The 57,671-nt window shown below is 56.6% G+C and carries 52 protein-coding genes and 1 riboswitch (2 of these 53 cut by a window edge); of the genes, 15 read left to right on the forward strand and 37 right to left on the reverse strand.

Annotation, left to right across the window (positions count from 1 at the left end; all coding sequences use genetic code 11):
• Nucleotides 1-237, forward strand: partial view of a cell wall hydrolase gene (locus BMW84_RS18900; protein WP_254773054.1) — the end only. Its footprint begins 381 nt before the window's first position; only the last 237 of its 618 coding nucleotides appear in the window; its start codon lies beyond the left edge, outside the window; its stop codon occupies nt 235-237.
• A 65-nt stretch (nt 238-302) separates the two neighbouring features.
• On the opposite strand, the gene BMW84_RS18905 is transcribed toward BMW84_RS18900, so the two are convergent.
• From BMW84_RS18905 to BMW84_RS18935, 7 genes are all read right to left on the reverse strand, one after another.
• Nucleotides 303-1,484, reverse strand: a complete 1,182-nt coding sequence (locus tag BMW84_RS18905) for a copper amine oxidase N-terminal domain-containing protein (RefSeq protein WP_175498900.1) — start codon at nt 1,482-1,484, stop codon at nt 303-305.
• A gap of 211 nt (nt 1,485-1,695) precedes the next feature.
• Complete coding sequence (locus tag BMW84_RS18910; protein WP_091071068.1) at nt 1,696-2,400, reverse strand: SDR family oxidoreductase; 705 nt, start codon at nt 2,398-2,400, stop codon at nt 1,696-1,698.
• A 99-nt stretch (nt 2,401-2,499) separates the two neighbouring features.
• Entirely contained in the window at nt 2,500-2,913 is a 414-nt protein-coding gene (locus BMW84_RS18915; RefSeq protein ID WP_091071070.1) for a hypothetical protein, read from the reverse strand.
• A 219-nt stretch (nt 2,914-3,132) separates the two neighbouring features.
• The gene (locus BMW84_RS18920) at nt 3,133-3,444 is read right to left on the reverse strand and encodes a Dabb family protein (RefSeq protein WP_091071071.1); all 312 of its coding nucleotides are present in this window, start codon (nt 3,442-3,444) and stop codon (nt 3,133-3,135) included.
• Nucleotides 3,445-3,472: 28 nt separating this feature from the next.
• On the reverse strand, nt 3,473-3,976 hold the full coding sequence (locus BMW84_RS18925; protein ID WP_254773042.1) for a GNAT family N-acetyltransferase: 504 nt from the start codon (nt 3,974-3,976) through the stop codon (nt 3,473-3,475).
• Between the two features lie 96 nt (nt 3,977-4,072).
• Nucleotides 4,073-4,864, reverse strand: a complete 792-nt coding sequence (locus tag BMW84_RS18930; RefSeq protein ID WP_091071072.1) for a TrmH family RNA methyltransferase — start codon at nt 4,862-4,864, stop codon at nt 4,073-4,075.
• A 76-nt stretch (nt 4,865-4,940) separates the two neighbouring features.
• Complete coding sequence (locus BMW84_RS18935) at nt 4,941-5,609, reverse strand: potassium channel family protein (RefSeq protein WP_091071073.1); 669 nt, start codon at nt 5,607-5,609, stop codon at nt 4,941-4,943.
• Nucleotides 5,610-5,730: 121 nt separating this feature from the next.
• Here BMW84_RS18935 and sspI point away from each other — a divergent pair, with 121 nt between their 5' ends.
• A complete protein-coding gene (gene sspI / locus BMW84_RS18940; RefSeq protein WP_091071074.1) occupies nt 5,731-5,973 on the forward strand; it encodes a small acid-soluble spore protein SspI in 243 nt (80 codons plus the stop codon).
• A gap of 122 nt (nt 5,974-6,095) precedes the next feature.
• Here the strand turns inward: sspI and BMW84_RS18945 are convergent, their stop codons facing one another.
• The 26 genes from BMW84_RS18945 to BMW84_RS19070 form a co-directional block, all read right to left on the reverse strand.
• Nucleotides 6,096-7,676 (reverse strand): peptide chain release factor 3, encoded by a 1,581-nt coding sequence (locus BMW84_RS18945; RefSeq protein WP_091071075.1) that lies wholly within the window; start codon nt 7,674-7,676, stop codon nt 6,096-6,098.
• 268 nt (nt 7,677-7,944) lie between these two features.
• Nucleotides 7,945-9,495, reverse strand: a complete 1,551-nt coding sequence (zwf, locus tag BMW84_RS18950) for a glucose-6-phosphate dehydrogenase (RefSeq protein ID WP_091071077.1) — start codon at nt 9,493-9,495, stop codon at nt 7,945-7,947.
• Between the two features lie 355 nt (nt 9,496-9,850).
• Entirely contained in the window at nt 9,851-15,214 is a 5,364-nt protein-coding gene (locus BMW84_RS18955) for an S-layer homology domain-containing protein (protein ID WP_175498902.1), read from the reverse strand.
• A gap of 769 nt (nt 15,215-15,983) precedes the next feature.
• The gene (locus BMW84_RS18960; protein ID WP_091071080.1) at nt 15,984-17,009 is read right to left on the reverse strand and encodes a hypothetical protein; all 1,026 of its coding nucleotides are present in this window, start codon (nt 17,007-17,009) and stop codon (nt 15,984-15,986) included.
• A complete protein-coding gene (locus BMW84_RS18965; RefSeq protein ID WP_091071082.1) occupies nt 16,970-17,557 on the reverse strand; it encodes an RNA polymerase sigma factor in 588 nt (195 codons plus the stop codon). The genes BMW84_RS18960 and BMW84_RS18965 overlap by 40 nt, the downstream gene beginning before the upstream one ends.
• 266 nt (nt 17,558-17,823) lie before the next feature.
• Nucleotides 17,824-18,612, reverse strand: a complete 789-nt coding sequence (locus tag BMW84_RS18970; protein WP_091071083.1) for a YwmB family TATA-box binding protein — start codon at nt 18,610-18,612, stop codon at nt 17,824-17,826.
• Nucleotides 18,613-19,590: 978 nt separating this feature from the next.
• Nucleotides 19,591-20,244 carry a response regulator gene (locus tag BMW84_RS18975; protein ID WP_175498904.1) on the reverse strand — a complete coding sequence of 218 codons (654 nt, stop codon included), beginning with the start codon at nt 20,242-20,244 and terminating at the stop codon, nt 19,591-19,593.
• Nucleotides 20,222-21,295 carry a sensor histidine kinase gene (locus tag BMW84_RS18980; RefSeq protein WP_091071203.1) on the reverse strand — a complete coding sequence of 358 codons (1,074 nt, stop codon included), beginning with the start codon at nt 21,293-21,295 and terminating at the stop codon, nt 20,222-20,224. The genes BMW84_RS18975 and BMW84_RS18980 overlap by 23 nt, the downstream gene beginning before the upstream one ends.
• A gap of 44 nt (nt 21,296-21,339) precedes the next feature.
• On the reverse strand, nt 21,340-21,987 hold the full coding sequence (gene liaF, locus BMW84_RS18985) for a cell wall-active antibiotics response protein LiaF (protein WP_091071085.1): 648 nt from the start codon (nt 21,985-21,987) through the stop codon (nt 21,340-21,342).
• Between the two features lie 194 nt (nt 21,988-22,181).
• Nucleotides 22,182-22,886, reverse strand: coding sequence for a PspA/IM30 family protein (locus BMW84_RS18990; RefSeq protein ID WP_091071086.1), 705 nt, complete (start codon nt 22,884-22,886; stop codon nt 22,182-22,184).
• Between the two features lie 3 nt (nt 22,887-22,889).
• Complete coding sequence (locus BMW84_RS18995) at nt 22,890-23,381, reverse strand: PspC domain-containing protein (RefSeq protein ID WP_091071088.1); 492 nt, start codon at nt 23,379-23,381, stop codon at nt 22,890-22,892.
• A gap of 4 nt (nt 23,382-23,385) precedes the next feature.
• Nucleotides 23,386-24,057 carry a PspA/IM30 family protein gene (locus BMW84_RS19000; RefSeq protein WP_091071089.1) on the reverse strand — a complete coding sequence of 224 codons (672 nt, stop codon included), beginning with the start codon at nt 24,055-24,057 and terminating at the stop codon, nt 23,386-23,388.
• 48 nt (nt 24,058-24,105) lie between these two features.
• A complete protein-coding gene (locus tag BMW84_RS19005) occupies nt 24,106-24,411 on the reverse strand; it encodes a hypothetical protein (protein WP_091071091.1) in 306 nt (101 codons plus the stop codon).
• A gap of 284 nt (nt 24,412-24,695) precedes the next feature.
• The gene (locus tag BMW84_RS19010; RefSeq protein WP_175498906.1) at nt 24,696-25,721 is read right to left on the reverse strand and encodes a sensor histidine kinase; all 1,026 of its coding nucleotides are present in this window, start codon (nt 25,719-25,721) and stop codon (nt 24,696-24,698) included.
• Between the two features lies 1 nt (nt 25,722).
• Nucleotides 25,723-26,400 (reverse strand): response regulator transcription factor, encoded by a 678-nt coding sequence (locus tag BMW84_RS19015; RefSeq protein WP_091071094.1) that lies wholly within the window; start codon nt 26,398-26,400, stop codon nt 25,723-25,725.
• 34 nt (nt 26,401-26,434) lie between these two features.
• On the reverse strand, nt 26,435-28,942 hold the full coding sequence (locus BMW84_RS19020) for an ABC transporter permease (protein WP_091071096.1): 2,508 nt from the start codon (nt 28,940-28,942) through the stop codon (nt 26,435-26,437).
• A complete protein-coding gene (locus BMW84_RS19025) occupies nt 28,939-29,622 on the reverse strand; it encodes an ABC transporter ATP-binding protein (protein WP_091071097.1) in 684 nt (227 codons plus the stop codon). The genes BMW84_RS19020 and BMW84_RS19025 overlap by 4 nt, the downstream gene beginning before the upstream one ends.
• A 154-nt stretch (nt 29,623-29,776) precedes the next feature.
• Entirely contained in the window at nt 29,777-30,637 is an 861-nt protein-coding gene (locus tag BMW84_RS19030; RefSeq protein ID WP_091071099.1) for a MetQ/NlpA family ABC transporter substrate-binding protein, read from the reverse strand.
• A 122-nt stretch (nt 30,638-30,759) separates the two neighbouring features.
• Entirely contained in the window at nt 30,760-31,422 is a 663-nt protein-coding gene (locus BMW84_RS19035) for a methionine ABC transporter permease (protein ID WP_091071101.1), read from the reverse strand.
• Entirely contained in the window at nt 31,415-32,176 is a 762-nt protein-coding gene (locus tag BMW84_RS19040; protein ID WP_091071205.1) for a methionine ABC transporter ATP-binding protein, read from the reverse strand. The genes BMW84_RS19035 and BMW84_RS19040 overlap by 8 nt, the downstream gene beginning before the upstream one ends.
• 245 nt (nt 32,177-32,421) lie before the next feature.
• Nucleotides 32,422-33,381 carry a carbohydrate ABC transporter permease gene (locus tag BMW84_RS19045; RefSeq protein ID WP_091071207.1) on the reverse strand — a complete coding sequence of 320 codons (960 nt, stop codon included), beginning with the start codon at nt 33,379-33,381 and terminating at the stop codon, nt 32,422-32,424.
• A complete protein-coding gene (locus tag BMW84_RS19050; protein ID WP_091071102.1) occupies nt 33,381-34,349 on the reverse strand; it encodes an ABC transporter permease in 969 nt (322 codons plus the stop codon). Before BMW84_RS19050 ends, BMW84_RS19045 begins: the two co-directional genes overlap by 1 nt.
• Before the next feature lie 87 nt (nt 34,350-34,436).
• The gene (locus BMW84_RS19055; protein ID WP_091071104.1) at nt 34,437-36,152 is read right to left on the reverse strand and encodes a type 2 periplasmic-binding domain-containing protein; all 1,716 of its coding nucleotides are present in this window, start codon (nt 36,150-36,152) and stop codon (nt 34,437-34,439) included.
• 114 nt (nt 36,153-36,266) lie between these two features.
• On the reverse strand, nt 36,267-37,799 hold the full coding sequence (locus BMW84_RS19060) for a response regulator (protein WP_091071106.1): 1,533 nt from the start codon (nt 37,797-37,799) through the stop codon (nt 36,267-36,269).
• Nucleotides 37,796-39,616, reverse strand: a complete 1,821-nt coding sequence (locus BMW84_RS19065; protein ID WP_091071107.1) for a sensor histidine kinase — start codon at nt 39,614-39,616, stop codon at nt 37,796-37,798. The genes BMW84_RS19060 and BMW84_RS19065 overlap by 4 nt, the downstream gene beginning before the upstream one ends.
• The gene (locus tag BMW84_RS19070) at nt 39,606-41,171 is read right to left on the reverse strand and encodes a response regulator transcription factor (RefSeq protein ID WP_175498908.1); all 1,566 of its coding nucleotides are present in this window, start codon (nt 41,169-41,171) and stop codon (nt 39,606-39,608) included. The genes BMW84_RS19065 and BMW84_RS19070 overlap by 11 nt, the downstream gene beginning before the upstream one ends.
• Before the next feature lie 447 nt (nt 41,172-41,618).
• On the opposite strand from BMW84_RS19070, the gene BMW84_RS19075 reads away from it, so the two are divergent.
• The 12 genes from BMW84_RS19075 to BMW84_RS19130 all read left to right on the forward strand — a co-directional run bounded on the left by BMW84_RS19075 (nt 41,619) and on the right by BMW84_RS19130 (nt 51,927).
• Entirely contained in the window at nt 41,619-42,008 is a 390-nt protein-coding gene (locus BMW84_RS19075; RefSeq protein WP_091071110.1) for a Na-translocating system protein MpsC family protein, read from the forward strand.
• Nucleotides 42,009-42,220: 212 nt separating this feature from the next.
• The gene (locus tag BMW84_RS19080; RefSeq protein ID WP_091071112.1) at nt 42,221-42,775 is read left to right on the forward strand and encodes a UbiX family flavin prenyltransferase; all 555 of its coding nucleotides are present in this window, start codon (nt 42,221-42,223) and stop codon (nt 42,773-42,775) included.
• Nucleotides 42,776-42,913: 138 nt separating this feature from the next.
• On the forward strand, nt 42,914-44,257 hold the full coding sequence (locus BMW84_RS19085; RefSeq protein WP_091071113.1) for a UbiD family decarboxylase: 1,344 nt from the start codon (nt 42,914-42,916) through the stop codon (nt 44,255-44,257).
• 507 nt (nt 44,258-44,764) lie between these two features.
• Nucleotides 44,765-45,037 (forward strand): BMC domain-containing protein, encoded by a 273-nt coding sequence (locus BMW84_RS19090; RefSeq protein WP_091071114.1) that lies wholly within the window; start codon nt 44,765-44,767, stop codon nt 45,035-45,037.
• Nucleotides 45,038-45,065: 28 nt separating this feature from the next.
• Nucleotides 45,066-46,778 (forward strand): hypothetical protein, encoded by a 1,713-nt coding sequence (locus tag BMW84_RS19095; RefSeq protein WP_091071116.1) that lies wholly within the window; start codon nt 45,066-45,068, stop codon nt 46,776-46,778.
• A 12-nt stretch (nt 46,779-46,790) separates the two neighbouring features.
• Nucleotides 46,791-47,132: a BMC domain-containing protein gene (locus tag BMW84_RS19100; RefSeq protein ID WP_091071117.1), complete on the forward strand. Its 342-nt coding sequence runs from the start codon at nt 46,791-46,793 to the stop codon at nt 47,130-47,132.
• Between the two features lie 74 nt (nt 47,133-47,206).
• The gene (locus BMW84_RS19105; RefSeq protein WP_019908484.1) at nt 47,207-47,488 is read left to right on the forward strand and encodes a BMC domain-containing protein; all 282 of its coding nucleotides are present in this window, start codon (nt 47,207-47,209) and stop codon (nt 47,486-47,488) included.
• 8 nt (nt 47,489-47,496) lie between these two features.
• Nucleotides 47,497-48,360: a hypothetical protein gene (locus BMW84_RS19110; RefSeq protein WP_091071119.1), complete on the forward strand. Its 864-nt coding sequence runs from the start codon at nt 47,497-47,499 to the stop codon at nt 48,358-48,360.
• Between the two features lie 80 nt (nt 48,361-48,440).
• Nucleotides 48,441-48,725 (forward strand): EutN/CcmL family microcompartment protein, encoded by a 285-nt coding sequence (locus tag BMW84_RS19115; RefSeq protein WP_091071120.1) that lies wholly within the window; start codon nt 48,441-48,443, stop codon nt 48,723-48,725.
• 8 nt (nt 48,726-48,733) lie between these two features.
• Complete coding sequence (locus BMW84_RS19120; RefSeq protein ID WP_091071122.1) at nt 48,734-50,548, forward strand: adenine deaminase; 1,815 nt, start codon at nt 48,734-48,736, stop codon at nt 50,546-50,548.
• Nucleotides 50,549-50,595: 47 nt separating this feature from the next.
• Entirely contained in the window at nt 50,596-51,279 is a 684-nt protein-coding gene (locus BMW84_RS19125; protein WP_091071125.1) for a cyclase family protein, read from the forward strand.
• Between the two features lie 27 nt (nt 51,280-51,306).
• A complete protein-coding gene (locus BMW84_RS19130; protein ID WP_091071126.1) occupies nt 51,307-51,927 on the forward strand; it encodes a DUF1989 domain-containing protein in 621 nt (206 codons plus the stop codon).
• A 532-nt stretch (nt 51,928-52,459) separates the two neighbouring features.
• Here BMW84_RS19130 and BMW84_RS19135 read toward each other — a convergent pair.
• Nucleotides 52,460-53,332: an AraC family transcriptional regulator gene (locus BMW84_RS19135; protein ID WP_091071128.1), complete on the reverse strand. Its 873-nt coding sequence runs from the start codon at nt 53,330-53,332 to the stop codon at nt 52,460-52,462.
• A gap of 143 nt (nt 53,333-53,475) precedes the next feature.
• Here BMW84_RS19135 and BMW84_RS19140 point away from each other — a divergent pair, with 143 nt between their 5' ends.
• Nucleotides 53,476-54,870, forward strand: a complete 1,395-nt coding sequence (locus BMW84_RS19140) for an MATE family efflux transporter (protein ID WP_254773043.1) — start codon at nt 53,476-53,478, stop codon at nt 54,868-54,870.
• Nucleotides 54,871-55,030: 160 nt separating this feature from the next.
• Here BMW84_RS19140 and BMW84_RS19145 read toward each other — a convergent pair whose 3' ends face one another.
• The 3 genes from BMW84_RS19145 to BMW84_RS19155 form a co-directional block, all read right to left on the reverse strand.
• The gene (locus BMW84_RS19145) at nt 55,031-55,594 is read right to left on the reverse strand and encodes a cysteine hydrolase family protein (protein ID WP_254773044.1); all 564 of its coding nucleotides are present in this window, start codon (nt 55,592-55,594) and stop codon (nt 55,031-55,033) included.
• Nucleotides 55,595-55,633: 39 nt separating this feature from the next.
• Nucleotides 55,634-57,049, reverse strand: a complete 1,416-nt coding sequence (gene allB / locus BMW84_RS19150; RefSeq protein ID WP_091071132.1) for an allantoinase AllB — start codon at nt 57,047-57,049, stop codon at nt 55,634-55,636.
• Nucleotides 57,050-57,178: 129 nt separating this feature from the next.
• A riboswitch (purine riboswitch) is annotated at nt 57,179-57,281 on the reverse strand.
• 169 nt (nt 57,282-57,450) lie between these two features.
• Nucleotides 57,451-57,671, reverse strand: the 3' portion of a protein-coding gene (locus BMW84_RS19155) for a MerR family transcriptional regulator (RefSeq protein ID WP_091071135.1). 163 nt of this gene lie beyond the right edge of the window; only the last 221 of its 384 coding nucleotides appear in the window; the start codon falls outside the window, past its right edge; the stop codon is at nt 57,451-57,453.

Raw genomic sequence — 57,671 nt, forward strand, 5'->3', positions numbered from 1 at the left:
TTCCCGGACAATATCCATGACGTCGTGTTCCAGGCCGGCGCCTTCACGTCCGTCGATGACGGCCAGTATTGGCTGACGCCTGACCGCAGCGCATATCTCGCCGCACTCGACGCGGTGCGCGGCTGGGACCCTTCGAACGGCTCGCTGTTCTACTTCAATCCGCTGACCGCAACCAGCAAATGGATCTGGTCGCGCCCGCAGAATATAACGATCGGGAATCATATTTTTACGAATTGATAAGATTGGCTTACAGCAAAAAACAGGCCCTCCGGTACACCGGAAGGCCTGCTTTGTTGCTATGTTTAAGACTGGTCGTCAAAATCCTGGTCGAGGCTGATGTCTTCGCTGTAATTCCAGTGGCCGTTATTGTATTTCAATATAATAAGTGCCTCATAATCGTCCTCGGAATCGACTCCATCGCCGTAAGTGGCGTCACTCCAATGGATGCCGGCCTGTACAACCGCTTCTTTTTCCCCGAGATACACCACCCGCCCGCCGGACAACAGGTAACGTTCATCCGCATTGGCGAATACCCCTTTCTGCTTGTCATCCCAGGTTACAGAGCCAACGGCGGCATTCCAATGCGTGATCACCTCCGGATCGGTATATTGCTTGGTCAAAGCGAAATTCTCCGAGTTGTATGCATCAAAATAGATGTTCAGATCCGTCAAGACAGCCTTTTGCTTGTCAGGATCATGCCTCTTGATCGCCTCCGCTTGCTGGCCGATATCCGCTGGAAGCTCCATACGGTTATATATCCATTCGTCGGTTGCGATTCTCCACTTCCCGTTTTCTTTATGAATCCCATAGTCATAGACATCTTCGCGGCTCAGCACAGCCGAGTTTTTGATATACGTGACCTGGAGTTTGGCTTCCGTTACGGAGTAAAAGTGAATATCATCGACGTTCACCTGAAAGTCCCGGACCGGAATTTCACTGACCGGCCACTCGACATCCGCCAAATAGCCCCGTTTAAGGTTATTGGAAGTCAAATAACGCGGACTGTAAGTTTCGTAATACCGGGTCACAAGCTCTTTAATTGCCGATTCCTGCCCAAAGCCGTAAGACTTCAGCGCGACCGTGGCCCGGGACTTGTCGTAAACCACCGAATAGCCGGACAATTGGCCGACGATCCGCAAAGGAAGGTAGGCCTGTCCGTTGATTACCGGGATTTTGTCCCCAAGAACATAAGCCGTTCCGCTAAGAGCAGTATCAGAATAAAGCGTATCCCCGCCGGCTATAAAGCTGATCTTCGTCCCGTAGTCCTCTGCGGAAATGTACTTCGTCGCCGGATCCGTGGAAATCTTGTAGCCCAACGCCTCAAAAAATTTGCGGTAAGGCACGTAAACCGCGCCCGACTTCAGAATCGGCGTAACCCCGGCCATTTTTTTGCCGTCGACCGTCATTTGAAGCGGCTGGGCCGCGGAGGCCGTCTGAATCTGAACGGCCAACGGTGCAGCCGACAACAAAACGCATACCATCATAAATATAGCCACATATTTACGGATCAAAGTAACACATCCCATTCGCAGTAATGTAAACATTAACCAGTTTTATGAATCTATTCTATCGTATTTCGCGAGCGCCGTATGTATATTTTTAACGTCAAAAAGCCGGACAGCCGCTCACGAGGTGAATGGCTGTCCGGCTTGCTCAAAAGCTGTATATGAAATGGACAATGACGGCTTTAGTCATTTACCAAGGCAGCGTATTGTCCATGTAAAAGAATCCCCCAGTCGGTCCATCGGCATCAATCGTTGCATACCGGACCGCTGTCTTCGCGCCTTCTTCTGGCGTCAATTCGCCTTTGTCGCCGCCCATCCGTGTTTTGACCAGCCCGGGATGGACGGTGTTGATCTTGAGCGGCGTGTCTTTGTATTTGTTCGCCCAGAAGACGGTCAGCATGTTCAGCGCCGCTTTGGAAGCGGAGTAGGACGGAGTCGCCAGCTGTTGCGCCAGCTCGTTGCTGAGCAGGAACTGCATCGATCCGAGCGCGCTGCTCTGATTCACGATCCGTCCCGCATCGCTCTTCAGCAGCAGCGGCAGCAGGGCTTCGGTAATATGGAAAGGAGCAAACGTGTTGACCTCGAACGATTGTTCAAAAGCACCTTCGGTTCCTTCCTTCAGCAGGACTCCCGCATTGTTCACCAGAATATCCAGTTTGCCGTATTGCGCTTCGATGAATCCAGCCAGCTTGGCGATATGTTCCCGGTTAGTCACCTCGAGCTCTACGCCAACGGCATCCACGCCTTCGTTCTTCAGTGTTCCGGCGGCTTCGTCCGCGTCGTGCTGCGTACGGGCCGAGACCAGCACCGTCATCCCCTGTTGGCCCAATTGTCTGGCTACCTCGTACCCGATGCCTTTGCTTGCTCCTGTTACCAATGCGATTTTGCTGTTCATGATCCATTCCTCCTGAAAGTTGTTTTTTTGTTTTTTGAGAACAATCATTCTAGTATATTTAAAAAAATATAGCTTCAGATGTCTGCTTTGCTGCTTGGCTCAGCTGACGGCAAGAGCAGGCTCCGTGCTGGCTAGCCATCGTTCTGCTTCTTTCACGTCCGTAAAGCTGGTTTGCCGGTAGGGCAGGCTGCCGAGGCCATCGATGGTGCGGTTCACGCTCATTTTGGCAAGGACGCTGCCCGGCTCAACCATCGCAAGCAGGCGCAACCCGCTTTGATAGATATGCTTTACAAATACGTCCGCCATCCAGGCTTTGTCTTCCTCTTTGATCACCGACCCTTTGCGGATATCCATCAGCACCTTGCTGCCTTGCTTCAACATCAGCAAGTCGGCGCTGCGGAGCAGAATCTCCTGAAACCCTTCGCCATACGAAAACCCGTTCCATTCGACCTTTACACTCTTCAGGCTCTCATCCCAAGCCACCGAACCGTGCGCCGATTCAAAGTAAGTCATCCTCATACCCCCTCGGATATTCGGGAACGATCATTCTACTTTCAGCAGCCTTGATCCTTTGTTCCCTCGCTTATGAGGATATCTTAGCATAATGGGAACGATCAGTAAAGAATTATTTTTTACTTATCGTTCTCATAAATAAATCGTCGCTGACTCTTGTAAAGAAGGAAAGTCCCGGGACACCGGATCAATCGGCATTCGGGACTTAAGATGTGACGCCTATGCTTGTTTTTCCGTAAAATCAATCTCCAGGAAACGCTCCACTTCGGTCTCCCAACGCTCCCGGACAAACTGCACATGCGCCGGGTGGTCGTTGTATGTATTGTAATCTTCCTGATGATCAAAAATCATCGAGAATCCGTAATCATAGTCATTTTTGAGACTGACCTGATCAAATACCTGAAAATTCCGGACGACCGGAATCGATGTCAATGCCGCTCTGCCGTCACTCAGGAACGCGGTAGCTTCCGGAGAACCTTTGGGGTGTTTGAGGGTAAAAATGACCATATGCTGAATGGAAGGGTTGTTCATGCTTCTTTCTCCTCTCTATGACAAGCGACTAGTTTACCATGACGATAAATTCGGTTTCCTTCCCATCATTGCGGAGTACAAACGTGCCTATTGGCAGGAATCCCGCTTTCTTGTAAACGGCGATCGCTCTGCGGTTAAATGCCGCGACGCTTAGCCTGAACCGCCCGGGCTCAAACGTATGCTGCCCAAAGTTCAAACCCGCTTTCAGAAAATCGCTTCCCGCACCCTGCCCGGTCCGTTCCGGCTTCATGCCCAGTCCGATGTCGAGCGCGGCCTGATCCGAATACAAACCGGCTTCGGCGCCGGCGTTTACTTGCGCGCTTGCTCCGTAGCAGAAGAATCCGACCAGCCCCTCTTGCGGATGTTTGACTGAATAGTAGGTACCGTTCAACAGCTCCCCGGTATCTTCCGGATCATCCGACATATTGTAAAAAGAATACGGCGGCGCATAATGCCACTTTACGATTTCTTGGGCGTCTTCCGTTAGCATCGGATGGATAATATAAGATGCCTGCTGGGAATTGTCCATCATGCTACCCCTTCCTCGGACAACGTATCAAACTCGGCTTTTGAAATCTGGTGATACCCCGGCGTATCCGCTATTCCCGTCAGCGTCTCATAGGCCAGACTATCGCATTCCCCGCTGCCGCATGCCTTCAAACAGCAGGATCGTCGCTGCCATTGCGGCATTAAGCGATTCGGCCTTGCCGGCCATCGGGATGATGATGCTCTTATCGACCATGGCGGCGGTCTCTGCCGAGATGCCCTGGCCTTCGCTGCCGATCAGCAGCCACTGGCTGCCGCGGAAATCATGCGTGTAGCAGGAATCGGTGCCGGCGAGCGAGGTACTGACGAGCTGTACGCCGCGTTCCCGGGCTTCCGGGAGGAGCTGGCGCAAATCGCCCTCGACGACCGGAAGGTGAAAGACAGACCCCATCGTGGAACGCAGGGTCTTCGGGTTGTACAAATCGGCGCAGCCCTGGCCGAGAATGACCCCGTCCGCCCCGGCGGCATCCGCGCTGCGGATGATGGTGCCGACGTTGCCGGGGTCCTGCACGCCGTCGAGCACGATCGCGAAGCTGCCTTGCTTCGCGAGAATGGCCGCGGCGTCCGGCCGAGCCTTGCGCGCCACGGCGAACACAGGCTGCGGCGTGCCGGTGCTGCTGCATTTGGCGATGACGGCCGCGGACACGCCGATCACTTCCATGCCCTGCACGGCTTGCAGGTGTTCCCGCAGCTCCGCCGGCATCCCCTTGTCGAGATCATAAGCCAGGATCTCGACCTCCGCGCCGGAGAGCAGCGCCTCCTGCACCAAATGGATGCCCTCAATGATATATTGGCCGGAGCGGTCGCGATGTTTCTTCTCCTGCAGTCCAGCCCATTCCTTCACCCGCGCATTTTGCGGCGATAAAATCTCCATAACGCCCTACCTTTCTCAGCCTTGCCCCGCTTGATCGTTGATTTATGCCTTCCTGGCACGCACATGGCGCACCCGGCTATTTATTATAAGCCACTTCCAGCTTGTTCAAATTCTCTTTGTGCCCGACGATAACGAGCACGTCTCCGTCCACGAGCCGGTCTTCCACCTGCGGCGTGATGTTCATCTCGTCGCCCCGCCGGATCGCCATGACGTTGCAGCCGAATCTGGCGCGGATGTTCAGCTCCTGCAGGTTTTTGCCAACCAGCGGCCCGGCCGCTTTCATCTCCAGAATGCTGTAATCCGGCGACAGCTCAATATAGTCCAGAATGTTCGGCGACGCCAGATGATGCGCGACCCGCGTGCCCATGTCCCGTTCCGGGTAGACCACCTTGTCCGCACCGATTTTGCTCAGGACCTTGCCGTGCAGCTCGCTTTTGGCCTTGACCAGAATGGCCGGCACGCCCAGATCCTTGAGAATCAGCGTCGTCAAAATACTCGCCTGGATATCTTCCCCGATCGCGACGACCACCACGTCAAAATTGCGGATGCCCAGCGCACGCAGCGCCTCTTCATCCGTGGAATCCGCGGAGACGGCATGCGTAACGATCCCCGAGATTTCCTGCGTCCGCTGCTCGTCTGCGTCGATGGCCAGCACATCGTATCCCATTTCGCTGAGCGCCTTCGCGACGCTGGAGCCAAAGCGGCCCATGCCGATAACGGCATATTGTTTTTTGCCTTTGGCCATAATCCGTACCTCCCGCCCCATATACATCCCAAACAGTATAGCATATCAGGAATTAAACTTGAATTTTCCCCGGCCCGGCTGGGCAAATTAACAGCGGATACAGACCGAAAGGAGGATCGAAATGCCCGTTACGATTGATTTGCGCCAGGCTATTCTGCACAAGGTGCACGGCCAGTCGGAGGAACAGCTCAAGGAGATGATCGTCGGCTCCATCGACGGCCCGGAAGCGGCGCTTCCCGGACTTGGCGCCGTGTTCGAAATGATGTGGAAAGACCTCAGCAATGCCAAGCAGGATCATCTGGTGGCTCTGCTTCATCATCACCTGGAGAAGGAGACGCCCGGCTCGATCACTTCCGAAGACTAGGCTACTTTTCGCCTGCAGTCCGGCCGATTCCCCAAAATCAAGAGACCCCCGCCTTTGCCGGCGTTTGCACACCGGTACAGCGGAGGTCTTTTTCACATAGGTTAACTGCTTACGTGTATCACTTACGGAGCGGTTTCCAGGAACTTCGCGCTTGGATTTTTCTCCATCGCGGTGCGCATGGCATATTCGTTCTCGAACAGCACCACGAAGTTGCCCTTCTTATCGGTCACCAGCGTGGAGTTGATACGGAATTTGCTTGCGTCCGGCTTGTTGTCGTCGATAATCCAGCGCGCGAACTGGTAGCTCATGCGCTGCATCTGCACGTCCACGCCGTATTCGCCCTTCATCCGGTATTCGAATACTTCGAACTGCAGCTGCCCAACCACGCCGAGGATGATGTCGTCGAAGCTGACGGTGCGGAACACCTGAATCATGCCTTCTTCGGTCAGCTGGTCGATGCCCTTCTGGAACTGCTTCGATTTCAGCGCGTTTTTGATGCTCACCTTGGCAAAAATCTCCGGTGAAAACGTCGGCAGCTCGTCAAACTCGATATCGCCCGCCTGGCTCAGCGTGTCGCCGATCCGGAAAATCCCCGGGTCAAAAAGGCCGATAATATCGCCCGGATACGCCTCTTCGACGATATCGCGGTCCTGCGCCAGAAACTGCTGCGGCTGGCTCAGCTTGATGTCTTTGCCGGCCCGTACATGTTTTACGGACATGCCGCGCTCAAACTTCCCGGAGACGATCCGCAGGAAGGCGATCCGGTCGCGGTGCGCCGGGTTCATATTGGCCTGGATTTTGAAGACGTAACCCGTAAACTTCGGATTCGCGGGCTCGATCGGTCCGGCCGTACTGCGGCGCGGCTCCGGCTTCGGTGCCAGGTCCAGGAAGTTGTCGAGGAACGTCTGCACGCCGAAGTTGTTGATCGCGCTGCCGAAGAAGACCGGGGTCAGCTCGCCGCGGAGCACTTTTTCATAATCGAACGCATCACCCGCCACATCCAGCAGCTCCAAGTCCTGGCACAGCTGGTCATGCAGATATTCGCCGGCCATCTCGCGGATGATCGGATCGCGGTAGCTCTCGACCTTTTGCACCTTAATGACGCTGTGGTCGTCGCCCTGGAACAATTCCACCTGATTCTTCATCCGGTCGTACACGCCGCACAGCTCGCGTCCGCTGCCGATCGGCCAGTTCATCGGTACGGAGCGGATGCCCAGCACGTTCTCCAGTTCTTCCATCAGCTCAAACGGATTGCGGCCTTCGCGGTCGAGTTTGTTGATAAACGTAAAGATCGGGATGCCCCGCTTCGCGCACACCTGGAACAGCTTGATCGTCTGCGCTTCCACACCCTTCGCCACGTCGATCAGCATGACGGCGCTGTCGGCGGCGGTCAAGGTCCGGTAGGTGTCCTCACTGAAGTCCTGGTGACCCGGGGTGTCCAGAATGTTGACGCGGTGTCCGATATAATCAAACTGCATCACGGAGGAGGTAACCGAAATCCCCCGCTGTTTCTCGATTTCCATCCAGTCGCTTGTCGCGTGTTTGCTGGCTTTGCGGGCCTTGACGGTCCCTGCCAGCCGGATCGCGCCGCCGAACAGCAGCAGCTTCTCCGTAAGTGTCGTTTTGCCTGCGTCAGGGTGGGAGATGATCGCAAACGTTCTGCGTTTCTCAACTTCCTGCAGCAGATTCTGTTCCGGTGCCATAGATTATGCACGTATCCCTTCATCTATAAATTATGCTTTGCGCGTCCATTGCCTAAAAAGGATCATCAAATCGGAGCTCCGCTCATATGAACAAATCCTTTCTGTATTCGTTTCCTCTTCCGCTTCCAAAAAGCATCCTTTAAAGTATAACAAAATCCGGTTGTCATTATCTACAAAAATGCGCCCAAACTGCCGTATTCCGCAAAAAAAATCCCCCCGCCGGTTGGGCGGAGAGATCTGTGCTTACGATAAGGTGGTTTTGCCGGTCTTAGCCATTCACTTGCCAAACGACGTTGTCTTCTTCCTGCCCGTTAACCGGCCACCAGTGGAAGCCTTCCTTCGCGAGCAGCTGATCCGCTTCGACCGGTCCCCACGAGCCAGCAGGGTAGGAAGCGAGATCGCCGCCGTCTTCCTTCCAGGCTTTGGCGATCCGGTCGACGAACGACCAGGCCGAGGACACTTCGTCCCAGCGGGTGAAGTAAGTCGAGTCGCCGCGCGCCGCATCATGCAGCAGCCGTTCGTAGGCTTCCGGCGAGTTGATGCCGATCATGCAGCTTTGGCAGAAGTCCATCGCCAGCGGCTGGATTTCCGATTCGGAGCCCGGCTTTTTGGCGTTGATCTTGACGTAAATGCCTTCCATCGGGTTCACGCGGATGACGAGCAGGTTCGGCTCGAGCGTGTGCTTTTGGCCCAGATAGACGTTGGTCGGCATTTTCTTGAATTCGACCACCACTTCGGTCGTCTTCACCGGCAGGCGTTTGCCGGTACGGATATAGAACGGTACGCCGGCCCAGCGGAAGTTGTCGACGAAGACGCGGGCAGCGAAATACGTTTCCGTATTCGATTCCGGATCGACCTTGTCTTCCTGGCGGTAAGCCGGGAGCGATTTGCCTTTGTACAGGCCCTGCGTATATTGGCCGCGCACGACGTTGTCGCGCACCTCTTCCGAGGAAGCGTATGGACGAAGGGAACGCAGTACCTTCACCTTCTCGTCGCGGATATCTTCCGCAAGGAGGCGGCTTGGCGGCTCCATGGCGATCATCGTCAAAAGCTGCAGCATATGGTTCTGCCCCATGTCGCGCAGCGCGCCGGCATGATCGTAGTAACCGCCGCGCTCTTCGACGCCGACCGTTTCGCCGAGCGTGATCTGGATGTTGGCGATATGCTTGTTGTTCCACAGCGGCTCGAAAAAGGCGTTGGCAAAACGGATCACTTCGATGTTCTGCACCATTTCCTTGCCGAGGTAGTGGTCGATGCGGTAAATCTCTTCCTCCTGGAATACCTGGCGGATCTGTACGTTCAGCTGCTCCGCGGATTCCAGGTTGTAGCCAAACGGCTTCTCGATGACGAGCCGGTTCCAGCCCGCGCTTTCCAGCATGCCCCCTGCTTTCAGGTTATAGGACACGCTGCCGAACAGCTCCGGCGCCAGGGCCAGATAGAACAGGCGGTTGCCCGGGATGCCGAATTTCGCTTCCAATTCCTCGGTTTGCGCATTCAGCGCACGGAAGCCGTCAATATCGTTAATGTCGAGCGACTTGTATTCAAAATGTTGGACGAATTCATTCCACTCTCCGGCATCTTCAGCCTGGTAGCGGCAAAACTCGCGGATGGAATCCTGCACGTCCGCGCGGAATTCCTCCTGGGTGCGGGGACGACGGGCCACGCCAATTACTGCAAAATCATGTTTGAGCTTGCCTTCGCGGTACAAACTGTAAATCGCCGGAAAAAGCTTGCGCCGGGCCAGATCTCCGGTTGCGCCGAAGATAAAAAAGACAGCGCCGGGTGCTTGCAGTGCATCTAGGGTTTGATTTTCAGCCATGGCTCCTCATCTCTCTGTATGTAATTTAGTTGACATTCATTCTCAGCGCCGGACGGACATTAAAACCGCGTGACGGCGTGATGTCATTTTATCATATTCGCAGAAAGGATGCTATCCGATTCCTGACAGTTTTTCTCGGGATTTCGCAAAATTCAATTACTCTTTCTTATTCATTTACATAGCCGGGCTTATACATCCCTTTCGGGTCCAGTATCCGCTGCAGGCCTCCAAAATCAGGAACACAGCTATTATAACGCCACGCGAAAAGCTCCGCAACGCGGGGGCGCCGGAATCCCGATCCAATAGAAAAGCAGCGACTTTCCGCTGATTTTACGGAAGAGCCGCTGCCTTTGGCCTAAATTAAATTCGATTTCTTCAGCAGCCGCTGGATCAATACAGCCACTTCGGCACGCGTTACATTCGCTTTTGCCTCGAGCTTGCCGCCGTTGCGTCCGTTAACCAGACCTGCCTGAGCAGCTTGAGCGATGCTGTCCCTCGACCACTGCGCCGCTTGTCCGCCGTCGGTGAATTTGCTCAGAGCATCCGTCGTATTCAGCGTGCCCGCGCTTTGGGCGAGACCTGTCAGTTTCATGGCCTTCGCGAGAATCACCATCGCCTGTTCGCGGGTAATCTTCACGTTCGGACGGAAGCTGCCGTCGTCGAAGCCGGTAATCAAGCCGTAGGAGGCCGCCGTCTGCACAGCGCCGGCATACCAGGCATCTGCCGCTACATCTCCGAAGGGATTGGCGCCTTCACCCAATCTCAGGCCCAAGCCGCGTACAATAATTGCAGCAAACTCCGCCCGCGTAATATCGGCATCCGGATTAAACATCGTCTCGCTGATTCCATGGGCCACAAGGCGGGAGCCCATATCGTTCACGACGTCCTTTGCCCAGTGATTCGCGACATCCGCAAAGCTCAACGGATGCCAAACCACCGAGTAGGTACTGTTCGTCAGGCTGTTCAGCGTTGCGTAATATTTGCCGCCCTGAACCGTGACTTTTGTCGGTACATGACGTACCGTTCCGTCGGGATCCACGACGATCCCCGTCGTAATCCGGTTCGGGTCAATCCCGTCCGGCAACGCGATGGTGCGTTCAACATACGCATTGAATTTGGACACTTCTACTGTCTGAGCGCCGTAACTGCCGTTGACTTTGAAATCCACCGGCGGCGCAATAAGGGTGAGATCGCCATTCAGCGCCGCTTTAGCCGCTGTTTGTGTCATATCTGCCGTTGTTTCCGATATGATGACCTGCAGCTTAATGTCTGCCAGCGGTACGTTTCCGCCAAGCTTAGCCGAAATTGCATCAATGTTGATCTCGCCTGCCGGCAGTCTATAGCTTGCCTTGGCCGATTGCAAAATAATTACCGCATCCCGCTGCTCCATGTTTTTGACCATTTGGCCGTTCAACTCACCGACCACGGCGTTCGCAGCCGACAGGACGGGGATAGTCACAACGGCGCCCTGTCCTTCGGCATCCAGCTTCGCCTGCAGCCTGGCTGGATCAATGGTTACCGTTGTCGTCTTCACGCCCCCCGACTCCGTGGTTACTGCCTTGCCTGCATTTTCGGCTTTAACAAGTACGTCCACTGAAGCCTCGGCGGTATTGGAGCCATTACCGCTCGGCAGTTCCGGCGATGGGATTGCGGCATATTCAATGTAGCCGCCGTTAAGCTTAAAGTTGGCCGGCGTGTAAATCCCGTTCAGTCGGACCGTCAGCTCCGGAGCGTCCGCATCATTCTCGGTATCCATAAACAGCGTCGTCACGCCTCCTGATACTGATACTTCAACTGACCGAGGCGCGACATTCTCGCCATCGCCCGCCGTGACGGTACCACCGGTGAAATCGATGACCGGATGCGCGTCGCTGTATCCGTTGATAACGGAGGCGCCGTTTGTGTCCGTCACCATGATCGCATTCGCCGGTGTCCCGATCATTCCATTCACCGTTCCTTCAACAAACCCGATGACTCTCAGGCGGTCTCCCGCTCCAAAGCCCGTGATGGTATCGATGCCATTGTTGGTCTGATTGTAGGCAATGGTCTCTGCCCCTTGGGTTAAGCTGATCAAATCGTTACCGGACAACGTCCAAATATCGATGTCGTTGTTGCCCAGCGTATTGCCTTCAACCGTCGCCTTCGTCACGGCGCCCCCTTCAACAATTCCCGTGCCGAATCCCGAGACCATATTGTTGCGGATGACCGGATCCTTAACGCTGGTGAATCCAATTCCGTCATTGGAGTACCCGCCGTCGTTGGAGGTCGTGCTGTTATGCCATGCCGGAATTCCCGGGCCGGTCAGCGTGTTGCCCTCTACGGCGAAACCGTCTCCGGCCTCATACAATAGAATGCCTGTCGGGCCATACAAACCGAGATTAAGGTATGAGCCTTCATTCCCCGGCGCCGGGATCACCAGACCGAAATCGTAAATGCGGTTGTGGGTTACGCTTCCCGTAGTCCCACGGCGATCGCCGTTCGCGCCTCCGGAAGAGCTGCGGTCCGTGGATGAAATCTGGATCCCGTTGCCCGTGCTGTAGAGCGTCCTGCCATGGCCCTGAATTTCGTTATCGTGAATGTCGACCTTAAGCGTTGGTCCCCATGCCAGAATCCCCGTTTTATGAAAGCGGACGATCTGCGAATTCTGCACCGTTACCTCGTGCTGCCCCGTCTCTGCCGCCCCTTCCAGCAGGATGCTCTCATTATGGTTGGCTCCCGACGGCTGATCCTGCGACACATAGGAAGCCGGCAGCGGTGCGACAGGAAGACCGCTGTAATCCGAGTAGGTATCCCGCACATCAACAACCCGGACATGATCGATCAACGCCGAGGTGTCGCGCACAGCAATGCCATTAAATGTGTAGACATCCGCAATGCCGTCATGCGCCGAGATGTACCCCTGCTTGCGACCGTCTACCGTCAGGTCTTGGATTACGACTTTTTTATTGTTATCTGCCCCTGCAGTCGAGGCGAATGGCTGCGGAGTTGGCTCCTCTGCTGCCTTTACACGGATAACTGCATAAATCCATTGATCCTTCAGCGTCTTCCAGCCGGCTTTGGACAGTTGCCCGGCATTCGGCGACTCTATGGTCGTCACACCGATACCCTGTCCTTGCAGCGTAATGTTTTTCGTAATTTCGAGCTGCTCTCGGAATGTCCCGGCGTTGATCGTGACCGTATCTCCGTCTGTCGCTGCATCGATTGCGCCTTGAATGCTCGTAAAATCAACCGTTACGCCGTTATGCGCCAGATGGGCGATCGGCGGAAGCCTCCTCAGTTCCGCAGTTGCTGTATCTTTATCATTAACCTTTGGGCTTCCCATCTCATAATCTGCCGCCTCGACGGTTTGCTTACCCGCTGGCAGCCACATATAAGCAAGGCCGTCATCATGGGTAGGTGCAACATAGTGGTAGATATACGAATCGCTTTCCCCCTTGTTCACTTCCACTTCCGAATGGACTACTGTGGCCTGCGGCGGGTTTGTCGTGACCGTCAGGAGATTCACATTAACGCCGCCGGATTTGTTCTTAATGGAGCGTGGGTTGGCAAGAATCTCCGTAAAGATCGGTCCGATATTGCCTGTTGCGATCTGCACATCCTTGGCAAAAACGGAAGTTCTCGTGGCCGATGCCCCCTGACCGCCGCGTACGTAGATATCCTCCGCACCGTTGGCAATCACTACCGTACCTCCGTTTCCGTTGCCGTTTGCACGTAAGCCGACGCCTCCCACACCGCTATCTCCTTTACCTCCAAGCGCGGTCACGTCCGATCCATCACCGATCAAAATCGTACCCGCATCGGAAAAGAGGCCATGCGATCCGTTGATCTGCCCAGCGCCGCCTTTAGCCACTACCTTGGACGATCCGGTGATTTCGATATTCCCGGAAATGCGAACCGCCATCCCGCCGGATGCATTCGTAACCAATCCGGTTCCTCCGGTTGCCGTTACCTCGGCTTTACCTTTGATCATTAAGGCACCGCTAGGGGAATAGATGCCGTATCCGCCCGTTATGCCATGCCCTCCGGTAGCTGATACCCGGGCACCGTCCACGACAATATCATTAGTAACAAACACTCCGCCGCCATTAGAGAACCCGCCATTGCCGCCGGTCGCTGTAAGCGAGGTAGCTTGGCCCGAGACCTGAAGCTGAGCCGTAAATAGCCCGTCGCCGCCAATCTGCGACTCACTGGCCCCGCCGATTAAGGTCACGTTGCCGCCGCTGATCTCCATGCTGTCATATGCCCGGATCCCCCTGCCGCCTCCGAAGAAATTGCCTCGGTCATAAATGGATTTTGCTTCTCCGCCGGCGGCAGTCAGTGTTCCGCCTAACATCATCAGCTTTCCGGCTTTTCCTCCCGAATCGTATCCTTCAAGAAAAATACCGGCGCCGCCCTCGTAGGTAACCCCTGCTCCTGCGCTCAGGGCAGACCGGTCCCCATCCGTCTTTCCGCCAGTCACTGTCACGCTGCCGCTCTCGATGACCAGGTTACCCCAGTCGAGTGCAATGCCGTTGCCGCCTGAGGCTCCAACCGAATCGCCCCCGGTTGCATTGACGGTTACACTGCCGCCTATCGTCAGTTGGGCCACGGGATTCGTATTGCCGATCGTTTTGTCGGATTCCATAAAGATCCCGCTTCCGCTATTGCTGGCGGCATTATCAGCTTTACGTCCATTCGCAGTCAATGTGCCGCTGCCAGTAATGGTAAGCTGGTGGTTCGAACGGCTGTAAATGCCGCGATAGCCCTCAATCGTATTGCTGCCGGTCACTTCGATCACATAATTTCCCGGAGTGTTGGCTTTGAAGCTGATCCCGTCGTTGCTATCACCGGCCGGAGCCGTAATATTGAAGTTATCCAGCCTTAACGTGACCGGGTTGTCAACCTGTACATAAACATTACTATAAGATTTGCCTGCCTTACCTTTCAAAGTAACCGTTGACCCTTCGGATGCGGTCACATGGATTAGAACCGGTGATAGCGGAGAATCATCCGCCGTAATCTCCAGCACGTCACCCGTCACAGCGAGCGTCCGGTCCTGCCAGGCGTATGGCGTGCCGTTGACGGTATAACCAAACACCGGCCCGGCGGCGCGATTCATCGTTACAGCATAATATTTCGCCGTCGTGCCGTCGCCAGCCGTTACTTTGATATAAGCCGTCGTCGCGCCTCCCGCCGTGAGCGAAATTGACGAGGAGCCTGTAATCTTCCCGGTTGCGAAGTCGCTGTATGTGTATAGCTCTACTCTTGCGTCCGCATCGCTTGCCGCGATGTCGGCAAGGCCCAACGAACTGACGGTATTCGCAACGTTAACAGTCCATGTTACCGGCGTGCCTGCCGTTGTACCGTCTCCCCCTGCGGGATCCGGATCTGTTAGGCCTGCGACGCTCGCTAGACCTGCGTCTGTATCAGCAGTAACCTCAAAGCTGACAGTAAAACTCTTTGATGTAACGTTTGTACCCGATACCGTCACAGCCGCCGAATAGGTCTTAACGGCAAGCCCTGTGTTTGGCGCCACAGTGAAGCTGTCGTTTCCTTCTATCGCGATGCTGCTGATATCCGTTTTGGACAGCGTAAACGAACTTGCATCGTTGCCGCTTAGCTCGACCGTCAACTCACCGGACGCCTCGGCACCCTCATTACTAACGGTAACGCTGTAAGGATCTATGGCAACATAACCTGCGGTCTTTGAGCCGAAATCATGGTTTCCCGTTACGCTCAATTCAATAGAGCTTGTTGGGTCCGCATGCGCACCGGAAGGAAATGCCGGCCAGGAGCTTAGGGCAAGCATGACAATTAAAAAATAAGAAATGAATGTTTTTAATTTACGGTACAATGTCTTCAGCCTCCAATTTAAGTGATAGATTGAACTTGAGACTACTGAAGCTGAGGCGATTGGGCCCGGAAAAATGTATTGCCATTCCATTGAAGCAAAAAGTTGTTCTAGATAAATCCCGTTCCCCGTGTTGCGAGCCGCAAATCTCCTCTTTCCCCTTCTTTGCTGAAACGCAAAGCTTGCTCGGCATAAAGGCATGTCCTTGACTCCATACGCGACCGTAACGATTTGGAAAAGCTGGCATCCATCTGCAGGATGTGACTGTCCGGAGAATCTGCTCCTTTCTCTTGAAGATGCGGGCTTGCTGATCCGGATTACGCCGACATACAAACGCTTACATGTAATTTCCTAATCTGGCATCCATAGCTGCTAGATTGGGTTAGGACCGACAATCTCCACCCCATTTCAGCAGAATCCGCCATAATCGGCTAGAAAAATATGTCGATCTCTACCAAAAATTATAGATGGCAGACATAGAAACCACAAGCATTTGGCATAAAATTACTGGGTAAAAATTCCTAGTTACCGCAAAACAGGTCAAAAGGGGCGATATAGAGCTAAGTTGTATCGCACATTGAGGCAGATGAGTTTTCCTTCGCTCAGCAAAAAGAAAGCCGCAGTAACCGGTTCATCCGGTTCTGCGGCACTAAGATTTTTAACGCAAATTCAGCAGCGACGCGGCGACCTGCTCCAAATCCGCTTTCGAAAGCGGACTGCCGGGATCATCGTAAATCTGGTAAAACAGATGATTGCTCTCGTCCAGCCAGCCGAGATGATTGCTTTTTCCGGATCGGCTATTCGCTGAGGATTTGATATAGTAGGCTTCCGTTCCTTGGATGCTCAGCTTCTCGGCGGTATCCTGTTCACTCTGCATCACGCTGGTCAGCGTCACCTCCGGGCCGGATTGGCGGACGGTAATGGTAAGGGTATGCTCACCCTTCGAATATTGCGCAAAAGTAAAGTCGGCTTGAGACCAGTCCAGCTTGCGGATGAACAGCTTTTGGCTGTCTGCCGCCTTGTCGGCCTGCTGGATCAGCCCCTTCGCGATTGCCCGGTATTCCGGATCTTTTAGGCCGTCCGGGTACGATTGCTTGGGATAGACATAACCATAGGCAAACGTGTACCCGCCGGGAATAGCAGAAGGAGCCGACAGCTCCGGCGCATCCGTCCGCGCGATTTCCGCCTGCAAGCCGGTGAAGCTGTTGAACCTGGCCTCTTGATAGGCAAACTTGACGGGATTCACTTCATCAGCCTGATTGATGATCTCATCCTTGACGTAATAGGCAGCGAATTCGCCCGGCTGCAGCGAGTTTTTTACTTCCTGATTGTACTGGTTCCATAATTGCGTATACGTTGCTGATGCTTCCGATGCTGCCGGTGCCTGCACCGTATTTACGACAACTTTCCCGTTGCCGCCCCTCAGCTCCAGAAACTGTGAAGCGGCATAGCCGGTCACCGAAAGCCCCAGCACGCAGGCCGCCGCCATCGCAGGTACGGCAATGCTTTTTCGCATGCGCAGTTTGCCAGCCGCTTTAGTGTCCCCCGTCCGACTGGATTCGCCGCTGATTTGCGCCATGACCTTATCCGTAAGATCAAAAGCTTGCACCTTAGCCGCTTCCCCCGGCAGCAGATCCATCTGCTTCAGGCTTTGCTCTTGATCCATGAGCTGTAAGTTAGACATGAGTCTTCCTCCTTTGCGTTCTGCATGATTTGCTTCAGTTTGGTTAACGTGCGGCTGTATCTCTTTTTGGCCGCCTCCGTGCTTTTGCCGATAATCTGGGCGATTTCGCTGAACGGCTTTTCTTCAAAAACGCGCAGCACGAGCAGGTTCCGCTCCTCGGCCGACAGCTTCAGCAACGCCCGGCTCAGCGGTTCGCTGAACAATCCGCGTTCTACCACCTGTGCTGCACTGTTCGTACTGAGGACTTCACTGGACAAATTCCGGCTTAATGAACGCTGCAGCTTGCGCCGCCGCAGAACATTGAGGCAGTGGTTGTAGGCCAGCTTATAGAGCCATGAAGAGAAGTTCACACTTGGCTTATACATACGAATTTTCTCAAAAGCGTTCACGAGAATGTCCTGCACGGCATCCTCCGCTTCCTGCTCGTTTCCGAGCATCCGCCAGCAGTAGACCAGGATCTGGCGCTGATAGGCCTGTACGATATAAGCATAATCGCCGGTTTCACCGGCCTGCACGCGGCGGATGCGGTATTCGATCTCCTCATTCAATCGACCCATCCCTCCTTTGCTTTGTTTCAAATTTCATCTATATAACAATCCGGCAGCAGCAAACGGGACATTTGCGGCCGAATGTTTCAGGCGATGCGATAATCAAGTACCAGTGTAAAAGAGACAAGGCTCGGAGTCCATGCGTCCATGGATCGGATGGTGCGGATACTGCCAGTGTGAGAAAAAAGAAGGCTGTCCCCCGCAACCCGCTTCGGTTGTTTGGGACAGCCCTGTATGCAGGAGTCCTGCCGCGCCTGGCAGACTCTTTAATATTCGATCGTAATCAGCGGCAGGCCGATCGTCACCCGGTTGACCCCGGTTTCGCTGCTGCGGTGCACCGCCGCTTGCAGGGCGAGGGCATGCCCGCCGCTGGCTACCGTGCGCTTCATATCCGGCACGCTGTAAGAACGGCTTGCCGTGGTGTCGTCCCCGTAAGCCTCTTCGGCTTTCGGGGCGTTGAAGACGCGGGCGAGCTGCGCTTCGACCGCATCCATCGCTGCGGCGGGCACATCCTGCGTCGCAGCCGTTCCCTGCAGCGCGGCGTTCCACTCCGCGTTGATGCCTGCGGCCTGCAGCGTTTCACCTGTGGCTTCCGCTGCAGCCTCAAATCCGCCGCCCCGCTGCCAGTCTGCCGTCTCGTGCGTCACAATCACGTAGCTCGCTCCGTTGCCGAGCTCGCTCCAAAACATCGACACCTTGCCGCCGGCGCCTGCTGCGGCAACCGCGCGGTAGGCGGTGTGGCCGTCTTCGGCCCCCGCCTCCACTTTGCCGAGGCCGAGGCGCTGCGCGAGCGCCTCGGCTGCCTGCCGGGCGGCTTCGCCTTGCCCGGCATAGGTCCCTTGCCACTTCAGCACCAGCCGAAGTGGCGTCCCCGGCTGCGTTGCGGCTTCGCCCGCCGCAACGAGCTGCGCCAGCGGCGTGCGGAGCGCCGCCGGTTTCTGCGCCGGTTCGGCGTGGGCGCCGCCGAACCCGGCGAGCAGCAATGCTGCTACGCACAGTCCCGCCACCGCCATCATCCATTTGGCTTGTCCTTTGTTTCCGCTCCGCAGCTTCATTGTTCCATCGCCCTCTCATCCGAATCTAGCAATCTACTAGAAGGATAGCCGGGAGAGGGCTACTTTATACGTGGCTGTGACGGAAAGAGAGAGTGTGGTTTCACAAAAACTCCTGGTGACTGATTACTGGTCACTGGTCCAGCTGAGATGCAATCTCATCTGGATACCGGACATTCGGTGCATTGGGCTGATGGTGAATAACTTGCGGTGAGAGGCGAGAGAGGAGATGTGGGTCCCCGTGGCATCGAGTACCCCAAACCTAGCATGAGTGCAATTCAACAGTAACTCGCTCTACATTCGGATTGGGCCGTTGTGGCAGCGGATGCTCCAAACTCAGAGATCCAAGCTGGCAGTAACTGCTTCGCGCTCCAGCTAGCGGACCTGAGAGCCGCTATTTACGGGAAATAGCCTCATTTCCCAGGCTAACGGACACCAGCGCCGCTATTTCCTCCATTTTGCTTGACTACGCAGCTTTTTGGAGTCAATAACGGCGCTCAGGTCCGTTAGATTACAAATCGGCGCGTTTTTCAGCAAATAAGGTCGCTCAGGTCCGCAAGCGACTGAACAGACGAACAATGAGGAGCAGCAGCAAAGAGATTGTCTTGTTGTATAACCGATCGTCCCCTCATCTGCCTCATCACGCCCAACGAGCACGCTCCACACTCAGCTAACGGACCTGAGCGCCGCTATTTACGGGAAATAGCCTCATTTCCCAAGCTAACGGACACCAGCGCCGCTATTTCCTCCATTTTGCTTGACTACGCAGCTTTTTGGAGTCAATAACGGCGCTCAGGTCCGTTAGATTACAAATCGGCGCGTTTTTCAGCAAATAAGGTCGCTCAGGTCCGCAAGAGAAGCACAAAGGAGGCAAGCCCGAAAAATCGCGACCAGCGCCGTTACTTGCAGAGAGCGGCATGCTCACTAAGATTTCTCCTCCCAGCCGGCCTTCGTCCGCCCACAAACAAAAAAACGGCCCGGCTACTCCGCCAGTCCGTTTTTGTATGCGTAGATCGCTGCTTGCGTCCGATCCTCGACGCCCAGCTTGGCGAGAATGTTGGTGACGTGGAACTTCACCGTTTTGATGCCGATGATGAGCTGGTCGGCGATATCCTGGTTGGATTTGCCCTGGGCCAGCAGCCGCAGCACCTCCATCTCCCGGTCGGTCAGTTCCTTGTAGGCCGGGGCTTCCGTCTTGGCGTTGCTGCGGAAACGGTTCATCATTTTGGAGGCGACCTGCGACTCCAGCACCGATTGCCCACGGGCTGCGGCGCGGATCGCATCCGCGACTTCGCTGGCCCGCGACGTTTTGAGCAGGTAGCTGAACGCGCCGGCCTCGATGACCGGGTACATTTTTTCATCGTCCAAAAAGCTTGTCAGCACAATGACCTTGCAGTCCGGGTACAGCTTCATCAGCTGGCGGGTCGTCTCGATCCCGTCCATGCCCTCCATCACCAGATCCATCAGCACGACGTCGGGATTGTACTCTTTGGCCAGCCGGATGCCTTCTTCGCCGCTGCCCGCTTCGCCCACCACTTCGATGCCGTCTTCCGTGCCGAGCACGGCCGCAAGGCCGATCCGCACCATCTCGTGGTCGTCGACCAGCAGCACTTTAATCGGTGTTTCCATCTCCATGGCTTGTTTTGCCTCCTTGTTCGTTGACTAACGGAACGGTAATTTCAATCCGCATGCCTTTGCCGGGCGCGGTGATAAAAAGAATCGAACCGCCGATTTCGGTAATCCGCTCCTGCATGTTGGAGAGCCCGTACGAGGTCTGCTTGCTCTCGTCCATTTCGAAGCCGACCCCGTCGTCGCGCAGCGTCAGCCGCACGGTATCGCCTCGGCGATGCAGCCGGATCTCCATCCGCTCTGCCTTCGCATGGCGCAAGGTGTTCGAAATCGCTTCCTGTACGATCCGGAACAAATGGTTCTCCACGCCTTTAAGCAGCTGTACGCCGGGGTCCATTTCGAACACGATGTCCAGCGGAACCTTGATCTCCAGTTCCTTGATCAGCTCGCGAAGCCCCTGCTCCAACCCCTTGCCTTCCAGGTACACAGGCCGCAAATGCAGCAGCAGCGCCCGCATCTCGGACTGGGCGACGGCAGCCATTTCTTCGATCAGCGCGATCTGCCGCTGTGCCTTGTCAAAATCCTTCTCCAGCGTCCGCCCCACCGCTGTCGCCGTCATCGAGATGGCGAACAGCTGCTGGGAGACGGCGTCATGCAGCTCGCGGGCGAGCCGCTGCCGCTCCTCCATAATCGCCGAGCCGCGCGCCTGCTCGGCCAGTTTGGCGTTGTTGGTGGACAAACGCTGCAGCGTGTTCACCTGGTTCTCCCAGCGGCCGCCGAGCCTGCCGAGCTGTTCGCCGAGGCGGCCGAGCTCATCGCCGCCGAGCTCCGGCATCGGCGGGGTCAGGTTGCCTTTTTCCCAGGCAACAAGCGTCGTCCGCAGCGTCTCAAGCCGCCGCTTAACGCGAAAGCTCTGATAGAACCCGAAGCCGAGTCCCAGCGCTGCAGGCAGCAGGACCAGCGTCGCCGCGGCGGTCAGCCCGACGCTCCAGCTGTCGAAGGGCTGCAAATATCCGTATGTATACATAATATAAGCGATGGCCAGCAGCAGGACGAGGGAAAAAATCGCTCCCTCGCCCATGCTGCGGGACACCATGTTGCTGTTCTTTTTCTCCATGCCGAAGGAGCCCCCTTCCGGTTCAAAATGTACCGCCAGCATGCTCAGGACATCCGTACGTCCAGATCGCCCATAATATAAGAAATATTAAGCTTTACTTTATGCTCTGCGCTGTCGTAGTTGGGCGATTTCCAGTTCAGGCGGTTCATCATCCCGGTATCGCGATGCGTGCCGAACTCAATCGAGCCGAACAGAACAAACGCTTCGATCTCCACGCCGAACTCCTCGGATAAATGAATATCCATATCGCCGAAAATCCCCTGAAACAGCATCGTCGTTTCCGGCTGCTCCGCCATGGCCAACGTCAGATCCACGTCCGCCTCGCCCAGCACATGCCACGCGCTTAAGCTATGCATCATCCACGGCGACAAATCCCAGTCGAACCGGGACGAGAAGCTTTGCTTCTGCATATATTTGCCCTGGCGCTGCATCCGTTTGGATTTGACGAAAAACATCCCAAGCGAAATCAGGCAGATGCCTGCCACCAGCAGCAGATGGTCGAGCAGCAGCAGCACCGCGCCGATCCCCAGCAGCGTATATCCCTGCCGCACTCTTCCGGAGGTCGTCCGGTAAATGCCGAGCAGCAGGAGAATCAGTGCGACAATGGAAAGAAACCCGATCCATCTGCCAAAAATCATTATGCAGCCCAAGCCGATCAGTCCGATGGCTATCAGGCGGTTCCGTTTGTCCATTTCGCACCTCCTTCGCTAAACAACCCCACAAAGTGGGGCTTTGATCTCGAAGCCGGGTCGTATACTTTGCGGGGACCCTAAAAACAATAATTTCTTTAATGCCTACAAAAGCCATACCGGTATGGGTCGCCCATACCGTATGGCTTTTGCCTTGTACAGCATATCATATCTGTCCGTTCTTGTGGAGCGGAAGACTATTCTTCTTTTTTCTCCAGCGACGGGGCGGCCGGCGCGCCGTTCAGCTTATTTTTCAGCGCGGCGAGCTGCTCTTCCACTTTGAGCTGTTTTTCAGGATCGACCGGCTTCACGTAAGCGGACGACGGAGTGTACGGAGCGCGCAGCACGTCGGCTTCCGCTTCAAGCTGCATGATCTTTTCCTCCATCCGGTGGAAGCCCAGGGAGGCGCTGCCGCTTTCGATGGCATGCACGCTGCTGATTTGCGACATTTGCTTTTTGGCTTTGGCCATTTGCGCGCGGGATACCAGCTCGTTGCGTTTGTTGCGCAGCTTGTAGAACTCATCCTTCATGTCGTGCAGTTGCTGTACCAGTTCCTTCGCCTGAACATCGGCTTGGGCGTGGAGATCGCTGTATTCGGCATACTTTTGATCGAAATAGATTTTTTCTTCCAGCAGCTTGCGGGCTACTTCTTCCTGGCCGTTCTTGAGGGCAAGCTCGGCTTGGGCACCGCGCTGGCCGGACATTTTGACCGCTTCCTCCACGCGCTGCTTCATCCGGCGCTCGTTCGCCATTTGTTTGGCTACGGTCACCTCGGCTTCATGGATCTCAGCCTCCATGTCGCGCAGATATTGGTTCAACATCACTACCGGATCCTCAACCTTATCCAGAAGATCGTTTACCGATGCTTTGGTCATGTCCTTGATACGTTTAAATACTCCCATGTTTTACACTTCTCCCTTCTTGTATTTGGCAAGTTCGCGCTTCAGCTCTTCGACTTCCTTCTGCAGCGCCTTCTTCTCGATATCCTTCATCATGGCATCCAGACCTGAGTCTTGGGCCGAGTAAGCTTTGTCATACGCCGGGCCGCCCTGCGGGCCGTACCCGCCTTGGGCTTGCGGACCATGTGCATGGTGTCCATGACGGGTATGTCCATGATGCCCTTGCGGGCCGCGTCCATACTCCGGTCCTGCATAATGCGGGCCCCCGTAAGGACCTCCGGCCATTGGTCCCGGTCCGAAAGGATCGTAATGCACCGGCTCCTTCGGAATAATCAGTGCGGCGATAAAGTAAGCCAGAATCGTCGCTCCGCCGGAGAACGGAATGGTAATGACCAGCAAAATCCGGAATAGCGTCGAATCAATTCCCAGCGTTTCGGCTAATCCGCCGGCCAGCCCCGTCATGAGGCGATCGCGGGTCGAACGGTATAATCGTGTCATCGTGCTACTCCTTTCCATCATTGTTCAGCTTCTCCTTGAGCCGGGCCATTTCCCGTTCGAGCACCGAAGCAACGGTTTCACCCGCTTGAACGATGTATTCCTGACCCATGCGGCGCAGGTCGCGCAGGCTTTTCGCCTCCAGCTCCCAGTCCGTCATCTTATCTTCCAGCCGGCCGAACATCTTCGGCACGTCGCTGCCGTACGCGGTATTCCGCTGGTTCAGCCGCTGCTGCAGCCGGAGCGTCTCCATCCGGGCCGCATAATACTGGCGTTTGCTGTATACCGTCTGGTATTCCATCTTCAGCTCGTTCAGCTGGTTCTCCAGCTCCATCAGCGATTCGCGGCTTTGCTCCAGAAGGCCGTTGTACTGCTCAAGCTTTTCTTCATGGATGATTTTTTCCTGCAAGGCCAGCTTGGCGAGATGATCCTCGCCCGCCTTCAGCGCCAGAAGCGCTTGTTCCTCGCGTTTGTTTCTCATCGCTGCCGCCTGATTCACTTGCTGTTGCAATTGCTTCGTATGCGCCGCATATTGCTGATACAGTCTTTCGGCTTCGGCAATTTCTTCCCGAGTCGAGTGCAAGAACTGGTCGATCAGTTTCACGGGATCCTGGCTTTGCTCCAGCCGTTCGTTCAGATTGGCTACGGTAATGTCTCTCATTCGGCGAAACACACTCATGATTTGCTGCTCCCTCCCTGCTTCATTGATTAAGTAATCCGCAAGCGATTAATAGGTTCTGTTGCCTTTTCCTTTAAGTACCGAGATGCCCCACACGACAAGCGCGATACCGAGCAGCGGACCGATCAGCCAAGCCAGCTTCCCGATTACGGAAATCAGTCCGATGATCAGGACGATCCAGCCGATAAATTTGTGGCCGCGTTTGATGCCGTAGTACCCGAGAGCCACGAACAGGAGCGGGAACAAAATTGCGAAAATCCCGCCGATCAGTTTGGGAAGAATCCCGAGCAGCATAATTGCACCGATCACGATCAATACAATTGCCAGTGGATTGTTTCTGCTATTTCTTTGCATTGTTTTCTCACCGCCTTTCGTTGCCTTAACCTTATGCTCTTATTTTAGGTGAATCCGCGGCCTTTCAAAACCGACTGCGGACGGTTTTATGAACTGGACCTTAGTCGGGGCGTTGATCAGACCTCAGGCGGCTTAACGCCCCGCAAAGGCCATCCTTGGCTCTGAAGCTTAACTCTGAAGCTTAATCGGATACTTTGCTTGGCCCCCGGAAACATGCCCGGGATCATTGCCGTGAAAAGCAAAAGAAAGCCCCGCCGGACCGGCGGAGCCTTGTATATCCCATATTAGAACCGGAGCGGCAAAAAGACAGAGAACACGCTGCCGCCATCATCGCCGGCACGGATTTTGATGTATCCGCCTTGCTCGGAGACGATCTTCCGCGATAAATAAAGGCCGATGCCCGCGCCTTCCGTATCGCCGGCCCGGCTGCCGCGGTAGAAGCGCCGGAACACCGCGTTGACCTCCTCTTCGGGGATGCCTGGACCGCGATCGGCGATATCGATCCGCGCGAATAGGTCGTAACGGTGCAATGTTACGATGATCTCTCCGCCTGCCCCGCCGTATTTCAGCGCATTGTCAAGAATGTTGTACAGCGCTTCGGCAGTCCACTTCGGGTCATGCCGCAGCGTCAGTTCTACGCTGCCGTCCAGCACGATCGCGGTCTGCAGGCGCTCCGCCGCCGGAAACGCCTGCTTGATCGCCGCCAGCATCGTATCCGTCAGATTGGCGTTCTGAACCTGCAGGCTGATGATGCCCGATTCCAGCCGGGACAATTTGATCAGGCTGTCCATCAGCCAGCTCAGCTTCTCGATTTGCCTGCTGAGCGTACCCGTGAACTCCCGCCGCTTCGCTTCCGGCAGCGCCTCGTCCTGCAGCAGCTCGCTGTACATGCCGAGATTGGCCAGCGGCGTCTTGAGCTGATGGGAAATATCGGAGATCAGCGATTTGATCTCCAGGCTATCCTGCCGGTACCGCTGCTTCTGGGCCGTCAGCAGGCCGGCCAGCTGCATGATCCGGCTCTGGAGCTTCGACAGCAGGCTGTCCTCATGCTCGGGGAAATGCGCCTGCGTTTTTCCGTCGATCAATTCCTGCACCAGCAAGGAGAATTCGCCGAGGATTCCGTTCATCTTGCGGCGGACAGCAAACAGGTAGATTCCAAACAGCGCCGCCAACACGGCGAGGAATACGCCAGCTATAATCAGCACTCTTAATCCCGGATGTTCCAGCACCAGCAGAAACACAAAACCTCCGGCAAGCAGTATATACGCCAGCAAGCAGAGCGTGAGCAAGCGGCTGAAGGAATGCTTCATCTTAGTCTCCCCATGTGTACCCGATGCCGAAGACGGTTTTGATATATCGGCAGTCCTTCGGATCGTCTTCAATTTTAGCCCGCAGGCGGCGAATCGTGACGCTGAGCGTATTTTCATCGACAAAATGGCCGTCCGCGTCCCAGATCTTCTCCATCAGCAGCGCCCGGGTCAATACCTGCCCGCTGTTCTCCGCCAGCACGGACAGCAGCCGGTATTCGCCGGCCGTCAGCTTTAGCTCCTCGCCAAGCTTATACACCTTCATTTTGGCCGGATGAATGACAATGTCGCGATACTGGATCTGCCTCTCTCCGGCCTCATCCCCGCTCCGCCTGAGCACGGCTTTGATATGCTGCAGCACGACAGAGATGCTGAACGGCTTGGCAAGGTAATCGTCTGCACCCAGCTCAAAGCCTTCGACAATATCCCGCTCGGTATCATTGGCCGTCAGAAAAATAACCGGAATCCCCGACACTTCGCGGATCCTCCGGCACAGCTCCAGTCCGCTGCCGTCCGGCAGCCGGACATCGAGCAGCACCAGGCCGACCGCCTGTTCGCGGAAGATGGACCAGCCCTCCCGGCAGGTGAATGCCTGCCGCACGCTATAATTTTCCTTGGAGAGCCGGAAGGCCAGGCCGTCGCTGAGCAAGCGGTCATCCTCCACAATCAAAAGGGTCGTCATGGTATTCTCCTAACTTCCATATATAAGGTAAATGTTATTCGATCTCCCGGAGCCGCTCCACCAGGCTCGCTCCGCTAATCTGCCGGTAGGCGAGCAGCGGAACGGATAAACATACGGCAAAAACGAGCACAAACGAAATCGCCAGCGGCAAATACGGAAAACGAAACACCGCATAATCCGCTTCCTGAACGAACAACCGGAAAATCCCGTAGCTGAGCAGCGTGCCCAGGGTCGAAATGAGAACGGCGGAGATAACCGCATACCCCGCTCCTTCGTACAGCAGCAGCTTTTTCATCTGACGCCGGGTCATGCCGATGCTCTCGAGAACGGCGAACTCCAGTTTGCGGGCAAGCACGCCCGTATACATGAGGTTGACGAAATTCAGAATGCCGATGAAGGCCAGAATCAGGCCAACGCCCCCGCCTAAGATATAGAGTGTGCTTTTTATGCTATCCAGCTCCGCCCGCTGCTCCAGCTTCGACTCCAGCTTCACTTCTCCGCCCGGACCCGCCAGCTTCTGCAAACCGTCCGAAACGGCCTTCCAATCTCCGGGTTTGGCATCCACGTACAGCTTGCCGATCAGCGGGTCGCTTTGCAGCCGCCGGATGCCCGCTTCGCTCAAGTAGACATTCGGCGCCATCATATGCGAGGTTTCGATGGACGTAAAATCGCCGGTTCCCCCGATTTCATACGTAACCCTTTGATCACTGCCGTACACCCCGAGACGGAACTTATCGCCTGCAGTAAGCCCGTCTATCCGCATGTTGTCGAGCAGGGCAAGCTCGCCTTTGGCAAACCGGTCCAGATCTACGGTCAGGCCCGCTTCCCGGATCAGCGCTTTCGCCGCCGGAAGATCGAGTCCCGCCACGCGGGCCGGGCCGAACATTCCGTTCTCCTTGCCGGCAAGCACCGCATCACTCGGGCGTTCCGTATGATAATTTGCAGCAAAGCCGTCGACATATGCGCCAAACACTTTCGGATCGTAATCCATCCGCCCAAACAGGCTGTATACCGCATGAACGGAAGTGACGCCTTCCATTGCCCGGATCGTGTCCGCCATTTCATCCGTCAAAACCGGCTTGTCGGCATCCCCCTGATAGCCCAGCTCCAGCGTCTGGTTGGTCAGCGTAAAATCATGCTTCATATACTGATCAACCAGGTTGTCCGTGTCCATGCTAAGCACAATTGTGGTTACGACCAGAAAAGTCGCGAGGCCCATAAACAGGGACAACAGCACGACGAAAGCCCTTTTTTTGATGCGGAAAATATTGCTGAGCGCCATCCGGTGCAGCTTTGCGCCTGCGCTGCTGCGCTTGCGTTTGGCCTTCTGCTCCACTCCGGTATGCCGCACGGCCTCCACCGGCGATACCTTGGCGGCAAGCCTGGCCGGCTTGATACAGCTGATCCAGGTCGTCAGCCAGGCAAATAATGCCGCTCCGGCAAAAATCAGCGGGTTGAACGACATGTCGATCCCCGTCTCGATATTCGTCGTCCGCAGGGCCAGCGGCACGACTCCAAAGGAGGTTGCCGCCCCGGCAAGCAGCCCGAGCGGAATCGCAATCAGCGACAAGCGCAGCGCCTGCCCCCGGACGATGGAGAGAATTTGCCGCCGCGTCGTGCCGAGCGTTTTGAGCAGCCCGTAATACCGCGTATCCCTGGATACCGAGATGTACAATATGTTGTAAATCAGCAAATAGCCGCTGAGCATGACAAAAAAGATCAGCCCGCCATATCCCGCCAGCGTTGCGATGCGGTCCGTCCCGCTAGACGTCATCATGCGGCTGACGCCGATTTGCCCGGCGCTGTCCGGACCGAGATCGGTTTCCAGCCGTTTGGCCAGCCGCTCCGGGTCTTCCTTGCCGGCACCGATGATCGACGCCATGTCCGGATGCGGCTCACCCGTACCGCCGCTCTCCGCAAAAGCGGAGGATACGAGCAGATCCGCACTGCGGCCGTTCTGGATAAACGTATATTCCTTAAAATATCCGCTCAGCACGAACGTCTGCCGCTGCACGGCAGCACCGGAGCTCCGTCCGATCGTGTAGGACAGCGGCAATGCCATGCCGAGCTTCGGATGCTCGATCCCCATTCGCTTTAATACCCAAAGCGGAACGGCGATTTCGTTCCGGGCCTGCGGGTAGTGTCCCTTCAGGCCGTCGATTGCCGGCCGCCGCATGTCCGTCCACTCGCCGCTGTCATACCAGCGTAGCGCCAGCTTCAGGTCGTTCAGATCCGGCGGGTTTACGGCTGTTCCTACGTATGCGGCAAGGCCGGCCGCGCGGATGTATGGCAGCGACTGCACCTTGTCCAGCTGCGCCGCGGTCGGAGCGTTCAAGCTGACATCGGCCGCCGTGCCCGCCAATTTGATATCAAATTGGCCGACCGATTTGGAGTAGCTCAGTCCGATGCTGAAGAACGAAGTGAGCAGCCAGGTCGTCAGCCCAATCGCCAGCAGCACGAAGCGGTTGCGGGCGCGGTTCGTCTTCAGGCCGCGCCGGATCAGCCGGCGGATTACGGCTTTGTTATTGTTGGGGAACATCATAACGGGCCGCCACCGCCCGTCAATATTTTGCCGTCTTCGATCCGGATCGTCCGGTCGGCGAGCTGGGCAATCTCTTCATTATGCGTGATCATTAGAATCGTCTGCTGAAACTGACGGCTCGTCACCTTGAGCAAGCCGATCACTTCCTGGCTCGTAATGCTGTCGAGGTTCCCGGTCGGCTCGTCGGCCAGCACGATGGCCGGCTTGGACACAAGCGCACGGGCGATCGCCACCCGCTGCTGCTGGCCGCCGGAGAGCTGGCCGGGGAGGCTGTGGATTTTTGCCGTCAGGCCAAGTACCGAAATCACATGCTCCACGAATGCACGGTCGATCTCCCCGCCGTCCAGCTCTACCGGCAGCACGATGTTCTCGTACACGTTCAGAATCGGCACCAGATTATAGTTTTGAAAAATAAAGCCGATGTTCCGCCGCCGGAAAACGGTGAGCGCCTCGTCCTTCATGGCGAAAATATTTTGTCCGCCGATCCATACTTCGCCTGCCGTCGCCCGGTCGAGCCCGCCGAGCAGATGCAGCAGCGTCGATTTTCCGCTGCCCGAGGTGCCCACAATGGCGATAAATTCCCCGTCCGCAACGTCGAGATTAACGCCGTCCAGTGCCCGGACAAGATTGTCCCCTTTGCCATAATGTTTGCTGAGATTGACCGCGTTCAAAATACCCATGTGCCCAACTCCATTCGCAGTTTTATTCTACAGCAGATTATAGCGGGGACTTCTTACATTCTCGTGACAAAAAAACAGCTGACGAATCGCCAATAGTTTGACGATTCGTCAGCTGTTTGTACAAGTTTAAACGAGTTCCTTCTATATTAAAAGTTTAAAAGGCTGGCAGCGCAATATCCGCGTAATTGTCTTCTAGGAACTTCTTCACTTCCGGGCCGCTGATCCGCTCCGCGAGTTTTTGGATTGCCGCCGAATCCTTGTTGTCCTCGCGGGCTACCAGGGTAATCGTGAACTCGGAATCTTTACCCTCGGTAATCAGTGCATCCTTCTTCGGCGTCAGGCCGAGCGGACTGGCATAAGCCGGCGTCATGGCGACGAGATCGCCTTCATCCATCATGCGGGCCAGCATCAGCAGATCGACCTCCTTGAACTTGAACTTCTTCGGATTGTCGGTAATGTCCGCCTGCGTGGCGTTGATGCCGACGCCGTCTTTCAGCTTGATTAGGCCATTCAGCGCAAACATCTGCAACGAGCGGCCGATATTGGACGGATCGTTCGCCATCACCAGCGTTGCCCCTTCCGGCAGCTCGTCGATCGATTTGTAACGTTTGGAGTAGCCGCCGTAAATGGCGTCATATACCGGCTGCACCGGCACCAGGTTGGAGCCTTTACTTTCGTTGTACTGGTTCATATACGGCACATGCTGGAAAAAGTTGGCGTCAACCTCCTTATTGGCAAGTGCCTCGTTCGGCTGCACATTGTCGGAGAGGACCACGATCTCCATATCGATGCCGTCCTCCTTGAGCAGAGGTTTGACGATGTCCAGAATGTCGGTCATCGGCGGAATCAGCGTTGCTACCTTGATCTTCACCGGCTCGGCGGCCGTCGTTGCCGCAGGCGATGCCGTCGCGGCCGCTTCATTGGCTGCATTATTTCCTTTGTTGGAATTGTTGCTGCCGCAGCCCGCCGTGATGAGCGTAAACAGCGCCAGTGTGGCGATTAGCGATTTTCTCATTTGTGTATGCCCCCTAATAGTTTTATTTTCACGCCAAAAGCTTTGTCGGCACTGCGAAGAATGTTTGGACTTCCGGCCGCTTCTCCCGTAATTTTGTATGGTCTTAATTCAACTACGACGCGTCATTTTTTGTCCAGCACCCGCGCGAGCGTGCTCCCGGTGAACTGCACAAGCTGCACAAGAACAATCATGACGACAATGGCGTAGGCCATCACTTCAGTCTCGAAGCGCTGGTAGCCGTAACGGATGGCAAAATCGCCGATTCCGCCGCCGCCCACGATGCCCATGACGGTCGAGAACGAAATGAAGCTGATGATCGAGGTGGTCAGCCCGAGCACCAGACCGGAGCGCGCCTCGACGTACAGAAATTTCAGCGTCAGCGCCAGCGGCGAAGCGCCCATCGATAACGCCGCTTCCACCGTGCCCTTCGGCACCTCCAGCAGCGCCTGCTCCACCAGCCGCGAGTAATAAGCGATAGCGATAATCGAGAGCGGCACCGTCGCGGCAGTAGTGCCGATGGCGGTGCCCACCAGCGAGCGGGTGAACGGAATGAGCGCCACCACCAGCAGCAGAAACGGAAACGAGCGGATGACATTGACGATACTGTTCAGCAGGAAAGACAGCGTGCGGTTCTCGTACAGCTGGCCTTTGCGGTTGAAATACAGCAGCGTCCCCAGCGGCAGGCCGAGCAGCAGGGCGGCCAGCGCCGAGACACCGACCATGGCGAACGTCTCGCCGATGGAATGCCACATCTGATCCTGGTACTTCAGCGCCTTCTCAAGCATCTTCATTCCCCTTCCCGCCGATAATTTGCTCGCGAAAGGAGATATTCCGCCCGGCCGGCGGCAGAAACGCACCGTCTTGCCGGGAGAAATGGTCGACGATGCGCCCACGCTCCATCACGGACACCTCGGTGCAAAGGGAACGGACCACGTCCAGCTCATGCGTTACGATGACGATGGTGACGCCAAGCGAGGCGTTGATCTGGTGCAGTACCTCCAGAATGTCCGCCGTCGTCCCCGGGTCGAGCGCAGAGGTCGGCTCGTCGCACAGGAGCAGCTTCGGGCGGTTCGCCAGCGCCCGGGCAATGGCCACGCGCTGGCGCTGCCCGCCGCTGAGCTGAGCCGGATAAGCCTCCGCCTTGTCCTCCAGCCCGACAAACTGCAGGCATTCCCGGACCCGCGCCGCCCGTGAAGCGCGGGGCGTCCCCGCCAGTTCCAGCGCCAGGGCTACATTCCGGCTGACGGTGGCATTGCCGACCAGATTGTACTGCTGGAAGATCATGCCGATGCCATGCCGCTCGCGGCGCAGCTCGGCGGCAGACATCGCCGTAAGCATGCGGCCGGCGAATTCGACCGTGCCGCTGTCCGGACGCTCCAGCAGGTTCATAAGCCGCAGCAATGTTGATTTTCCCGCCCCGCTTGCCCCGATAATTCCGTGGATGGCGCCCGGCCGCACCGTCAGCGAGACCTCTTGGACCGCCGGTTCCGAGCCGGCTACGCGCCGGTAGCTTTTACTGACCTGCTGCAACGACAGTATAGTGCAGCCCTCCCTCCGGATTCTCCGTCTTGTCCATGCTATTGTATTATAATTATTTAAAAACTGTTTTATTAAAAATACTCTTAAATAATAAGGTATCATAGTGCCTGTGTCACTATTTATTTTTATTTATGCAATGAAAAAAAGGCGGCTGCGCCTTCCCGAAAGAGGAAAACGCAGCCGCCGGTTCCGGCACAAAGCCGGGCGGGACTTGTCTTTTCAGCTATTTCCAAACGCGCCGCGGCCTATTCCTTCACGCTGCCAACGTTCAGGCCGACGACAAAATATTTCTGCATGAACGGGTACACCACGAGAATCGGAACGGAGGCCACCACCGTAATCGCCGCCCGGATCGAGAGCGGCGTCACCCGGTCGCTGGCCGATTCCTGGGTCATCCCGACCCCGGCCGCCACCGTCGGATTGCTGTTCGAATTCATCGTCGAGGACAGCAGCTTCATCAGCTCGTATTGCAGCGTGCTGAGATTTTGCTTGGACGAGGTGTAGATAAAGGCGTCAAACCAAGAGTTCCAGGCGCCGACGGCAACGAACAGCGCAATGGTCGCGAGAACCGGCTTGCACAGCGGAAAGATGACCCGCATGAAGATTTTAAAATCACCGGCCCCGTCGATCTTTGCCGATTCCATTAGGCTTTCGGGAATGGTTCCGATATAGGTCCGGATAACTATCATATTGAAGGCGCTGACCATGGAAGGCAGAATATACACCAGGAACTTATTCAGCAGATGCAGGTCCTTCATCAGGAAATAGGACGGAATAAGGCCGGCGCTGAAATACATCGTCAGCACGAAAATCACCGTAATCGGCTTGCGGAATACATACTCCCGGCGGCTCAACGTATACGCGAGCATCGTCGTCAAAAAGATATTCAGAACCGTCGACAGCACGGTCCGCGCGACTGAAATCCAAAAGGCGTCAAAGATAGTGCCCGTGGCAAAAATCGCTTTATAGTTTTGCGTCGTCCATACCCGGGGCCACAGGTAGATGCCTCCACGGATCGTATCGTTCCCTGCGTTGAAGGAGACGGCGATCGTATTCAGGAACGGGTAGAGTGTTACGACGACCAGACAGATCATAAAGACGGTATTGAATGCCGTGAACAGGGCCGGCTCCAGCCCGCCGCGTCTTGGAAGCCTGCGCACCGGAAGGGGCGCTGCTTTTTGCGGATGAACGCTCCGTTGGTCCATCATAACAGCCTCTCCTCCCCTAAACGTTTGGCTGTCCAGTTCGCCATCAGCAGCAGCGTGACGCTGACGACGGTTTTAAAGATGCCGCCCGCGGTTGCCAGCGAATAGTTGCCCTGGGCGAGGCCGTATTTCAGGACGAAGATATCAATCGTCTCCGACCAGTCCACCACAAGGCCATTGCCGAGCAGGTACTGGACTTCAAAACCGGCTTCAAGAATGTGGCCGATGGACATGATCAGCAGGATGACGATGGTCGGCTTGATGCCCGGCAGCGTAACATTTAACATTTTCCGGTAACGGTTCGCGCCGTCGATTTCCGCAGCTTCATACAGTGCCGGATCGATGGAGGCCATGGCGGCCAGATAAATGATCGTATTCCAGCCGACCTCCTTCCACACATGGGAAGCGCCGACGATGCCCCAGAAATATTTGCCCTCGCTCAGCCAGAGAATCGGCTCCTTGATCAGATGCAGCTTCATCAGCACGATGTTGACGATCCCATCATTGATGGACAGCGACGTCGCCACGATGCCGGTTACGATAATCCAGGACAGAAAGTGCGGCAGGTAAGAGACCGTCTGTACAATCCGTTTCCACAGCACCTTGCGGATTTCATTCAGCAGCAGTGCGAGCACAATCGCCGTAACGAAGCCAAGCACCAGATTGATGATGCCCATCGCCAGCGTATTGCGCAACACCCGGAGGAAGTTGTCGTCGGTGAACAAAAATTTAAACTGCTTGAACCCTACCCATTCCTGCTCGCCGAAGCTTTTGCCGGGCCGGTAATTCTGGAAGGCCATCGTCCAGCCCCACACCGGATAATAGGCAAAAAGAATGATGTACAGCAGCAGTGGAACCGACATCCAGATCAGCTGCCGCTGATTTTTGAGCAGCGTCCAGGTGACCGGCTGCTTCTTTTTCTTTTTCGGCGGCCGCGGGACGGTTTCATTCGTAATCGTTTCATCCATAGGGTTCTTCTCCCCGCCATAGTTTTAAAAGTGGAAGGCCGGCATCGGCCCTCCACTTCCGGTGTTCCGTCCAAAGGCAAGCTTACGTTATTTGCTCCAGGTGTCGATTCTCCATTTAATCTGCTCGTTGATCCGGTCTTCGTAAGCCTTGACGTTGACTTTGCCGATCTCCTTCACGTAATCCGACCAGACGGAATCGAAATCGCCCGGTTTGGCCAGAATCGCTTTCGGCAGGAATTTGGTCGACAAATCGTTCAGCTTCGTATTGGCTACCTTGGCGTCGGAGCCTTCGATCAGGTCAATGGACCAGGCCGGGTAATACACCGGATTTTGCGGCGGATCGCTGAAGAAATCAACATAGCTGTTCATGCCGTAAGCGTCGAGAATCTCCTTGTCGTACGGTTTGAGGCCTGCTTTATATTCTTCCGGCTGCGCCGATGCATCCGTAGAGTTGCCGTCGCTGAAGCTTCCCTCCGTTTTCGGCAGGTAGGTGAACAGGGATTTCGCTTTGTTGGCCAATTGCCAGGTCGGGTCGGAGTTGTTATCCCGCTGCTCCTGCGTTCTCATGAAGCGGCCCTCTTCGTTGACGTAGTAGTCTTCGCCTTCAATGCCCCAGGAGAACACTTTTTGCCAATCTTCAGAGATCAGCGTATCCAGCAGCTTGATGATCTTCACCGGATCCTTGGCGTTGACGCTGATGCCGAAGCCGTTGTTCAGGTTGAGCACGGCCAGGTCGCGGTAATAATCTTTGGTCGAAGTGTCATAGACGAGCGGGAGGCCGACATAGGTGCGCTCCAGCTTGTTCTGGGTCGTCAGCGAATCCTCCGCCGCGTTGAAATTCCAGTGCTGGTCAAACATGCCGAGCACGGTGCCGCTGGAGAGCTTCGCCATATACTGGTCATAGTTCTGCACGAAGGTCTCTTTGTCGATCAGGCCGAGCTGGTTCACTTCGTTCAGCTTTTGATAATACTTCTTGGCATAATCCTTGTCGGCAAAAATTTCAGCTACGCCGTCGTTGACCACAACGCCGCCGTCGTTCGGATGCCCGATGAGATGCTGCGGCGCGTTGAACAGCCCCCAGTTTCTCCAGTCATAGTTCAGGATTTCGAAGCCGATGGTCGGGCTGCCGTCGATTTCGGGATATTTTTCTTTGTATTTGGCAATCAGATCAAAATATTCGTCCAGCGTTTTTACCTTTGGATACCCGAATTCCTTCAGCACCGCTTTTTGAATCCAGAAGGCCGGCCCGGAATACCATGCGCTGTTGACTTTACCGTTATAGACGCCGTAGTTCGGCAGAATATAAATATGGCCGTCGTTCGGGTCCTTCATCATGTTCCAGTAGTCCGCATAATGCGCTTTCAGATTCGGAGCGTATTGTTCAATCAAATCTTCGAGCGGAATATAAGCTCCTGCCGCCGTCAATTTGGTGTTTCCTGTCATCAGATCGGGATAATCCTGCCCGGCGATCATAACGCCCAGCTTCTGGTTGATGTCTCCCGCCAAATATTCGATGTTGAAGCTGGCGCCCGTTTCATCCTTGATCTTCTTCATGATCTTGTTGTCCGGCGTTGTCTGCTGGCCCGCTTCCCCGATGAATACGCTGACCGTGAACGGATCGACTTTTCCCGAATTCGCGTTCGTTCCGGCCGTCGCCGCAGCTCCCGCTTCCTGGGTCGCCGACGCCTTGCCGCCGTTATCGCCGGCATTGTTTTTATTGCCGCCGCAGCCGGCCAGCGCAAAGCTCATGGATAACAGCGTAATCAAGGACAGCTTGAACCAGTGTTTTGAATTGCCCCCCATAAAGCACCTCCATTTTTTTGGACTCGCAAAATTGTAAGCACTTACATATTTGAATTATAGAGGTGGCGGCGCACTCAAAAATACGGCTGAATTAAAGGTATATCCCCAATAATTTTAGGTCTTTGCATTGCGGTATTCACTCGGTCCCATTCCGTTTTTTTTCTCAAACTGCTTCACGAATTGGCTGTAATTGGCGTACCCGACCCGCTCGGCCACCTCGGAAAGCTTGAATTTGCCCCCGCGCAGCAGCGCTTCCGCCTCCGCGATCCGCAGCCGATGCAGCTGCTCATGGAAATGGATGCCGTTCTTTTTGAGCAGCAGCTGGCCCAGATAGACGGGATGGAGATAAAACTTCTCCGCCAGCTTCTGAATCGTCAGGCTGTCGCGGTAATGCTCGGCGATATAGCCGTTGATCTCGTTGACCACGCCTTGCGAACGGCGGTCCTGCTCCGCGGTCAAAAGGGCGATGACGGCTTCGCCGCATGCCTCAAGCTGCCGCATCAGCGATTCGAGCGTGATCAGGTCATGCCGCACCCCGGGAGCAGCGTAACGCTCGCGAAGCGCCGTCCGCTCCGTTTCCGGCGCCAGTCCGATGATCTGAAAAAAGAGATGCACGGCGAACTTCTTGACCACCTCGGGTGCAATCCGGTTCTCCCGGAAGCCCTGCCCGGCGTCAGCCGCCGCCTTGCGGAATACCCCGGTCTCCAGCGTGTTGACCGCCCCCAGCATCGTGTCCATGAGCTTCAGGTGATCGTACCGGTAGCTGAAGGCTTCCGCCGCCAGCCCGAAAGCGTCCAGCAGCCCCGCGTCCGGCCGGTAGAAGAAATGCTGCAGCGCTTCCCGCGCCGTCCGGTAGGCTATGGCCAGCTCGGCCGGCGTTCGCGCAGGCAGGCCCGCCGCCACCGCCAGCCGCTCCTCCGGCGCCCCCCGCCGAAGCTCCGCGAATTCGGCGGCCAGCTCCGGCCAGCCGCCCGCCTGCGCGGGCGCCGCAAACACCAGGACGATGCCCTCACCGTCCGGCTCTCGAATCCAGAGCGCCGCCCGGCCCGCAGCCGAAGCGGCGGCCAGCGTTTTCGCCTGCGCCTGCAGACCCGGCGTGCAGGCGATCAGCCACACCTGCCAGGCTTGCTCCGCGCCGCCTGTCAGTACTGCCGGAAGGATGCCTCGCTCCCCTTCCGCATTGCGCCCCAGCAGCAGCTCCTTCAGCGCTGCCGTCTCCTCTTCCTGCGAAGCGATGAGGTTCAGCAACTGCCGATTCCGCTCGTTCTCCAGCTCCGCGTAAATCTCCCGCAGCTCCTCTTCCGCCTCTTCGGGAAAAATCGGCTTCAGCAAATAATGGTTGATCCCGTAGCGGATCGCCGTTTGCGCGTATTCGAATTCGCTGTAGCCGCTCAGGATCGCGAATTTGACCGGCGCCGCCCCGCGCCGCTTCTGCCAGGCGGCAACCATCTCGAGACCGTTCATCACCGGCATCTGCACGTCCGTAATGACTAGATCGGGCGCCAGCTCGGCGATCCGCTCCAATCCCTCCCGGCCGTTGCCGCAGGTTCCGACCACTTCGAAGCCAAGCGCCGCCCAGTCGAGCCACAGCATCAGGCCTTCAAGCGCGCTCGGCTCGTCGTCGATTAACAGCACCTTATAGCTCATTCGCCCGTCTCCTTTCCGAATTCCGGAATCCGCTCCAGCAGCCGGAGCGGAATGCCGAAGGTCACAACCGTGCCCTGATTCGGCGCGCTCGCCACGTCAAAACGTACCTGGTCCGCATAATTCAGCTCCAGCCGGCGGAACACGTTGCGGATGCCGATGTTCTGCCCCGAGGATACCTCGTCGTGGATGCTCGCCAGCAGCGCTTTAAGCTGCTCCGGGTCCATGCCTTTCCCGTTGTCCGACACCGTAATCTGCAGCCGCTGATCCGCTACGGCGGCTTTGACCTCGATGATGCCCAGCCCTTCGATCCGCTGCAGGCCGTGCTTGCAGGAATTCTCCACCAGCGGCTGCATGCTCAGCTTCGGTATTTTATAGCCCAGCGCCCCCTCTTCGATGTCGAACCGGTAGTCGAACTTGTCGCGGAAGCGGAATTTCTCAATCTTCAGATACATGTCGATAAATTGCATTTCTTCGGCGAGCGATACCATGTCTTCCTTCCAGCTGAGCAGCCGGCGCAGCAGCTTGGACAAGCTTTTGATGATATCGGTGACATCGGAATAGTTGTTTTTGGTGCAGACCACGAGAATGGCGTTCAGCGTATTGAACAGAAAATGCGGGTTCATCTGGCTTTGGAGGAAATTCAGCTCCGCGCGCACCCGCTCCATTTCAAGGTTTTTGCTCTGGATCTCCAGCTTGTACACGTCGTTGATCAGCGAGTGCATCCGGCCGGTCATGATGTTGAAGTTGCGGATCAGCCCGCCGATTTCATCCCGTCCTTCATCCATGCGGATCAGCTCGAATTTCTCGTTCGTCACCTTCTGCATATGCCGGGCCAGTCGCTTCACGCGGTAATTGTAGGAGCGCAGCATCACGTAAATAAACACGGAGGTCAGCAGCGTGACGATGGCCGCGAGCAGGCCTGCATACATCTGGATCTCCAGCACAGCCTGGGAAATGCGCTCATTCTGCGTGATTCCGATGATGCGCCAGCCCTTCAGGTACACGGCGCTGCCGAGCGGCACGATATGTACATCCGGTCCCGGATTCTCCAGGGCCTTAAACTGCGGATACGGCTCCTCCGTTACCCGCTGGTAGCCGCTGTCCGCCGACATGACGATCTGGTCTTGCCCGTTGACGAGATACAGGCTGAGGTAATCCTTTTCCCGAATAATAACGTCGTAAATTTCGCTGAGATCGAGGTCGATCCGCAGCAGTTTTTCGTAATGGTCGTACGATTCGTAATAATGCATGGGCTGAATGATGCTGAGCGCCGGAATGGAAGCGCTTGAATTATTGCTGTCCGTGGTACGGTAGGCAAGCACATTCACGGGGATGGTGGAGGCTTTGGCCCGTTTGTACCAGCCGCTACGGCGTACCGCCGGGTCAATCACCTGATAATTGCCGCCGGAGTCGATGGAATGATTGCTGGTAAACACCGTAATGCGCTCAATCTGGTTGTTGACGGGCATATAACTGTTCATCCGGTCCCGCAGCTGCTCGTTGAACGTGCTGTAAAAATCAATGGAGTCGGTATACGTGCGGTCGAGCATTTCGTATAAATTTTTGTCCGTGGATAACGTGTAGCTGACGGCGACGCCGCCTTCGATGTAATCATGCAGGTCCTTGCGCGCCCGCTCCAGCGAAATCTCCAGGTTCTGCTGCTCCCGCGACTTGATCAGATCGGTAATGCGGTCCAGAAAAACGAGGTTGGTCACCATGATCGGCAGGAGCACGCCCACCAGATAGATCAAGAAAAACTTGTAGTTCAGCGGGATATCGTTCACGACGTTGCCGTAGCGGAATCGTCTAAGCTTCATCTGCGGGAACACCGGCCTTTCCATGCGCGGGATGGAGATCGTTTTTCTTGTACACGGAAGGAACGACGCCCACCGTCTGCTTGAATTTGTCGATAAAATAATCGGTATTCGCAAATCCGACCTGCTGCGCGATATCCGAGATTTTGAGCTGGGTCCGCTTGAGCAGCCCTTTGGCCGCTTCGATCCGCTTCTCGTTGAGATAATCGCTGAAGCTGCGCCCGGTCTCCTTGCGGAACAGCTGTCCAAGATAGGCTGAATTCATGTGAAAAATCCTCGCCAGGTCCTGCAGCTGCAGCCTGCCGCGGAATTCCTGGTCGACGTACTGGATCACGTTGTAGATCGTGTTTCCTTCGTTTTTCTTCTGCAGCTCGGCGAGACCGGCGGCAGCCTGCAAGGCCAGCATTTCCGTATACCTCCCCAGCCCGGCATAGTCGCTTTGCTTCTCCAGACTGCCGCAGGCACCAGTGACGCTGCCGAGCAGCGTTCCCGGATTGCCATTGCGCTCCAGCATCAGCATGCAGAGCGTCATCTCCAAATGGGCGATCTGCGCCTGTACCGCCGGGGCCGGCAGCCGCCGTCCGGCAAAAGAAAGCAGCAGCTCGCGCACCTGTGCCCGGATGGCGTCGTCCGCGCCGGACCGGATCGCTTTCAGAAGTCCCGCAAAACTTGCCTCCATGATGCCCGATTGCTTGCGCTGCCTGCACAGGATGCCGTAATAGTAGATGCCGCCTTTCTCCTTGAACATATTCATCCGCCAGGTCTCCAGCGCCTCGTCGTATAAAGTCCGCAGGCTGCGGAGACCAGAATGCCGTTCGCTGACCGCGAAAATCACCGGCTCATGCATCCGCCCGGTCAGTTCTTCATGCAGCTTGCGCAGCGCAGCCGCCAGCTCGGCATCGCTTAGGCCCGCCGTTTCGATCAGGCAGCCGGTCCGGCCGGAGCCGTCCTCGAACGCAAGCTTCCACGGGGAAAAGTCTTCGCTTTGATACGCAAGCCCGCTCGCCGTGCAGGACGGCGTGATCAGCAGACAGACCAGCTCGGCATCGGGGGCAAGCGGCAGCAGCCCCCCCGCCATCAGCCGCAGCGGCTCGGCGTCGTCGCCGCGGATATACCGGGTCAGCAGGTGATGGATGAACAGCGACTGCTTTCGCTTGTTCTCGCCTCTGGAAGCGATTTCATTTCTAATCGCTGAACCGAGCCGCGTTAAGAGCGCCTCCATCTCCTCGTCATCGACAGGCTTGAGCAGATACTGATCCACGCGCTGCCGCAAAGCGGCCCGGGCATAGCGGAAATCATCGTAGCCCGACAAAATCACAAACCGCGGCGGATGCTCCATCGCTTCGTTGACCTTCTCGATCAGCTCCAGCCCGTCGATCACGGGCATATGAATATCCGTCAGCACCAGATCCGGCTTCAGCTCGGGGATCCGGCGCAGCGCCTCCGGGCCGTTCAGCGCTTCTCCGCATACGGCGAAACCAAATTTTTCCCAGTTTACCATCGTCCTGAGCCCCTCCAGCACCCAGGGTTCATCGTCCACAAGCATCACCTTTAACACGGGCATCGCTCCATTTCGTGTTCTGCTCGGCCGATTGGCATCGGCTAACAACTATACGATATGCTAACATAATTGTTAATTCATATGTACCCTACGATTTAGTCATCATTTAAACAATCCCCACAAAGTGACGCTTACCTTGGTAGATAATTCAAGTACTTTGCGAGAGGCCCCAGGAACACATTTATGGCAACTCTGTGGCGCAACATACACTCGACGGCACAACCTCAAATACACAATCTCCACATCTCCGTTTCCCGTATACCTGCACACTCTCCACCATTTCTACTGCCGCAGGTCCACCACAATTAGCAGTTTGCTTTTTATGCCAAAGACTAACTCAGGTAAAGAAATGTAACATAAATCATTTACTTTGTTAATTTATCCGCTATAATTAAACTAATTTTAATGGTTTATGTCATCATTCGTAACAGGAGGTTGAGCAACTTGTCCATCCCCGCCCTACTCGCCTCCAATGAAGTCAAGAAACGGCTGGCCCGCTGCTACAACGACATCCACAAAGAGCTTTACGGCGTCGGGGTCACCCAGCTCAAGATCGAAGCCGTCAACGAAACGATGATGATGTTCCTCGTCAAACACCAGCGGGTGTCCGCGCTGAAGGCGCTGGAAGAAAATTACCCGGAGCTGAAGCAGTCGGTGGATGCCGCGCTGCATCAGGAATTCAAACGAAAGATCGAATGGAAGCTCGCGCAGGAGATGCAGCTTAACGTATCGGGCGTTCTCAGGGATTACGATCCCCGGTCGGGCTGGGCCTGTACCGTCATTATCGCCGATGCGGAGGACTGCGAACCGGACGAGAGCCGAATGTCTCACTGAGAATTGCATTAGAACCTGTTTATTCATCCTATTCGGCCTGCCCCCGATTTTATCCCGGGCAGCTGACATAAAGCTACGGCTAGCCTGATTTCTGTTTACAGACCGAAGGAAGCCGCTTGAGTAGAGACCTCTCTATTTCGGCGGCTTCTTTTTGTTTTTCCGAAAGCAAGAAATGCACTTTTTCCGGTAAACGCCGCGGAGGTGAACCCCATTTGAAAATTATCGTTGCCATTACCGGCGCCAGCGGCGCTATTTACGGCTATTCCCTGATCCGCAGCCTGCACCAACTGGGCATCGACACCTATATCATCGCCACTGAAGCGGGACAAAAGGTTATGGCCTACGAATGCGGCATCTCCCCAGAGGAGTTGTCCAATTACGGAACGGTTTATTCCAACGCCGATTTGTTCGCCCCCGTCGCGAGCGGCTCGTTCAAAACGGACGGCATGGCCGTCATCCCCTGCTCCATGAATACATTGGGTGCCATGGCCGGAGGCATCGGCGATACGCTGCTCAGCCGGGCGGCGGGCGTGATGCTGAAGGAGAAACGCCGGCTGGTCATCGTACCCCGGGAGACGCCGCTGCACCTGATCCATCTGGAAAACATGCTGCGGCTCGCCCGCGCCGGAGCTGACATCATGCCGGCCGCCCCGGGCTTTTACAACCGCCCCACCCAGATTTGGGAGCTGGTCAATTTCATGAACGCGAGGGTGCTGGACGCCTTCGGCATCGAGCACTCCCTGATGAAGCGCTGGGGAGAGGGATGATCGAGTACACTGCTGCGCATCCGCCCGACACATCCTTGCCGTTTGCGGGCGCGAATTCAGCGGTCCTGCCGGTTCGATGATTCGCGCAGCCGCTGCCCATTCGAATACCTGTCCATTCAAAAACGAGGTGAAACCAATATGGCTGAAACCAATATTCGAGCGCTGCTCGGCCGTTGGGAACAAGACGGCCGCCTGCTGCGCATCCGCCGCGAGGTGGACCCCCGTTACGAGTTCGGGGCCGTGGTGAAAGCGGACAAAGGACAACATCCGCTGCTGTTCGAACGAATCAAAGGCTTCGGGGTACCGATGACGGCCGGACTTGGCGGCTCCAAGGAACTGCTGGCCGACAGCATGGGCATGGCGCCGGAGGACCTGCTGCCGGACCTGATCCGGGCTATCGTGACTCCGCTGCCGACCCGCAGCGTGGAACGCGCCCCTGTCCATGAAAATGTACTTACCCGGGGCATCTCCCTGGAAAAGCTGTTCCCCGTCTGTACCTACCATGCCGAAGACAGCGGCGCTTATTATGTATCCGGCGTAATGGTTGTCAAAGGCGAGGACGGCCGCAAGCGGTATACCTCCATCCGGCGCATGCAGGTGCTGGAAGGCAACCGCACCGGAATCCTAATCACCTCGCCCGAGCTGCTGCAGCAGTACCGGGAATACGAAGCGCGCGGAGAAGCCATGGAGGCCGCTTTCATGTTCGGAGTCGTACCTGCCGTGGTACTGGCATCGCAGATCAGCACACATCTGTTTCATGCCGACAAGCTGGAGGTCGCTTCCGCCCTGCTCCAGCAGCCGCTGGACGTGGTCCGCTGCAAAACCATCGACCTTGAGGTACTCGCGGAAGCCGAAGTCGTCTTCGAGGGCCGGATTCTCCCCGGCGTCCGGGAGCCGGAAGGCCCTTTCGGTGAGCTGGGCGGCTATTACGGCGGCCAGTCCGACCAGCCGGTAGTGGAAATCTCCGCCGTGACGTACCGCAACCAGCCCATCTGGCAGACCATTTTGCCGGCCAGCTACGAGGAGAAACTGCCGATGGCGATTTCCCGGGAGATCGCCCTGCTCAGCTCCATACGCCAGGTGGTACCCGGCGTGCTGGATGTGCACATTACGCTGGGCGGCGTCGGCCGCTACCATGCGGTCATCCGCATCCGCAAAACGCAGGAGGGCGACGGCAAAACCGCCCTGCTCGCCGCTTTCGCCGGCGACAAAGACCTCAAGCATGCCGTGGTCGTCGATGAAGACGTCAACCTCTTCGATCCGCTGGACGTGGAATGGGCCATCGCCACCCGGGTACAGGCCGATCTGGACCTGTTCATCGTTCCCGGCGCCAAGGGTTCCCCATTGGAACCGTCCCACAACCTGCGCGGCGTCAGCGCCAAAATGGGCATCGACGCTACCTGCCCGCTCGCTGAAGCCTGGCACTACCGCCGCACCCATATCCCCGGTCAGGATGAGATCCGGCTGGAGGATTACTTGTAGGGGGAAAGGCAATTGGAGTAGCTGGAGGTTGAGTAGCCGGCTGATGAGCAGATTGTAGCTGAGTCGCTGGTCGGTGAGTTGCTGGCAGGTGAGTTGCTGGCAGGTGAGTTACTGGTAGGTGAGTTGCTGGTCGGCGAGTTGCTGGTCGGTGAGTTGCTGGTCGGTGAGTTGCTGGCCGTGAGTTGCTGGTCGGTGAGTCGCTGGTCGGTGAGTTGCTGGTCGGTGACGGGTAAAAATCTACGGTTTCACGGATGACAGCTCATTGGGGCGAGTCCGCCCGGTCCAACCCTCCATTGCATTTTGTGCAATGAACTGGCACCAAAATCGCTCAAAAGTCATTTCTGTTGTATTTTCTACAATGAATTTGGACAAATGCGGGGGAATCGACCGTTATTGCAGATTTCCATTGTACAAAATGCAATGAAATCTTAATTTACCGCTACATTCGCGGAATCCGTTGTATGAAATGCAACGAAACAGTTCCGCATTCCTTGGAGGAGGTGACTTATGCAGGCGATCGGATTGATCGAAACCCGCGGACTGACACCGGCGCTTGAAGCGCTGGACGCCATGTGCAAAGCGGCGAACGTGCAGATGGTAGATTTCAAACGAGTAGGCTCAGGGCTGGTCACCGTCATTGTGGAAGGCAATGTCGCTGCCGTATCCGCCGCCGTCGAGGCCGGCATCGCCGCTTACAAGCAGGCAGGCGGCGAGCTGATTGCATCCAACGTCATTGCCCGCCCCCATCCCGAGCTGGCGCAAATGCTGCAAGCCGATTAGAAGACGTAAGCTAAGGAGGTGACAACCCTTGAGCAATTTCATGCAGGAAATCGTGAATGAAGTATTGGAGCGCAACCGCGAAGCGGGGAAAACAAACGGCGTCGCCAATCCGCCGTTTCCCTCCACCCCCTCAGGCTTATCTGTAATTGCGGCAGGCGATCCGCCGCCCGCAATGCGAGCGGGCACCCTAGCGCAATCTTCAAGTTCATGCGCCCACTCTGGAAGCTGCGTAGAATCTGACGCTTGCCGCCATCCAGCTGGAACTTCCTTCTCCGCAGGCTGCAGCCGCTTCAGCCCTACACCGGCTGGCGATTCCCCCGGCCCTGGCCGGCAGCTAAGCCTATTACCGGAAACATCCGGTGCACCTGTCTTCTCCGTTGCCACTCTGCCGCTGCTATCGGGCTCCGGGCAGGCATCCCCCGAGATTCCGGGCGTTCAGCGTATCAACTACCAAAAAACCAACGCCGGCAAACGCCTCTCCCCGCTCGGCGAGAACCTTCGCTCCACATCCCGCGGCGATCATCAGTACCCGGCATCCGGCGCAACGAATCCGGCTGTCGGGGGCGGGGATCCATTAATCAGCCAAGGGATTTCGCCAGCCCGGGCAGGAATTCTGACTTCGAATCCGGCAATCGGCGCGGGGAAACCATATTCCCGGGCTGGGGCTCCGGCTGCCAGGGAAGCAAATCCGGCATTCGGCGCAGGGAATCCGTATTCCCGGGCTGGAGCGCCGGGAATCAGGGATGGCGATCCGCCAGTTCGTGCCGCGGATCCCACGGCGGGGGTCGCCGCTGCATCCATGGGCGCAGCGGCTCCCCGCCACGGCGCGCCAGGCGCGGTTCCCCGCCCGGCAACGCCGCCCGGTTCAGTGCTGACGCCGCTGAACCAGGACCGCTTCGCAGCAGAGTGGCTGTCGCCTCTGCTGCTGCGCACCCTGCCGCCGGAACGCGGCGGCAGGCCCCTCCCGGACCGCCCCGCGCCGACGCTGCCGGGCGGTCCGGGCCAAAGGCCGGCGGGGCACACGCCGCCGGCCATCCCCTCGCCTGCGCGCGCGGCCAGCCCCGCGCAGGCCTCGCAGCCCAGCGCCCGCCCGGCCGCTGGGCCCACCGCCAGCCGCGCGGAGATCGCGGCGGCGGCCCAGACCGGCGAGCCGCTCCGCCTCGCGGCCGCCGGGGGCATCGAGGCGTGGTTGTTCCCCAGCCTCAGCCGGGAACTGCAGGCGGCCCTCGGTATCCCGGGCCGCAGCTACACCGCAGCGGGCGTCTTAACCTCGCCCGCGTGTACCCCCGGGCAGCTGTTCGCCTCAGAACAGCTGCTGGCCGGCGACGGCTCGCTCGAAGCCGACATCGCCTGGGGCCTGGACGGCCGCAGCTTCGAGCTTAAGCTGTTCGGAAGCGACCCGTTTGTCCTCGGCGAGAGGCTGCTGCGGCTGGCCGGCGAACTGCTCGCCCAAGCGCAGCAAGCCGTCCGCATCTTCACCAGCCCGAATCCAACGGGTCTCGTTAAGCGGTATTTCGGCGATGGCCACACGTCGGCCATCGCCGTTATTGAAGCAGCTACACGCTGGGGCGGCATCGCCATCGCCGAGCAATGGGCGGGGCGCTGCCCCAACGCCCGGCTCGCCATCCGGGTGGAGCACGGTTACTGCGTAGTCAGTACCGCAGCCGGTCAGCTGAATGCAGCGCTGCCGGAACTGCAAACTCTCGCTGCGGCTCACAATGCGGCATCCACATCATTTTAAGGAGGCGAACCCATGCAGGCACTCGGATTGATTGAAACGCTGGGGTATACTTCGGCGGTCTCCGCAGCCGATGCCGCGCTTAAAGCGGCGAATGTCAAACTGGTTGCCGTCGAAAAGATCATCGGCGTCGGCGGGTTGCTCGGCGTCACGCTTCACCTGAGCGGCGAAGTCGCCGCCGTGACTTCCTCCGTGGAAGCCGGAACAGCCGAGGCACAGCGCGTCGGGAGGGTTATGTCCGCCCAGGTCATCGCCAAAGCGCATGGCGAAGTCCACGATAAAATTTTGAAACGCTACGTTTTTGCTCCGGATTCACCGGCAAGCCCGCCGGGCGCTCCGGATTCCGCGCAGGTTTAACGGCATAACGGAAATAGGGTCCACCAGCCATCATGGCCGCTTCACCCAAAATTCGAATAATGGAGGTTTTACACATGGGAGAATCCCTAGGATTGATTGAGACAAAAGGACTGGTCGGCGCTATCGAAGCAGCGGACGCCATGGTCAAAGCAGCAAACGTGGAGATCTGCGGATACGAAAAAATTGGCTTCGGTCTCGTTACGGTCATGGTGCGCGGCGACGTCGGCGCCGTCAAAGCGGCAACCGATGCCGGAGCCGCCGCAGCCAAACGCGTGGGTGAGCTGGTCTCGGTCCATGTCATTCCCAGACCCCACAGCGAAGTCGAGCGCGCGCTGCTCTCCAAGGGCATTGAATAATCTCCGCCATGGACAGCCGGAGCAGCGCCGTTGCGGATAATGCCCTGCTTGGCTTAGCTTACCGGGGCAGAGAAGAAGAGTTAAACGGACGGTATCCCCGCCTGCTCGTGCTGCTTACCGGCCATTTTGTCGGGATGGAAGACGGGCTGGCGGCGATCCGCAGCTTGGGCTCGGCAAGGGTCCGGCGGCGGATCTGGGCGGATGAACAGGTTCTTCGGCTATTCACCGTGGAGCAGTTGGCGGGGCAGACCGGCGTGGACGACATCTTTGCCGGCACAACAACGGCAAGCCGCTGCGCGTATGCCGACTCCACCCATGCAGGGCGGTCAAGCGCCAGACCCGGTGGACTTGCCGATTCCGTCAACGGACCTTCCCATATTCAATACTTTCCCATCCGCCCTCCTTCGCTTGCAGACTTCGACGCCCTGCTCTTCCCGGTGCTGTCGCCCGGCCTCCTGAACCGTCTGGCACAGGTGGACACGGACGATCCTTTCGCCGCGCTGGCCGTTCAGGCGTTATGCGCCGGCAAGCCCGTCGGCGCGCTGGCGCTGGGTGCCGATCCCGCGCATTACCGGTGGGGAGAATCCGGGTTCCCCCATGCCGCGCCTCCGCTGATTGCGGAACTGCGGCGGAAGCTGGATGCCGTTGCAGGATACGGTATTGCTGTGCTAGAGCCTGACCGTATGTCCAGCTGGCTCAAGCCGGATATGGACGCAGCTCCCGGGGGCACCTGTTTCGTTCTGACGGCAGATGATATTCTTACCGCCGCCAGGCTCGGCCGGACGCGGATTACGGTGCCGGGGCGTTTAGTGGTTACCCCGCTTGCAGCCGATCTGGCCCGCGAGCACGGAATCGTGGTCGACGGCAATTAGGAGGAACCGAATCTACTCCAGCCCATCGCCCGGATTCATAAACTTGATTTGCAATCCATCTATAGATGAGGTGAGCGTCAATGAAGCTTGGAATCATTAAGGGACATGTGGTCGCCACGCGCAAGGATGATCATTTGATCGGCGCAAAGCTGCTGATCGTGCAGCCGATCCTTCCCGACGGCGCCGCCGCCGGTGCGCCGGTGATCGCGGTCGACACCGTCGGCGCAGGGATCGGGGAGACGGTGCTTTTTGCCGTCGGCAGCGTCGCTTCGCGGGCCGGCATGCACCCGAATGCGCCGATTGACGCGGCAATCGTCGGTATTGTCGACAGCGTCGACTACCATAGCGCCTTGAAAGGAGGCTGATTCCGGTTATGCAGACAACCGACATTAAAGACGCCATTTCGCGCCGCAGGCTGATCGACGTGCTGCTGTCCGGTACCGCGTATGCCGATCTGGTGCTGAAAGGCGGATATATCATTAATGTGATTACCCGGGAAATCTATCCCGCAGACCTCGCCATCAAAGGCGAGCATATCCTGCTCGTCGGTCAGGCCGACAAGCTGATCGGTCCCGACACCGCCGTTAGAAACATGCGCGGCAAATTTATCAGCCCGGGGTTCATTGATTCGCATATGCATTTCGAAAGCGCCATGCTGACCGTGACCGAATTTTCCAAGCTGTCGATTCCTTCCGGAACAACGACGCTGGTCGCCGACCCGCATGAGATCGGCAATGTGCTTGGCGTGCCCGGCATGAAAGCGATGATTGAAGAAGCCAAAACTTTGCCCAGCCGCGTACTTTTTACCGTACCCTGCCTTACTCCCGATGTACCGGGCCTGGAAACGGCGGGCACCGACATCTCTTCCAAAGACATGCAGGAGCTGCTGAACGACGACTATGTCCAAGGTATTGGCGAGCTGCAGGGCTTCAGCAACGTTCATCCGGTGTACCGCAACGCGCCTTATCTAATCGACGATCTGCTGGCTTCCGTATCCTACGCCAAAACCATCGGCAAATCGGTCGAAGGCAACGCACCTGGCCTCTTCGGCCCCGAACTGGCGGCGCATATCATCTGCGGCGGCGGCCATGTCTCCTGCCACGAGACGACGACCAAAGAAGAAATGATGGAGAAGCTCCGCTACGGCGTCAGCGTTTTTATGCGCGAAGGCTCCTCGCAGCGAAATATGGCGGAATGCATCCGCGCCATTACCGAAGAAGGAATGGATTCCCGCCGGGCCATTCTCGTCTCCGACGACATGGTGCCTGAGGATTTGCTGAAATACGGCCATATGAATGACATCGTGCGCCGGACGATCGCCGAAGGCATCGATCCCGTCGAAGCAATCCAGATGGTAACGATCAATCCGGCGGCGCATTTCGGCTTTCAGGATATCGGCGTGCTTGCTCCCGGCAAAAAAGCCGACATCGCCGTTATCGGCGATTTGTCCCGGATGACCGTCGAAGAGGTCTATATCAGCGGTAAGCTGATTGCGCAGCATGGCGAGCTGGTCCGCGACATTCCCTCTTACGTTTATCCGGAGTCCGTGAAAAAATCCGTCAAGCGCAAGCCTGTCAAGCTTGAGGACCTGCATCTGTCTTCCGGCGGCGCCTCGGGCAGCGTCAGCGTAAGAGCCGTCGAAGTCATTCCCGATCAAAATTTGACCGGTGCCGGTATTTATACCCTGCCCGTTCAACATGGGATCGTCCAGCCGTCTGTTCAAGACGACCTGCTTCCGCTGCTCGTGATCGAACGCCACGGGCGGAGCGGCAAAGTCGGTAAAACATTTGTCCGCGGCATGAAGCTACAGGCGGGGGCCATCGCCGAAAGCGTAGCCCATGATACTCATAACATCATCGTCACCGGCACCAACTATGCCGACATGGTGACGGCCGTCAACCGGGTTATCGCCATGGACGGCGGCATCGCCATGATCGAAGGCGGCAAGGTCGTCGGCGATCTGCCGCTGCGCATCGGCGGTCTGATGACCGACGAATTGACCGGCAAGGAGATGAGCGCCAAGATCGCCGAGCTGCACCGGCTCGCCCGTGAAGTGCTGGGCTGCACGCTGCATGTCCCCTTCATGCATCTCTCTTTTCTCTCGCTGGTTACCAGTCCGGCATGGAAAATCACCGATATCGGCCTGATCGACGCCGACCGTTTTACCGTACTGCCGCCGCTGGCTTAAGCGGGAAGACGGCACAGCCATCTTTTCCAGAAGGAGGATGTTATCCCGTGGGCATTCAAGTTATCGACTTATCCCAGGAGATTTATCAAGGCATGCCGGTATTTCCGCCGCATCAAAAAACGATGATCTTCCCCAATATGAGCCATGAAGAAAGCATGCAAAAACTGGGTTTTCCGTTTGCGACGAATAACCTGCTGTTGAGCGAACACGGTCCGACCCATAGCGACGCCGTCTATGAATACGATCCGCACGGTCCGACCATCGACGAGATGCCGCTGGAGTACTTTTACGGCCCCGCCATCTGCCTGGATTTGTCGCATGTCTCTCCTGACGGCTACATTACCCGCATCGAGCTGGAATCCGCGCTTCAGGCTGCACGGCTGCATCTGGACCGGGGCGATATCGTGCTGCTGCACACCGGGCACTACAACCGCGCTTACGGTACGGACGAGTGGCTGACCCGCCATGCCGGCCTCGATTACGAAGCCGCCTCCTGGCTGGCTCGGCACGGAGTGGTCAATATCGGCATTGATGCACCGTCCATCGACAACCCGCAGGACATGACCTACGCCGGTCACCTCGTGTGCCGGGAGTACGGACTGACCAACACCGAAAATCTTTGCAATCTGGACCGGATCGCCCGGCGGCGGTTCCTTTATTTCGGCCTTCCGCTCCGGATCCGCCGCGGCACCGGCTCTCCGGTACGCGCCGTCGCGGTGTTTATCGAATAATCACATCCAAAGGGAGATGCTGCTGTAATGAGAACGGAACGCATTCTGGAAGAAATTGTCGTTCCCGCCTATGAGGGACGCAGCGCCCTGGTCCGCAAGGGCCAGGTGCTGTACATCGTTGACATGGAGGGCAAGCAGGTCGGCGATTTTGTCTGCTTTAATGCCGCCGACCCGCAGGAACATGTGTCGCCTGTCCATATGCGGGCCTCGCTCAGCAGCATTCGGCTGAAGGTCGGCGACGGGCTGTACAGCAACCGGCGGCAGCCGCTGATGCAGCTGGTGGCCGATACCGTAGGCAAACATGATTTCTTTTTCCCTGCTTGCGATTATTACCGTTACAAAGTCGATTTCGGCCTGGAAGAACATCCGAACTGCCACGACAATCTGCGGAAGGCGCTGCGCAGTTATGGCCTCGGCGAGCGCGGGCTTCCCGATCCGATCAACTGGTTTATGAACAACGCGCTGGACGAGAACCTGGATTATGTCATCGAGGAGCCGCTCTCCCGCCCCGGCGATTATGTCGCACTGTTGGCGTTGACCGATGTGGTCGTCGCTCTCTCCGCCTGCTCGCAGGATCTGGCTCCCGTCAACGGCTACAAAGTGACACCGCTCATGATGCAGATTACCACTGGCAGCAGCGGAAGTTAATCCCGTACAATCCCCGATACACCGAAATAGAGGGAAAAACTCCCACTATTCTCCGCGAGGCTACCGTAGAAGAAAAATAGAGGGATTTCCTCCCTCTATTTCGTTCTCCACAGTCTATATTGGGGGAATAGAGTCGATTTAGTGGGACGTAATCCCACTATTCTCTTGGAAACTACATTTCCCGCCAAATTAGAGGGAGATAATCCCACTAAATGTTTATAAAGCCCGCCAAGCAGCTAAGCCGGGCACGGCCAGCCTCCCCGCGAATCAGAGATCCGCCTTTGAAGCATTCGAAGCATACTCAGTCACGCTGCGGGGTCCGGGAAATCATCACGACTATAATGCCAAATAAGCCGAACGGTATGCCGGTCGGCTTATTTACTTTGGCTAGATTTACGCCTGGCTATGGCTTTGCCCCTAACCCCGGCTCTGCCTCTTGCTCTTTAAACTTTGCAATTGTATCGCATTTGGCACTTGCAACTTTGGCATTTCTCATTTCGCACTTTGCACTTTTCACTTTCCGCGCAGCGGCCTACTGCGAGAACCGCCGCCGGTATTCGCGGGGCGACAGCCCCTCCAGCCGCATAAACCGCGAGCTGAAATACGGCGTCTGGTTGAAGCCGACTTCCTCGGCGATCCGGGAAACGGAATAGTTGCTCTGCATCAGCAGCAGCTTGCTCTGCTCGATCCGGTAGCGCTGCAGATATTCCATCGGCGAGCAGCCGTATTTGCGCTTCATGCAGCGGGCGATATAGACCGGATGGAAATTCAGCGCCGCCTTGAGCGCTTCCGCCGTCACCTGCTCCCGGTAGTGCGTCCGTAAATACGAAGCTGCCTGCTCCGCGCAAATGTCGGGCATGAACGCCGCATCGGCTTCATTGGAATCCGCCAGCTGCTGCAACACCTCCTGGAACAGAATCTGCTGCCGCAGGCCAACGGTGCTAATATGTGAATCAGGACCGAGTTCGCGCAGCATCGCCAGCTTCTCTTCCATCTTTTGCGTGAGCGGAATCCGGCAATGCTGCGGTACATACAGCTCAAAATTGCGGATATCGACCTGGTTGGCTTCATCGCGCGACGGCGTGAAATCGCTGCGGTCCGGCGAGGTCTCCGAGGCGCTCCAGCTCCCGGCCGTCTGGAAGTGTAGCCATTCGTACACCGTCTCCTCCTCGCAGTCCTGATAGCCGTAATGATGGCAATCGGGCCGCAGGATGAGCGTATCGCCGGGCCGCAGCGCATAGCTGCATTGTTCCTCGGCCATGTACAAGGTTCCTTTCACCACATACAGCAGATCGAATATCTCGATCCCGCGGCGGTCGAAATGGCGCTCGCCCGGCTGAAACGTATGTTGGCCGCTCACGATCAAATAAGGCAGTGGAGGCAGGGTAAATTTAATGATTTTCATGTAAGCGATTACTCCCGTAAAAGGTTTAAATATTGAAACTTATAGTTGGAATTGTACCACACGAAAAACAGCGAAGCACTTATAATTGTTTCCTGTAGCACCGCATACCGGCAGCGAAACTATTCAACCGGGAGGTTTACTCCGTGAAAAACAACTATCAAACCCTCAGCCTCCGCATGCTGGCTTGGCCGATCTTTCTGGAAGTATTTCTGCAGACGCTGCTGGGCAGCGTCGACACGATCATGGTCAGCCGGCTCTCCGACGATGCCGTGGCCATCGTGGGGTTGTCCAACCAACTGTTCAACACGCTGATTACGCTCTTCACGACGCTCGCAGGCGGCGCAGGGATCCTTATTGCCCAGCGGTTCGGCTCGCAGCGCTACGGGGAAGCCCGTTCGTTTGCCATTATGGGGCTGTCCTCAACCGTCATTTTGGGCATTCTCTCCAGCATCGTATTGTATCTTTTCCCTTACCCGATCGCCAGAGCCATCAACGTCTCCGACGAGCTCCTTCCGGCAGCAGGACAATTTATCGGCAATGTCGGGGCCGGCCTTTTTCTGGTTGCCTTCATATCGGCGCTAGGCTCGGGCATCCGCAATACCGGAAATACCAAGGGACCGATGTATATCGGCATCGGCGTCAATATTTTGCATATTGTCTTCAATTACCTGTTCCTGTTCGGCGCGTTCGGATTCCCGGAAATGGGCCTGAACGGCATTGCGCTATCCAATATTATTGCACGCGGCGTCGGCGTTGTTCTGCTCTTCTATATTTTCTGCCGCTCGTTCGACATTCGGATTAAAATCAAGGACCTGCTGTACTATAACCGGGCGATGTTCCGCGAAATCGTCAAAATCAGCTGGCCGCTCGGGCTCAACTCCTCCGCGTGGGTCTTCTCCCAGCTCGCCATGTATTCCTTCATGGCCATGCTTGGCGCCAAGGAACTTGCAGCACGGACTTATCTCAATACGTTGGAGTCGTTTTGCTTTACACTGGGCTACGCCGTGGCGCTGGCCGGACAGATTATGGCCGCCCAATTATTCGGCGCCATGCAGCTCGAAAAAACATACAAAAGCGCCTACCGTACCCTGTTCTCCGGCCAGGTAATCGTCGCCGCGAATGTGCTGCTGCTGTTCGCCATCGGACGGCCGCTGCTCGGACTGTTCACCTCGGACGCGGAGATTATCGGCATCGGCATCTCCCTGCTGGCTCTGAATCTGCTGCTCCAGCCGGCCAAAATGCTCAACATGGCGATGGGCAACGCGCTGAACGCGGTCGGCGATACCCGCTTCACGATGACGATTTCGATCATCTCCATGACGCTGGTCGGCATCGGCGGCTCCTATCTGTTGGGCATTACCGCCGGCTGGGGATTGAAAGGCATCTATGTCAGCATGATTTCCGACGAGGCGATCCGCGGCGTGCTGGTACTGATCCGCTGGCGCAAGCAGAAGCTGCTGCGCAAGGCGGCCCAAGAGCATGGCGGCGCTGTCGCGGATTACCCGTACCGGCCCGAGCAGGTGGCCTGCGCGACGTAGACACCTGCCTGTCTCAACCGCGCAGCCTTGGCTCCTGCACAGACGTTATCCGGCGGTCCCACACTTTACTGCAACGTTGCCATAAACCCAACAAACGCAAAACGTCCGGCCAAGGACTCTTCCTTGGCCGGACGTTTTTTTCACTATTGAACCCGTACGACTAAGCTCTGACCACCAGATTCTTCTCCTTGTACTCCGCCAGCGTCAGCACTTCGCCGAAGATGCCGATGTCGCGCAGCCCCGAGATGTGCATCTCCTCGTCCTTGGAGGCGCAGCAGTCGCTGACGCAGACCACTTTATAGGTGTGGTACATGGCGTCGGATGCCGTGGAGCGGACGCATACATTGGTCCAGACGCCGGTGACGACCACCGTGTCGATGCCCTCCTCGCGCAGGAACAGATCCATGTCGGTGTAGCTGAAGGCGCTATGCCGCCGCTTTTGCACGATATAGTCGCCTTTGGCTTCATCCGGCGTCAGCTCGGCAATAAAATCCGAACCCCAGCTTCCCTTAATCGCATGAACCGGCCGCACGCGGAAGTCGGCGTCGTTCTTGCGGTGCGCTTCCTGGACGAAGATCACCTGAATATCGTTTTCGTGGCTGAATTCGATCAGCTCCTGCAGCGCAGGTACGATGCCCGCGCCGTTCGGACAAGTCAGCGCACCGTCCGGATGAATAAAATCGTTCAGCATATCGATAATGACTACCGCATGTTTGCCCATCATTGCTCACTCCCTTATAATGGCCGGCTTAAGCCGCCCGAATTAGTATTTCAGCAGACGCGGCAGCTCGCTGATCGTTTGCCGTTTGACATACTCGCCGTGGCCAGGCTTGCCGATAACACCCAGCGCCTCGTCGAACACCAGCGTACCTCTGACGATCGTCTTGTCGACCTTGCCCTTCAGCTTCATGCCGTGGAACGGCGTATATTTCGGCTTGCAGTGCATTTGGTCCTTGTCGAGGGTCCATTCCTTCTCCAGATCGACGATCGTGAAATCGGCGTCGGTACCGATCTCCAGCGCGCCTTTTTTCGGATAGAGACCGTAGTGGACCGCCGGGTTGGTGCACAGCAGCTCTACCAGGCGGGAGAGGCTGAGGCGGCCTTTGTTGTAGCCTTCGCTGATCATGATCGGCACCAGCGTCTCCACGCCGGGAATGCCTGGGAAGGAGGTCCACACGTCCATGCCCGGCGCGTTTTTCTCCGTGGCAATTTCATATGGCGCATGGTCGGTTGCCATAAAGTCGATCGTGCCGTCAACCAATCCCTGCCACAGCGCCTCGTTGTCCTTGGCCGTGCGCAGCGGTGGCGCAATCTTGGCGAACGTTCCGAATTCCGTCATCGCGTCTACCGCATTCAGCGTCAAATAGTGCGGACAGGATTCCGCCGTCACTTTGGTTCCTTTCAGCTTCGCTTCACGGATCAGCTCGTTGCCTGCCGCCGTACTCATATGCACGATATGCAGCCGGGCGCCGGTCTCTTCGGCAAAGCTGATGCCGAGCTGGATCGCCGCCTTCTCTGCGAGCGCCATACGCGCTTCGGCCCACGCCGGATAATCCATACGCCCTTCGCCTTTCAGCTTCTGGGTAAAGTAATCGCAAATTGCGAAGTTTTCGGCATGAATTCCGATCGGCAGCCCCGTCGGCGACACCGCGGCAAAAGCCTCCAGCATCTCGGGATCGGTCACGCGCGGATAACTCGGCACGGAAGGCGTCATGTATACCTTGAAGGCTACTACGCCGTTCGCCACCTGCTCGCTGATAATCTCCGGCAGCACATTATTGCGCACATCCTCGCCGGTAATGCCGCCCCACATCGCGTAGTCGACGATGCCCTTGCCTTCCAGCGCATTCAGCTTGTTGAACAGATTGTCGGCGGAACGGACGGAAGGCACGCTGCAGCATGGCATATCCACGATCATCGTCACGCCGCCTGCCGCGGCGCTGCTGGTTCCGGTCACGAAGTCCTCGCGGTGCGTAAAGCCGGGATCGTTAAAATGGGTATGCGAGTCGATGACGCCCGGCAGCACCAGCATGCCCTTGGCGTCAATGACTTCTGCGGCATCCGCTTTAATGCCCTTGGCAAATCCGGCGATGACGCCGTTTTTCACCAGAATGTCTGTCAGCACCTGCCGGTCGCCTTGCGGAATGTTGGCATTTTTGATAATCAGATCGTAACTCATTGGACTTCCACCTCTTCTTCTGAATTTTGGATGCTCCACCCCGTATTTCGCGCACGACAAAAAAGCCCCAAGTCTACAAAAGGCAGCCGGCGGAACGTCCCCCTAAACGCGTATGCGCTGCGGATTTCGTTCTCGTCGCTTACCTCTCGTAGCCTGGGGCAATTTACGGTCGCCTGGTCGAAACGCCCGATCCCATTATCGAGCTTATACAAGAGCTTCACTGTTCGGTTGTTTGCGAGAAAGCCTCATGTCAGTTATTCTGACTAAAATTCAAGATTCGCTCTCTCAGTTACCTGTATCATATCATCCTAATCATTTTCGTCAAGGTAATTCAGTCGTTTGTCAAGCTTTAGCCATAAACCGCGTTACATAAACTAACAATAACAATCATCGACGTATATTTATTTCGCTTCTGCCGCGGCGGCTTCATTCTCAAGCGAAGCAAAATAAGCAATCTTGTGATCGATCTTCCGGGCAAAGTTCTGGAAAAACTTGATTTTCTCCTCGATCTGCAGCTTATGCTCCTGAAGCAGCTTGCGCTGCTCCGGCAGCGTACCCAGCCCCTCCTTGGACAAAGCAATAAATTGCTTGATCTCGGCGATCGGCATTCCCGTATCCTTCA

Source organism: Paenibacillus sp. NFR01, assembly GCF_900111565.1.
Taxonomy (GTDB): domain Bacteria; phylum Bacillota; class Bacilli; order Paenibacillales; family Paenibacillaceae; genus Paenibacillus_AQ.

Excerpts from the sequence above, each read along its gene's own strand:
- BMW84_RS19060 (WP_091071106.1), bottom strand. The coding sequence starts at position 37,799 with ATGAGCTATAAGGTGCTGTTAATCGACGACGAGCCGAGCGCGCTTGAA.
- BMW84_RS19025 (WP_091071097.1), bottom strand. The coding sequence starts at position 29,622 with ATGGGTATTTTGAACGCGGTCAATCTCAGCAAACATTATGGCAAAGGG.
- BMW84_RS18970 (WP_091071083.1), bottom strand. The coding sequence starts at position 18,612 with ATGAAGCTGCGGAGCGGAAACAAAGGACAAGCCAAATGGATGATGGCG.
- BMW84_RS19130 (WP_091071126.1), top strand. The coding sequence starts at position 51,307 with ATGAGAACGGAACGCATTCTGGAAGAAATTGTCGTTCCCGCCTATGAG.
- BMW84_RS18915 (WP_091071070.1), bottom strand. The coding sequence starts at position 2,913 with ATGACTTACTTTGAATCGGCGCACGGTTCGGTGGCTTGGGATGAGAGC.
- BMW84_RS18995 (WP_091071088.1), bottom strand. The coding sequence starts at position 23,381 with ATGACACGATTATACCGTTCGACCCGCGATCGCCTCATGACGGGGCTG.
- BMW84_RS19110 (WP_091071119.1), top strand. The coding sequence starts at position 47,497 with ATGGACAGCCGGAGCAGCGCCGTTGCGGATAATGCCCTGCTTGGCTTA.
- BMW84_RS18905 (WP_175498900.1), bottom strand. The coding sequence starts at position 1,484 with ATGATGGTATGCGTTTTGTTGTCGGCTGCACCGTTGGCCGTTCAGATT.
- BMW84_RS19100 (WP_091071117.1), top strand. The coding sequence starts at position 46,791 with ATGCAGGCACTCGGATTGATTGAAACGCTGGGGTATACTTCGGCGGTC.
- BMW84_RS19090 (WP_091071114.1), top strand. The coding sequence starts at position 44,765 with ATGCAGGCGATCGGATTGATCGAAACCCGCGGACTGACACCGGCGCTT.
- BMW84_RS18925 (WP_254773042.1), bottom strand. The coding sequence starts at position 3,976 with ATGATGGACAATTCCCAGCAGGCATCTTATATTATCCATCCGATGCTA.
- BMW84_RS19010 (WP_175498906.1), bottom strand. The coding sequence starts at position 25,721 with ATGAAGCATTCCTTCAGCCGCTTGCTCACGCTCTGCTTGCTGGCGTAT.
- BMW84_RS19115 (WP_091071120.1), top strand. The coding sequence starts at position 48,441 with ATGAAGCTTGGAATCATTAAGGGACATGTGGTCGCCACGCGCAAGGAT.
- BMW84_RS18960 (WP_091071080.1), bottom strand. The coding sequence starts at position 17,009 with ATGTCTAACTTACAGCTCATGGATCAAGAGCAAAGCCTGAAGCAGATG.
- BMW84_RS18975 (WP_175498904.1), bottom strand. The coding sequence starts at position 20,244 with ATGGAGATGGAAACACCGATTAAAGTGCTGCTGGTCGACGACCACGAG.
- BMW84_RS18980 (WP_091071203.1), bottom strand. The coding sequence starts at position 21,295 with ATGGAGAAAAAGAACAGCAACATGGTGTCCCGCAGCATGGGCGAGGGA.
- BMW84_RS19055 (WP_091071104.1), bottom strand. The coding sequence starts at position 36,152 with ATGGGGGGCAATTCAAAACACTGGTTCAAGCTGTCCTTGATTACGCTG.
- BMW84_RS19050 (WP_091071102.1), bottom strand. The coding sequence starts at position 34,349 with ATGGATGAAACGATTACGAATGAAACCGTCCCGCGGCCGCCGAAAAAG.
- BMW84_RS19065 (WP_091071107.1), bottom strand. The coding sequence starts at position 39,616 with ATGAAGCTTAGACGATTCCGCTACGGCAACGTCGTGAACGATATCCCG.
- BMW84_RS19045 (WP_091071207.1), bottom strand. The coding sequence starts at position 33,381 with ATGGACCAACGGAGCGTTCATCCGCAAAAAGCAGCGCCCCTTCCGGTG.
- allB (WP_091071132.1), bottom strand. The coding sequence starts at position 57,049 with ATGAGTTACGATCTGATTATCAAAAATGCCAACATTCCGCAAGGCGAC.
- BMW84_RS18990 (WP_091071086.1), bottom strand. The coding sequence starts at position 22,886 with ATGGGAGTATTTAAACGTATCAAGGACATGACCAAAGCATCGGTAAAC.
- BMW84_RS18945 (WP_091071075.1), bottom strand. The coding sequence starts at position 7,676 with ATGGCACCGGAACAGAATCTGCTGCAGGAAGTTGAGAAACGCAGAACG.
- BMW84_RS19105 (WP_019908484.1), top strand. The coding sequence starts at position 47,207 with ATGGGAGAATCCCTAGGATTGATTGAGACAAAAGGACTGGTCGGCGCT.
- BMW84_RS19000 (WP_091071089.1), bottom strand. The coding sequence starts at position 24,057 with ATGAGTGTGTTTCGCCGAATGAGAGACATTACCGTAGCCAATCTGAAC.
- BMW84_RS19020 (WP_091071096.1), bottom strand. The coding sequence starts at position 28,942 with ATGATGTTCCCCAACAATAACAAAGCCGTAATCCGCCGGCTGATCCGG.
- sspI (WP_091071074.1), top strand. The coding sequence starts at position 5,731 with ATGCCCGTTACGATTGATTTGCGCCAGGCTATTCTGCACAAGGTGCAC.
- BMW84_RS19135 (WP_091071128.1), bottom strand. The coding sequence starts at position 53,332 with ATGAAAATCATTAAATTTACCCTGCCTCCACTGCCTTATTTGATCGTG.
- BMW84_RS19120 (WP_091071122.1), top strand. The coding sequence starts at position 48,734 with ATGCAGACAACCGACATTAAAGACGCCATTTCGCGCCGCAGGCTGATC.
- BMW84_RS18910 (WP_091071068.1), bottom strand. The coding sequence starts at position 2,400 with ATGAACAGCAAAATCGCATTGGTAACAGGAGCAAGCAAAGGCATCGGG.
- BMW84_RS19085 (WP_091071113.1), top strand. The coding sequence starts at position 42,914 with ATGGCTGAAACCAATATTCGAGCGCTGCTCGGCCGTTGGGAACAAGAC.
- zwf (WP_091071077.1), bottom strand. The coding sequence starts at position 9,495 with ATGGCTGAAAATCAAACCCTAGATGCACTGCAAGCACCCGGCGCTGTC.
- BMW84_RS18930 (WP_091071072.1), bottom strand. The coding sequence starts at position 4,864 with ATGGAGATTTTATCGCCGCAAAATGCGCGGGTGAAGGAATGGGCTGGA.
- BMW84_RS19030 (WP_091071099.1), bottom strand. The coding sequence starts at position 30,637 with ATGAGAAAATCGCTAATCGCCACACTGGCGCTGTTTACGCTCATCACG.
- BMW84_RS19145 (WP_254773044.1), bottom strand. The coding sequence starts at position 55,594 with ATGATGGGCAAACATGCGGTAGTCATTATCGATATGCTGAACGATTTT.
- BMW84_RS19005 (WP_091071091.1), bottom strand. The coding sequence starts at position 24,411 with ATGCAAAGAAATAGCAGAAACAATCCACTGGCAATTGTATTGATCGTG.
- BMW84_RS19015 (WP_091071094.1), bottom strand. The coding sequence starts at position 26,400 with ATGACGACCCTTTTGATTGTGGAGGATGACCGCTTGCTCAGCGACGGC.
- BMW84_RS18935 (WP_091071073.1), bottom strand. The coding sequence starts at position 5,609 with ATGGCCAAAGGCAAAAAACAATATGCCGTTATCGGCATGGGCCGCTTT.
- liaF (WP_091071085.1), bottom strand. The coding sequence starts at position 21,987 with ATGGACAAACGGAACCGCCTGATAGCCATCGGACTGATCGGCTTGGGC.
- BMW84_RS18920 (WP_091071071.1), bottom strand. The coding sequence starts at position 3,444 with ATGAACAACCCTTCCATTCAGCATATGGTCATTTTTACCCTCAAACAC.
- BMW84_RS19035 (WP_091071101.1), bottom strand. The coding sequence starts at position 31,422 with ATGCTTGAGAAGGCGCTGAAGTACCAGGATCAGATGTGGCATTCCATC.